This is a genomic window from Lactococcus formosensis (genome assembly GCF_037892375.1).
Lineage (GTDB): Bacteria > Bacillota > Bacilli > Lactobacillales > Streptococcaceae > Lactococcus > Lactococcus formosensis.
Map to the genome: position 1 here is coordinate 1095759 of NZ_CP141721.1, position 57671 is coordinate 1153429.

The window sequence follows — 57671 nt, forward strand, 5'->3', positions numbered from 1 at the left end:
TAAGTTGGAAAACTTCTTTCATGAGAAAGTGAACGAGGATCTGGCTGATCTTTTAGCAATACAGACTGGTGCTTTGACATTTGTGAAAAATTTTTCAGAAGAGTTACCATCAGACAGCCCTTACTGGTATGAGAAAGATTCTAATTTTTGGTTTAGTGGTTTTGAACAAACAATAAAAAGACCAATACTATCAGAGGTTAAAGCGTTGGGAAGCTTAACTTTTGAAAATGAAGGGGAGCTTTATTATTTAGCCGCGCCTCAAAAACATATCACATATATATTAAAACCGCATCAGTTTATGCGAGATTTTCATAAGAGTTGGAAGGTAGGTTTTCTCAAAAGTCTTTTTAAAATCCCATTGCCTTATTATGCGTTTCTAAAGAAGCTTTATAAATTAGATATTTGAAGTCCTTAATAATAAAAATCATATCTATTATAGATATGATTTTTATTATTTATGTACGCTTGACTATACGATAGAGAAGCGACTTGAAATATTGGAATTCAGAAGTTCGGTGATAGATAAAAAAGAGAAGTCCATTCGGTAAAATCAGAGCCAAAAAGATGCTAGCCATTAGATTCAACCAATTATTATGTATTTGATTTAACAGTAAAGTAGAGGCACTACTTAAGAGTAATATGCCACCAAAAATAGTAAAGTATTTAAGCTGCTCAATAATATAAACCGAAATTGGTCGCTCAAAAAGTGGCGAATAGATATATTTAGGGAAACTATAACCATAGAGGATTAGAGTACTTAAGAAGGTGCCGAGGAGTACCCCAGTGAGCCCCATAAAAGTGACAAAGAACAAGGAAAGTCCAAGATTCAGTACCGCGCCGATAACCGGAATATGTCGATTTTCATAGAAAATGCCAGAAGCATCTTGAAAAAGGCGAATCGGTTTACGCATCCCTAACACATAGAAGTTCAAAACTATCATGAGTAAAACAGGGAAGCTCAAAGTGAACTTATCACCAAGCCATACCGCGATAAAAGCTTGCATTGCGAGTAATATAGCAGAAGAAACGCTTGAAAAAATCCAAAAAGTAGCAAAGCTGAGATTTTTATAAACATCAAAAGACTTTTCAGTGTTTTTCTCCGTGAGGAGATTACCAATGCTAGCAGTTAAACCACCGAGAGCTGCCATAAGCAGCCCAGAGATGTTCCCAGTAATTAAGCTATAGTTAGAGTATAGTCCCATTGTCGTTAACCCAAGAAACTTGGTGATAACGAGACTGTCCGAACCCATAACGACAAATGTTCCGATATTATGATAGAACATGCCGTAAATCTGCTTTTTGAAACGCTGCAAAATTTCTGGATCTAACTTTCGAATTTCTTTTTCTTTAAGCCAAGGATAACGCTTATCTGCATAGGCTTGAATAAAAAGATTTTCGATAATGGAAAGAAGGAGCGCAGAAATAAGATAAAGGGCAAAACTTTTGAAAGCGAAGAGGACAATAATATAAGCAATATTGACGATCAAGGTATAAAGCGTGTCAAAGATATTGACAACATAGTTTTTTTGATCCGCATATAAAATACTGCGCTTATAGCTGAAAAGATATCCTGCAACACTATTAGCTAAAAAGAGGAGGTAAATGATAAAGATATTATCATGAATGCCTTGATAAGAGCTAAAAAAGTTTAGGAAGGGAAGGAGAAGCAAGCCTAAAAGGGTCACAATCGCAGCGACCATACGATAAGCAGTGCGATAAAAGTTCATCAGGGATTTCATGGTTTCAATATCTTTTTCAGCAATGTAGCGGTACATATTGAATACGATGGCACTACCAATACCCAACTCTGCGATAGAAAGCATAGAGAGGATGCTCGTAAAGAGGCCATTGAGACCTTGATAACTAATTCCTAGGGTATAGATAAAAACAGTCCGGGTAACAAATCCCAGAATCATCCCAATAATTTTTTGAATTATTGTCAAAGATGAATTTCGTAATGAATTAACGACTCGCATCGACGTTTCCTTTTCAGTTGAGTTTTTAAAATTACTCTTATTATAGCACGATTTAGGGGACTCTTTATTTTAAGAAAGACGAATGAGAAAATGTGCGAAGATAACAGAAAAAGTGAACGTTTTCTTTTTGAAAGTATTACCGCTTAAAACCGTTATAGATTGCTTTTGTGAAGCTTTTTTTATCATTGAAAATATAGTATAATGAGCACAGTGCTCTTCTATACAAAAATGAGTTTACTTGTGAAAAAGAAAATTGATTTTTGGATAGAAATGAGAAGCACAGAAATTTCGAAAAGTGGGAGAAAACATGACAAAAGAAACATTTAAAATGAATTTTGCAGGACGCGAACTTGTTGTTGAAACAGGCCAGGTTGCCAAGCAAGCCAATGGTGCAGTCGTCGTTCGTTATGGAGACACAACCATACTTACTGCAGCGACTATGTCGAAAAAAATGGCGAATGGTGATTTTTTCCCTTTGCAGGTTAATTACGAAGAAAAAATGTATGCTGCTGGAAAATTCCCAGGGGGCTTTAATAAGCGTGAAGCACGACCATCAACTTATGCTACCTTGACCGCTCGTTTAATCGATCGCCCTATACGTCCGATGTTTGCTGAAGGTTTTCGAAATGAAGTGCAAGTAATCAATACTGTACTCTCTTATGACGAGGATGCGAGTGGACGAATGGCAGCGATGTTTGGAAGTTCCTTAGCACTCGCCATTTCAGATATCCCTTTTGATGGTCCGATTGCGGGTGTTGAAGTGGGGTATGTAGATGGAGAAATCGTCATTAATCCAGATGTTGCACAGATGCAGAGGTCTGATTTGGATCTTGCTGTTGCTGGAAATATCGATGCGATTAACATGGTTGAGTCAGGTGCAAAAGAACTATCAGAAACAATCATGCTTGAGGCTTTGCTTGCAGGGCATGAAGCGGTCAAAGAATTGATTGCTTTCCAAAATGAAATTGTAGCTAAAGTAGGTAAGAACAAAGCGGAAGTTGAACTTTTACGTGTTGATGAAACCCTAAAAGCTCAAATTATTGCAGATTATAATAAAGATCTGCAGGCTGCTGTCCAAGTGGAAGAAAAGCTTGCGCGTGAATCAGCCACTCAAGCCGTTAAAGATCGTGTCAAATCAGAATATGAAACAACCTATGCTGATCATGAAGAATTTGAACGAATTATGCGAGATGTTGCTGAAATTCTGGAAGGAATGGAACATACAGAAGTACGTCGACTGATCACAGAAGATAAAATCCGTCCTGATGGTCGTAAAGTTGATGAAATTCGTCCATTAGAAGCCGAAATTGATTTTACACCAAATACAATTACACATGGTTCAGCTCTCTTTACACGAGGACAAACGCAAGCCCTGTCAACTTTGACTTTGGCCCCGATGGGTGAAGCACAAGTTATTGATGGCTTAGACATTGAATATAAAAAACGTTTTATGCATCATTACAATTTTCCGCAGTATTCAGTTGGAGAAACTGGACGTTATGGTGCTCCAGGTCGTCGCGAAGTAGGGCATGGGGCACTTGGTGAACGTGCACTTGAGCAAGTTATGCCCTCGCTAGAAGAATTTCCTTATGCTGTCCGTTTGGTTGCGGAAGTACTGGAGTCAAATGGCTCTTCATCTCAAGCTTCGATTTGTGCAGGCACCTTAGCTTTGATGGCTGGTGGAGTACCCATCAAAGCACCTGTAGCTGGAATTGCTATGGGCTTAATCTCAGATGGTTCCAACTACACTATTTTGACAGATATCCAAGGTTTGGAAGACCACTTTGGCGATATGGATTTTAAAGTTGCAGGTACACGAGAGGGTATTACTGCTCTACAAATGGACATCAAAATTTCAGGAATAACCGCCGAAATTTTGGCAGAAGCACTTGCACAAGCAAAACGTGCGCGCTTTGAAATATTAGATGTAATTGAAGCAACAATTTCAGAACCCCGTCCAAATCTTGCGCCATCAGCGCCTAAAATTGATACGATTAAAATTGATACGGACAAGATTAAAGTTGTTATTGGTAAGGGTGGCGAAACGATTGACAAAATCATCGAAGAAACAGGAGTCAAAATTGACATCGATGAAGACGGACTTTGTTCAATCTTTTCACCTGATCAGGCAGCTATTGACCGTGCGAAAGAAATCATTACAGAATTGGTCCGCGAAGCTAAGGTGGGTGATGTATATGAGGCCAAGGTAGTGAGGATTGAGAAATTTGGAGCATTTGTCCATCTTTTTGGCCATACTGATGCAATGGTGCATATTTCAGAGCTTGCGTGGGAACGTACCAACAAAGTTGAAGATGCGTTACATATCGGCGATGTTATTAAGGTCAAAATTATAAAAGTTGACGACAAAGGTCGTGTCGATGCATCAGTACGTGCTCTGGTAGAAAAACCGGAAGGCTATGTGGAACCTGAACATAAAACACGTGAACGCCGCAATGGAAATAATGGAAATGGTTCGCGTGGCTATCAGAAAGAAAAACCGTCTGGTCCTAAGTTTGAACGTCGTGAGCGCAAAGCTCCAGTCATAGATGAAGAGTTTCCAGAATTATCAACAACTCGACCTGAATGATAAAAAGGAGGAAGGCGCAGTGTAATGCGCTTTTCCTATAGATTTTTGCTATAATAAATGAATATGAAAAATAAAAAGAGAGGCTTTTGGCAGGAAGCCATCCGTGTCACGAAAGAAAATGATCCTGCTGCACGAACTGGGCTAGAAGTTCTCTTGACCTATCCGGGAGTAAAGGCTCTAGCAGCACATCGATTTAGTCACTGGCTTTGGACACATAACTTTAAACTTTGGGCTCGGATGAATTCACAGTTTTGGCGATTTTGGACACAAATCGAAATTCATCCAGGAGCAACGATTGCTCACGGGGTATTTATTGACCACGGCTCTGGATTGGTTATCGGTGAGACAGCGATAGTGGAAACTAACGTCAAGCTTTATCATGGCGTAACTCTTGGAGGAACAGGGAAAGATAAAGGAAAACGTCATCCCACGGTACGCAAAGGTGCCTTAATATCAGCCCACTCACAATTGCTTGGTCCTATCGAAATTGGTGAAAATGCCAAAGTAGGTGCTGGGGCTGTTGTCGTAAGTGATGTCCCACCCGATGTTACAGTGGTAGGAATTCCAGCAAAAGTTGTTCGAGTGAAGGGGCAAAAAGACTCAGAGAAAATTTCGTCCATAGAAGAAAAAAGGGAGGCGAGCTATCATGCTTCACATCTATAATACAATGACAAGAAAAATCGAGGAATTCCATCCCCTCGAAGAAAATAAAATTAAGATGTATGTTTGTGGACCAACAGTCTATAACTACATTCATATCGGCAATGCACGCTCTGTCGTTGCTTTCGATGTAATTCGTAGATATATGGAATACCGTGGCTTTGAAGTGACCTATGTTTCGAATTTTACAGATGTTGATGATAAAATTATCAAAGGAGCCGTTCAGGAGAATCTTACACCACTTGAATTATCTGACAAATATATTGCAGCATTCTATCAAGATACTGATGCTCTCAATGTTAAACGTGCAACTGCAAATCCAAGAGCGACAAATTATATTGACAAAATGATCACTTTTATTCAAGATCTAATGGATAAAGGGTTTGCTTATGAAGCAGAAGGGGATGTCTATTTCCGTGTCGCCAAATCAGAAGGGTATGCTAAACTTGCAAATAAAAATTTAGAAGAACTTCTCCAAGGCGCTTCTGGTCGAACAGATGAAGAAACAGCACGTAAAGAAAGTCCAGCGGACTTTGCATTATGGAAAGCTGCGAAAAAAGATGAAATCTCTTGGCCAAGTCCTTGGGGGGAGGGGCGTCCAGGGTGGCACATTGAATGTTCAGTGATGAGCAGTGACCTCTTAGGAGATACTTTAGATATCCATGCTGGAGGGGCTGACTTGGAGTTTCCTCATCATACCAATGAAATTGCGCAATCAGAAGCTAAAACAGGCAAAAAATTTGTGAACTACTGGATGCACAATGGATTTGTGAATGTCAGTGGTGAAAAAATGTCCAAGTCTTTAGGAAACTTTAAAACTGTGCACGAAATGCTTGATGTAGTGAGTCCAACTGTTCTCCGTTTTTTCTTGGCCACCACTCATTATCGTCGTCCTGTAAACTTTACGGATGAAGCCGTACAAGATGCAGAAAACAATGTTAAAAAGATTGAAAATGCCTACCGTAACCTTGAAGTAGAGGGTCAAGCGGACTTAGAAGTGCTTGCTAAATTTAAAGCAGAATTTGAAACAGCAATGGATGAGGACTTCAATATTGCGAATGGATTGACCGTTTTTTATGATTTTATCACTTGGGTAAATAAGGGAAATGGTGGATCAGAAATTAAAGCTTTCTTTGACGATATTCTCTTAATTCTCGGATTGCATTTTGAAAATCAAGATGTAAGATTAGATGCTGAAATTGAAGAATTAATCGAAGCAAGACAAGCGGCGAGAGCAGCTCGAGATTTCGCTCAAGCCGACAAGATTCGTGATGAATTAAAGGCACAGGGGATTGTACTTGAAGATACTGCACAGGGTGTGAGGTGGCATCGTGAATAAAAAAGACGCAGAATTATTAAATGGTATTGCGCTAGCTTATATTGGGGATGCCGTTTATGAAGTTTTTGTTAGAGATCACCTTCTAAATAAAGGGCTAACCAAACCTGGAGAACTTCAACGTCAAGCGACTCAGTATGTTTCTGCCAAAGCGCAAGCTGCCTTGATTCGTAAAATGGAAGAAGTTGATTTTCTAACTGAAGAAGAACTGCTTTATTTCAAGCGTGGGCGAAATGCTCACTCTAAAACAACAGCTAAAAACACAGATGTTGTAACGTATCGTGTTTCCACAGGTTTTGAAGCAGTTGTAGGGTTCTTGCACTTGACAAAAAAGACAGAGCGTTTAGAAGAATTTGCTGCCTTTTGTATTAAGAATATTGACGTCTCTGTAAAATAGTTCAAAATATTTCTCAAAAGCATATTTTTTCGTTACAATACATAACAAGAGATGTATATTAAAGAAAAGAAGCTGGGCAAGAAATATGTATAGAGTAATCACAATGTCAGGCTATGATGAACCATGGTGGTTTTTTGAAGACTGGCAAAAAGATATTCAATCGGTAGATGAATATGAAGACTTCTATCAAGCTTTGAAAAAGTACAAAAGTGAATGGCTAAAAATGGCAAAAAGCTATAAAGAGTTTAAAAGCCAAGATGACCTTTTAGCTGCATTCTGGAGAAGTGGAGATGAAATCTGGTGTGAAGAATGCGCAGGCTATCTCCAACGTTATCAAAGTTTGATGCTTTTAGAAGATTGGCATGTACTTCCAGTAGAGAAAAAGCGCTGGGCGTATGGTAAATCTTCTGGAGAATTACCTCCCAAATTTTGTAATAAATTCTGGGATAAAAAATAATCAAGTAGAAAAGGCTTCTAGTCATTGAACTAGGAGTCTTTTAATGTCTAAACTTTTCTAAGTAAAATACTATTGAAGATTAAATTATTTTGTTATAATTGTTTTATAATTAAATTCTAATCAAAATAGAAAGGAAATATGCTTGAAAAAACTACTTGTTATCACTGATATCACATTGGTTCTTGTGGGTGTTCTTTTAATTTTTGCTGTGCAACAAGATGAGAATTCTGTTGTAGCACCAACGGTAGGGCTTGTTCAAGCAGATCAATATAGTCCAGAAAAAACAATTAATGTTGAACAGATAAAGAGGGGAAATTTTGAAACAATTCAAGGGGAGTGGGTCAATGATGAAAGTGATATTGATGGTAGAACAGTACGGATTTTAGACGCAAAAGTCATCAAGCAGAAACGTGAGTTTCATCTCCGTTATGGAGGCATAGATGAACAAACAGGTCAGGTTTACTTATGGATGTATTTGGAAGGGATTGCTCCTGAAAATGGCTCACGATTTGAGATATACCCTAAAGGTAGTCCTATCCCAGTCAAACTAAGAAATGGTACAATTGATTATTCGGGAAAATATGATCCGACATTTCGAGGAGAGGACAGAATTCTACCAGAAGGTTCAGCACGAACAGTAGAAGAGCTTGCTTCATTGGTCCTGTATCGTGATACAGAAACAAAAGCGTAAAAATTAATAGGGGAATACTCTTGAAAATATTTTTGAAAAGAGTTAAAATAGTTCTATCATAAAAACTCGATGGTCAAGGCTCGGGAAGATATGTGCTTTTTAGCATGTATTTTTCACTGGCTTTGGCTTTTTGTTTTGTAAAAATGGAGAAATTATGGAATTTCAAGAAAAATATGATGTTATAGTGATAGGTGCGGGGCACGCTGGTGTAGAAGCAGCACTCGCCTCAGCTCGTATGGGAAGCAAAACGCTTTTATTAACAATTAACCTCGATATGGTAGCTTTCATGCCTTGTAATCCCTCAATCGGTGGGTCTGCTAAAGGAATAGTCGTCCGTGAAATCGATGCTCTCGGCGGCGAAATGGGAAAAAATATTGACAAAACTTATATTCAGATGAAAATGTTGAATACTGGTAAAGGTCCTGCAGTTCGTGCCTTACGTGCACAAGCAGACAAGGCGCTGTATTCTCAGGAAATGAAGCATACAGTAGAAAATCAAGAAAATCTAACTTTGCGTCAAGCCATGGTGGAAGAGATTCTGGTGGAAGATGAAAAAGTAACAGGCGTAAAGGTCACAACTGGAGCGAAGTATGCTGCAGAAGCTGTCATTGTTACTACAGGAACTGCTTTACGTGGTGAAATCATTATTGGTGAACTCAAATATTCTTCAGGGCCCAATAATTCGTTAGCTTCTGTTAGTTTGGCGGATAATTTACGCAATTTGGGATTTGAAATCGGGCGCTTCAAAACCGGTACACCGCCACGCGTCCTTTCATCAAGTATTAATTATGATGCGACTGAGATTCAACCAGGAGATGACAAGCCTAATCACTTTAGCTTTTTGTCAAAAGACGAAGATTATCTCAAAGAACAAATCCCTTGTTGGCTTACATACACAAGTAAAACGACACATGAGATTATTCAAGAAAATTTACACCGTGCCCCAATGTTTTCAGGAATTGTTAAAGGAGTTGGCCCCCGTTATTGTCCTTCTATAGAAGATAAAGTTGTACGCTTTGCGGACAAACCACGTCATCAACTCTTCTTGGAACCAGAAGGACGGAATACAGAAGAAGTATATATCCAAGGTCTATCTACAAGTTTACCCGAAGATGTTCAGTTTGATTTGGTCCGTTCTATTCCAGGTTTAGAAGAGGCAAAAATGATGCGTACTGGGTATGCTATCGAATATGATGTGGTTCTGCCGCATCAGCTCCGTCCAACATTGGAAACAAAACTTGTTTCTGGACTTTTCACTGCGGGGCAAACAAATGGCACATCTGGCTATGAAGAAGCAGCAGGTCAAGGACTGGTTGCCGGGATTAACGCTAGTCTTAAAGTTCAAGGTAAAGAAGAGCTTATCCTTAAGCGAAGTGATGCATATATTGGTGTAATGATTGATGACCTCGTGACCAAAGGTACATTAGAACCCTATCGATTATTGACTTCACGTGCTGAATATCGTTTGATTTTACGCCATGATAACGCGGATATGCGTTTGACAAGGACAGGACGAGAAATAGGCTTAGTGGATGATGAACGTTGGAATGCTTTCCAAGATAAAGTCACCTCTTACCAAACAGAAATTGCTCGTCTCAATAAAGAAAAGCTTAAACCTCTTGCAGATACACAGGAAAAACTGGGGGCTATGGGATTTGGTCCAATTAAAGATGCTTTGACAGGTATTGAATTCTTAAAACGTCCGGAAGTGAAATATGCGGATGTGATCAGGTTTGTTGGCGAATCTTCTGAGAAACTTGACCGAACTGTTATTGAGCTTATTGAAACAGAAGTTACTTATGAAGGGTACATCAAAAAAGCAAAAGAACAAGTAGAGAAGATGCACCGCTTAGAAGCTAAACGAATACCTAAGAATATGAATTGGGATGCCTTAGACAGTATTGCAACTGAAGCACGACAAAAATTTAAAAAAATAAATCCTGAAACTTTAGGACAAGCTAGTCGTATTTCAGGAGTAAATCCTGCCGATATTTCTATTTTGATGGTCTATCTTGAAGGAAAAAGATAAAAAACGAAAAATCAGACGGATTCCGTCTGATTTTTCATATGCCAAGAACGTGACAACGGCGGGGTTTTCCGAACGAAGGCAAAAAAAAACAGAAAAAAGGACAGTTTATTCTTGACAGAAGGGAGTGAGTTTGATAGAATATAATAGTTGTCGCGAGAGAGCACATCTCAAGTGAGAGCGATAGACCTTTGAAAACTGAATAAAGTAGAATGACTATATGCGAGAAGTTAACTTCTTGTATACCAACTGTCAATTCAATAATGAAAGACAAAACAACAGCCAGTTCATTTGATGAACTAAATTTAAATGAGAGTTTGATCCTGGCTCAGGACGAACGCTGGCGGCGTGCCTAATACATGCAAGTCGAGCGATGATTGAAGATAGCTTGCTATTTTCATGAAGAGCGGCGAACGGGTGAGTAACGCGTGGGAAATCTGCCGAGTAGCGGGGGACAACGTTTGGAAACGAACGCTAATACCGCATAACAATGAGAATCGCATGATTCTTATTTGAAAGAAGCAATTGCTTCACTACTTGATGATCCCGCGTTGTATTAGCTAGTTGGTAGTGTAAAGGACTACCAAGGCGATGATACATAGCCGACCTGAGAGGGTGATCGGCCACACTGGGACTGAGACACGGCCCAGACTCCTACGGGAGGCAGCAGTAGGGAATCTTCGGCAATGGGGGCAACCCTGACCGAGCAACGCCGCGTGAGTGAAGAAGGTTTTCGGATCGTAAAACTCTGTTGTTAGAGAAGAACGTTAAGTAGAGTGGAAAATTACTTAAGTGACGGTATCTAACCAGAAAGGGACGGCTAACTACGTGCCAGCAGCCGCGGTAATACGTAGGTCCCAAGCGTTGTCCGGATTTATTGGGCGTAAAGCGAGCGCAGGTGGTTTCTTAAGTCTGATGTAAAAGGCAGTGGCTCAACCATTGTGTGCATTGGAAACTGGGAGACTTGAGTGCAGGAGAGGAGAGTGGAATTCCATGTGTAGCGGTGAAATGCGTAGATATATGGAGGAACACCGGAGGCGAAAGCGGCTCTCTGGCCTGTAACTGACACTGAGGCTCGAAAGCGTGGGGAGCAAACAGGATTAGATACCCTGGTAGTCCACGCCGTAAACGATGAGTGCTAGCTGTAGGGAGCTATAAGTTCTCTGTAGCGCAGCTAACGCATTAAGCACTCCGCCTGGGGAGTACGACCGCAAGGTTGAAACTCAAAGGAATTGACGGGGGCCCGCACAAGCGGTGGAGCATGTGGTTTAATTCGAAGCAACGCGAAGAACCTTACCAGGTCTTGACATACTCGTGCTATCCTTAGAGATAAGGAGTTCCTTCGGGACACGGGATACAGGTGGTGCATGGTTGTCGTCAGCTCGTGTCGTGAGATGTTGGGTTAAGTCCCGCAACGAGCGCAACCCTTATTACTAGTTGCCATCATTAAGTTGGGCACTCTAGTGAGACTGCCGGTGATAAACCGGAGGAAGGTGGGGATGACGTCAAATCATCATGCCCCTTATGACCTGGGCTACACACGTGCTACAATGGATGGTACAACGAGTCGCCAACCCGCGAGGGTGCGCTAATCTCTTAAAACCATTCTCAGTTCGGATTGCAGGCTGCAACTCGCCTGCATGAAGTCGGAATCGCTAGTAATCGCGGATCAGCACGCCGCGGTGAATACGTTCCCGGGCCTTGTACACACCGCCCGTCACACCACGGAAGTTGGGAGTACCCAAAGTAGGTTGCCTAACCGCAAGGAGGGCGCTTCCTAAGGTAAGACCGATGACTGGGGTGAAGTCGTAACAAGGTAGCCGTATCGGAAGGTGCGGCTGGATCACCTCCTTTCTAAGGAATATAAAAAAGATGTCTTCTACTTTATTCAGTTTTGAGGGGTCTATAAAGACCAAACAAGCAGTCTTTTGATGCAAGATAGAGAAGATTGCGTTGAGAGAAGGGGCCTTAGCTCAGCTGGGAGAGCGCCTGCTTTGCACGCAGGAGGTCAGCGGTTCGATCCCGCTAGGCTCCATAAGATACGAAAGTGTCTTGTCAACGAAGACGTTAAAATAGGAATTGATCATTGAAAACTAAATAACAATATCTTATAACGATAAATAAACCGAGAAATGTTTTAAACATTTCTGTAAAGCTGCGAATTATTTTAAATAGTTCGAAAAAACTTATACTTGTTTTAATGGCAAAGTTAATAAGGGCGCACGGTGGATGCCTTGGCATTAAGAGCCGATGAAGGACGTGACTAACGACGATATTCTAGGGGGAGCAGTAAGTACGCATTGATCCCTAGGTCTCCGAATGGGGAAACCCACTATGTTATGCATAGTATCCGTAAGTGAATACATAGCTTACGCGAAGGTAACGCAGAGAACTGAAACATCTAAGTACCTGCAGGAAGAGAAAGTAAAAACGATTTCCTAAGTAGCGGCGAGCGAACGGGAAACAGGCCAAACCAAGAAGCTTGCTTCTTGGGGTTGTAGGACTGCAACGTGGACTTAAAGTCTATAGAAGAATTACCTGGGAAGGTAAGCCAAAGAGAGTAATAGCCTCGTATTTGAAATAGACTTTATACCTAGCAGTATCCTGAGTAGGGCTGGACACGCGAAATCCAGTTTGAATCCGGGAGGACCATCTCCCAAGCCTAAATACTCCTTAATGACCGATAGTGAACCAGTACCGTGAGGGAAAGGTGAAAAGAACCCCGGGAGGGGAGTGAAATAGCACCTGAAACCGTGTGCCTACAAGAAGTTCGAGCCCGTCAATGGGTGAGAGCGTGCCTTTTGTAGAATGAACCGGCGAGTTACGTTATGATGCGAGGTTAAGCTGAAGAGGCGGAGCCGTAGCGAAAGCGAGTCTGAATAGGGCGCTTTAGTATCATGATGTAGACCCGAAACCTAGTGACCTATCCATGAGCAGGTTGAAGGTGCGGTAAGACGCACTGGAGGACCGAACCAGGACACGTTGAAAAGTGTTTGGATGACTTGTGGATAGCGGAGAAATTCCAAACGAACTGGGAGATAGCTGGTTCTCTCCGAAATAGCTTTAGGGCTAGCGTCGCAATTTAAGTGTATTGGAGGTAGAGCACTGTTTGGATGAGGGGCCCATCTCGGGTTACCAATTTCAGATAAACTCCGAATGCTAATACACATGTGCGGCAGTCAGACTGCGAGTGCTAAGATCCGTAGTCGAAAGGGAAACAGCCCAGACCACCAGCTAAGGTCCCAAAATATATGTTAAGTGGAAAAGGATGTGGGGTTGCACAGACAACTAGGATGTTAGCTCAGAAGCAGCTATCATTCAAAGAGTGCGTAATAGCTCACTAGTCGAGTGACCCTGCGCCGAAAATGTACCGGGGCTAAACATATTACCGAAGCTGTGGATTTAATATTAATTAAATGGTAGGAGAGCGTTGTAATCAGCGATGAAGGTATACCGTGAGGGGTGCTGGAGCGATTACAAGTGAGAATGCCGGTATGAGTAGCGCAAGATAAGTGAGAATCTTATCCACCGTAAGACTAAGGTTTCCAGGGGAAGGCTCGTCCGCCCTGGGTTAGTCGGGACCTAAGGCGAGGCCGAAAGGCGTAGTCGATGGACAACAGGTTGATATTCCTGTACTAGTATTGTTAGTGATGGAGGGACGCAGTAGGCTAAAGGGAGCCAGTTAATGGATTCTGGTCTAAGCAGTGAGGTGTGGAATGTGTCAAATGCATTTTCCTTTAACATTGAGCTGTGATGGGGAAGCAACTACGGTTGCGAAGCCCTTGATGTCACACTGCCAAGAAAATCTTCTAGCGTTTAATTCAATACTACCCGTACCGCAAACCGACACAGGTAGTCGAGGCGAGTAGCCTCAGGTGATCGAGAGAACTCTCGTTAAGGAACTCGGCAAAATGACCCCGTAACTTCGGGAGAAGGGGTGCTGTAGAAATACAGCCGCAGTGAAAAGATCCAAGCAACTGTTTATCAAAAACACAGCTCTCTGCTAAACCGCAAGGTGATGTATAGGGGGTGACGCCTGCCCGGTGCTGGAAGGTTAAGAGGAGGGGTTAGCTTAGGCGAAGCTCTGAATTGAAGCCCCAGTAAACGGCGGCCGTAACTATAACGGTCCTAAGGTAGCGAAATTCCTTGTCGGGTAAGTTCCGACCCGCACGAAAGGCGTAATGATTTGGATACTGTCTCAACGAGAGACTCGGTGAAATTTTAGTACCTGTGAAGATGCAGGTTACCCGCGACAGGACGGAAAGACCCCATGGAGCTTTACTGCAGATTGATATTGAGTACCTGTGAAGCATGTACAGGATAGGTAGGAGACTTTGACCTTGGGACGCTAGTTTCAAGTGAGTCGCTGTTGGGATACTACCCTTGCTTCATGGTTGCTCTAACCCACACGCATAATCGGCGTGGGAGACAGTGTCTGTCGGGCAGTTTGACTGGGGCGGTCGCCTCCTAAAGAGTAACGGAGGCGCCCAAAGGTTCCCTCAACATGGTTGGAAATCATGTGTAGAGTGTAAAGGTATAAGGGAGCTTGACTGCGAGAGCTACAACTCGAGCAGGTAGGAAACTAGGGCTTAGTGATCCGGTGGTACCGCATGGAAGGGCCATCGCTCAACGGATAAAAGCTACCCTGGGGATAACAGGCTTATCTCCCCCAAGAGTTCACATCGACGGGGAGGTTTGGCACCTCGATGTCGGCTCGTCGCATCCTGGGGCTGTAGTCGGTCCCAAGGGTTGGGCTGTTCGCCCATTAAAGCGGCACGCGAGCTGGGTTCAGAACGTCGTGAGACAGTTCGGTCCCTATCCGTCGCGGGCGTAGGAAATTTGAGAGGATCTGCCCTTAGTACGAGAGGACCGGGGTGGACTTACCGCTGGTGTACCAGTTGTTCCGCCAGGAGCACCGCTGGGTAGCTATGTAGGGAAGGGATAAGCGCTGAAAGCATCTAAGTGCGAAGCCCACCTCAAGATGAGATTTCCCATTCTTTATGAATTAAGAGCCCTGAGAGATGATCAGGTTGATAGGCTGGAAGTGGAAGTCCTGCGAGGGATGGAGCGGACCAGTACTAATAGCTCGAGGACTTTACCAAGTAATAGAACATATGAGTTTAGCTTTACTTATTTATCAAGAAATTGTTATTTAGTTTTGAGTGTTCAATACATTCAGACCATGATTTGGTATTCATTGCATAGGAGATACACCTGTTCCCATGTCGAACACAGAAGTTAAGTCCTATTACGCCGGAAGTAGTTGGGGGTTGCCCCCTGTGAGATATGGTAAATGCCAAGTGATTGGGAGTTTAGCTCAGCTGGGAGAGCATCTGCCTTACAAGCAGAGGGTCAGCGGTTCGATCCCGTTAACTCCCATAGGTTCCGTAGTGTAGCGGTTATCACGTCGCCCTGTCACGGCGAAGATCGCGGGTTCGATTCCCGTCGGAACCGTTTCAAGTAGACTTACTTGAAAGGTAATAAAAGAAATAGACTCGTTAGCTCAGTTGGTAGAGCATTTGACTTTTAATCAAAGGGTCGCTGGTTCGAGCCCAGCACGGGTCATACTTTAACATTAGGTTGAGGTATAAAGCGTAAAAGAACTTGTCAAGCGGATGTGGTGAAATTGGCAGACACGCTAGATTTAGGTTCTAGTGCTTTAGGGCGTGGGGGTTCAAGTCCCTTCATCCGCATTTCTTTTATAGCCGACTTAGCTCAGTTGGTAGAGCATCTGATTTGTAATCAGAGGGTCGCGTGTTCGAATCATGTAGTCGGCATTCCTTTAACTGTTGGACCTAGTGAAGCCAGATAGAGGGTTTGAGAGAGCTTGTCTTTCTTTAAGCGTTGCGAACGTAGTTCAGGGGTAGAACACAACCTTGCCATGGTTGGGGTCGCGAGTTCGAATCTCGTCGTTCGCTTTAAAATTAAATATTATGCACCCGTGGCTCAACTGGATAGAGTACCTGACTACGAATCAGGCGGTTGCAGGTTCGAATCCTGCCGGGTGCATTGATTTCTGAAAGAAATCATGATGATAATAAACTTTATCTCGGGAAGTAGCTCAGCTTGGTAGAGTACTTGGTTTGGGACCAAGGTGTCGCAGGTTCGAATCCTGTCTTCCCGATTGATAGCTTAGTCTATCAGAAATTTTTGGCGGTGTAGCTCAGCTGGCTAGAGCGTTCGGTTCATACCCGAGAGGTCGGGGGTTCGATCCCCTTCGCCGCTATTATATTTTACAGCTGGATCTTTAGCTCAGTTGGTTAGAGCTCTCGGCTCATAACCGAGCGGTCGTTGGTTCGAATCCAACAAGATCCACTTTTTGGAGGATTACCCAAGTCCGGCTGAAGGGAACGGTCTTGAAAACCGTCAGGCGGGTAAAACCGTGCGTGGGTTCGAATCCCACATCCTCCTTTCCTTTGGCTCGGTAGCTCAGTTGGTAGAGCAATGGATTGAAGCTCCATGTGTCGGCGGTTCGATTCCGTCTCGCGCCATTTGCGGGTGTAGTTTAGTGGTAAAACCTCAGCCTTCCAAGCTGATGTTGTGAGTTCGATTCTCATCACCCGCTTAAGAATTTTCTAGAAAATAGAAGATTTTTTGATAATTAGGGAGCATAGCTCAGTTGGTTAGAGCACTGTGTTGATAACGCAGGGGTCCGAGGTTCAAATCCTCGTGTTCCCATAGATGTTTATAATATCTATATATTGTGAATAACTGGTGGGGAGTTACTCAAGAGGCTGAAGAGGACGGTTTGCTAAATCGTTAGGTCGGGAAACCGGCGCGAGGGTTCGAATCCCTTACTCCCCTTCCGTATAACGGCTATTGTTGAATAGTCGTTTTTTATGCTTTATGTAGAATGTTTAAGATGAGAGGGGGGTATATGGCTTTTCTTACGAGCGAAGAAGTAACTGAGTTAAAAAATCAGGTAAATATTGCTGATTTAATTTCACAATATGTACCTCTCACAAAGTCTGGGAAGAATTATTTAGGACTTTGTCCTTTTCATGGTGAAAAAACACCGAGTTTCAATGTAAATGCTGATAAAGGTTTTTATCACTGCTTTGGCTGTGGGAAATCTGGCGATGTTATTGACTTCATAAAAGATTATAAACAAGTTGGTTTTGTCGATGCAGTAAAAGATGTAGCGAGTTTTGCTGGAATTACGGTAAATATTGAGAATGATTCTACTGCTGAAAAAGATAATCCTAATGCATTGCTCTATGATATAAATAATCAAGCTGCACGGCTTTATAATATCGTTTTAACGTCTACTGAGATAGGTAAACAAGCACGACTCTATCTGGAAAAGCGTGGGATTACTTCTGAGATTATCAAGCAGTTTAATATCGGCTTAGCACCAGACGAAAATGATTTCATTTTTAAAAATCTCTCTGGAAAATTTGATGAAAGTGTTCAGGCGAATTCCGGGCTTTTCAACTTTTCAAGTCACAAGGTTTTCGATGCTTTTCAAAACAGAATTATGTTTCCACTCAAAAATGAGTACGGGCATGTTGTGGGATTTTCAGGCCGAAAATGGCAAGAAAATGATACAAGTAAGGCAAAGTATATTAATACAAGTGCAACAAAAATCTTTGATAAATCTTACGAGCTTTATAATTTGGATAGAGCAAAACCAGTTATTTCCAAAACACGTGAAGTTTACTTGATGGAAGGTTTCATGGATGTTATTGCAGCTTATAAGGCTGGTGTGTATAACGTTGTTGCGACCATGGGAACAGCTTTAACTGAGAAACACGTAAAGCGTTTAAAAAAAATAGCTAAAAATTATGTTCTTATCTATGATGGCGATCAGGCGGGTCAAAATGCGATATATAAAGCAATTAATTTGATTGGTGAAGAGAAGACGCAGATTGTACGTGTTCCAGAAGGTTTGGATCCAGATGATTACAGTAAAAAATATTCATTAGAATCTTTATCTGGTCTGATGGAAAACAGCAGGATACAACCGACAGAGTTTTTAATCGATTATCTGAAGCCCGAAAATCTTTCGAATTTGCAAAACCAATTGGATTTTATTGAGCAAATGGCACCTGTTATTGCAAGGGTTTCATCAATTACAGCACAGGATGCTTTTATAAGAAAATTAGTTGAGATTTTGCCTGATTTCGAGTATAATCAAGTAGAGCAATCTGTCAATTTAAAGCGTGAAAACGTCCTTAAAACAAGGGCAGAAGCGGGAAATTTTGAAGAGAGTTTTGGAAGCTTTTCAGAAGAAGAGTTTTCGGATTACCCTATACCTGATTTTACTGCATCGGATCAGGATTATTATGAAACTTTTTCCTCTGCTCAAGAGGCTGTTAAAACTGTACAACAGCCTAAACTTCCAAGCTTATCGCGAAGTGAACGAGCAGAAGAACAACTTTTAAATCGAATGATTTATCATCAAAGTGTTCTTCATAAATTTGCAGAGGATGAAAATTTTCGCTTTGTACATCAGCGTTATCAGAATCTTTTTGACAAAATCATACTTGAGGTGATGAGTTTTGAAGAAATTGATCCTTCTCACTTTGGGACATCATTAGATGCTGAGGAGAAAAATTTATTTTATCAAATCTTGAGTCTGGATCTGCCAGATGAGATAAGTAGTGAGGAGCTTGAAGATTTGGTAGCCGTTTTTGCAAAAGAAATGGAGCAAATAAAGTTTAGTGAATTGCAAAAACAATTAGAAAATGCCCAAAAAGTAGGCAACAAGGAACGTGAGTTAGAACTCACAATCCAAATTATTAATCAGAAGAAAAAAATATAAGTCATTACTTATATTGTTCATTGGGGAGGATTAAATTGGCAAGTAATAATAAAAAAAGAATCAGTCAAATTGCAAAAGAAACTGGAATTACTAACAAAGCTTTAATCGCAAAAGCACAAGAACTTGGCATGGCGGTTAAATCTCACTCAAGTTCTATTTTTGAAGCTGAAGAAGCAAAACTCCTTGCAGCAATGGATTTTAAACCAATTATTGTTGAAAAGGTTGATGTAGAAGAGCTGAAAGAAAAGGGTTCTAAGCATGTAACCTCTGTTAAAGAAAAAGCAGCTAAGAAAATTGATATTAAAGATTCAGATACCTTTGACAACAAAGCTTTTGATAAAGCAGTAGCAGCATATATCACAAAACGTAAACCTCTCGAAGAAGCTTTAGATGATGAAATTACAGATGAGCTTGTAGTGAAATTTGGTTTGGAAGCCGAAGCCATCGAAGATTTACTTCAACAAATCCAAGATGCCGGCATTTCGATCGTCGATAAAGAAGGAAATCCTAGTCCATTAGCTTTGCAAGCTGAAGAAGAAGAAAAGCTTGATGATAATGCAATGGATGAAATCGTAACAAATGTCCGTATTGATGATCCTGTCCGCATGTATCTTAAGGAAATCGGACGTTATCCATTGATTTCGCTCGAAGAAGAAACAAAACTTGCGGAAGCTATTGTTGCAGGTGGTGATGAAGCAGAATTTGCCAAACAAATGCTTGCAGAAGCCAACTTACGTTTGGTTGTTTCCATTGCAAAACGTTATTCTGGACGCGGGATGCAATTCCTGGATTTGATTCAAGAAGGAAATATGGGACTTATGAAAGCTGTGGACAAATTTGACCACACTAAAGGTTTCAAATTCTCAACTTATGCGACATGGTGGATTCGTCAAGCAATCACACGTGCGATTGCTGACCAAGCACGTACAATTCGTATTCCTGTCCACATGGTTGAAACAATCAACAAGTTGATTCGTGTGCAACGTAATCTTTTACAAGAATTGGGCCGTGATCCTTTACCAGAAGAAATCGGTAAAGAATTACACATGACACCTGATAAAGTTCGTGAAGTCTTGAAAATTGCGCAAGAACCTGTATCATTGGAAACACCTATTGGTGAGGAAGACGATTCACATCTTGGTGATTTCATTGAAGATGATGTAATTGAAAGCCCTGTAGACTACACAAACCGTATCTTGCTTCGTGAACAGCTTGATGAAGTTATGGATACCTTGACAGACCGTGAAGAAAACGTATTGCGTATGCGTTTTGGACTTGATGATGGACGTATGCACACACTTGAAGATGTTGGTAAACAATTTAAAGTGACACGTGAACGTATTCGTCAAATTGAAGCTAAAGCGATTAAAAAATTGCGTCATCCTCGTCGCAGCAAACCATTGCGTGACTTTATGTAATATAAAAAACTCTCTCGACAGGTGTCGAAGAGTTTTTTCTTATAATTGAAAAAGAATATAGTACAAAAGATTTGATAAATTTGAGAGAAGTGATATAATAAAAATTATTAAAGGTCAAAAAAGGTCAAACTTTAAATAAAAGAAGCCAGACATGATTCTTTAATTCTAAAAAAATAAGTTAAAATAAAGAAAAGACGTAACCACAAAGGAGGAAGAGATGCTCTGCCAAAATTGTAAAATAAATGAAGCGACAATTCACCTTTATACGAATGTGAATGGACAACGTAAGCAAGTGGATTTATGCCAAAATTGCTATCAAATTATGAAATCAGGAGGTCAAGAAAGCTTGTTTGCTGGGGCGACAAATATTTCTAATAATGATGACCCATTTAATCCATTTCCAGATATTTTCCAAGCCTTACATGGTAATGATCAAGGACGGACAATGACACCTCCAACACAAGCTGGAGGTCGAGGTCCAGGAGGTCCACAAAACCCTCGTGGAAGTCAAGCACCTAAAGGACTTCTTGAAGAATTCGGAGTCAACATTACTGATGCCGCACGCCGTGGAGAAATTGATCCTGTTATTGGGCGAGATTCTGAAATTACACGTGTCATCGAAATTCTGAATCGTCGGACAAAAAATAATCCTGTTCTTATCGGAGAACCAGGTGTTGGTAAAACAGCAGTTGTTGAAGGGTTAGCCCAAAAAATCGTTGATGGTGATGTACCACAAAAATTGCAAAATAAAGAAGTTATACGTCTTGATGTTGTTAGCCTCGTCCAAGGTACTGGTGTACGTGGGCAATTTGAAGAACGTATGCAAAAGCTGATGGAAGAGATTCGTAAACGCGATGATGTTATCCTCTTCATTGATGAAATCCATGAAATTGTTGGTGCTGGTTCAGCAGGTGATGGCAATATGGATGCAGGAAATATTCTAAAACCAGCTTTGGCGCGTGGTGAACTACAACTTGTTGGGGCAACAACACTCAATGAATATAGAATTATCGAAAAAGACGCGGCACTTGAACGTCGGATGCAACCTGTCAAAGTTGATGAACCCTCTGTAGATGAGACCATCACGATTTTACGTGGGATTCAAAAACGCTATGAAGACTATCATCATGTGAAATATTCAGATGAAGCAATCTTAGCTGCGGCGAATCTCTCGAACCGTTATATACAGGACCGTTTCCTTCCCGATAAAGCAATTGACTTACTGGATGAAGCGGGTTCGAAAAAGAATCTTACCCTCAAATTTGTTGATCCAGAGGATATCAAGAAACGTATTGAGCAAGCAGAAGTACAAAAAAATGAAGCAATGCAACGTGAAGATTTTGAGAAAGCAGCCCATTTCCGTGATCAAATCGCTAAGCTTCGGGAGCTTCAAAGTCATGAGATTTCAGATACAGATATGCCAAATATCACAGAAAAAGATATAGAAGCAATCGTTGAAGAAAAAACACATATTCCTGTGGGTGATCTGAAAGAAAAAGAGCAAACACAGCTAATCAATTTGGCTGAGGACTTGAAAGAACACGTTATTGGACAAGATGAAGCGATTGATAAAATTTCTAAAGCTGTGCGTCGTTCACGTGTCGGACTTGGAAAACCTAATCGTCCTATCGGTTCATTCCTCTTTGTTGGACCGACTGGTGTAGGTAAGACTGAACTCGCTAAACAATTAGCTTATGAGCTCTTTGGCTCAAGAGATAGTATGATCCGCTTTGATATGTCGGAATACATGGAAAAACATAGTGTGGCTAAGTTGATTGGTGCGCCTCCAGGATATGTAGGGTACGAGGAAGCAGGTCAGCTGACAGAACGTGTCCGCCGTAACCCGTACAGCTTAATTTTATTGGATGAGATTGAGAAAGCACACCCTGATGTAATGCATATGTTCTTGCAGATTCTTGATGACGGGCGTTTGACAGATGCACAAGGGCGCACAGTTTCCTTCAAAGATGCAATCATCATTATGACCTCAAATGCGGGGACAGGTAAGGTTGAAGCAAGTGTTGGTTTTGGTGCTGCACGTGAAGGTCGTACAAATTCAGTGCTTGGGGAACTCGGTAATTTCTTCAGTCCAGAATTCATGAACCGTTTTGATGCTATCATTGAATTCTCGGCATTGAGCAAAGAAAATTTGCTTAAGATTGTGGATTTAATGTTGGATGAAGTCAATACTCAAATCGCTCAAAATGATATTCATCTTGATGTCACACAGGCCGTTAAAGAAAAACTTGTTGACCTGGGTTATGATCCGAAAATGGGAGCACGCCCATTGCGTCGTACCATCCAAGATAATATCGAGGACGCTATTGCAGATTTTTACATTGAGCATCCTGAGTATAGAGAGTTACTTGCAGACTTGGTTGATGATAAGATTGTTATTGTGAATAAGCCTGAAGAAGTAAAGGACACAGCGGATACATCTGATAATGAAGATGAAGAGAAATAAAAAAAAGATAAGACCAGTTGATGGTCCTATCTTTTTTTGTTAAAGTAAGGTAAATATGAAAAATACAAATCAACTTAAACAAGAGATAAAAACTTTTTTATTAGAAAAGGAATGTTATGCAACATATAATCATTGCATAACTGTTGGTGACTATGCTGAAGAAATAGGGCATGAATTTCTAAATGAAGCAGAAAGAGAGCAAGTAAGAATAGCAGGATACTTACATGATATTTCTGCTATTTATCCCAATAATGAAAGAATTTTTGTAGCAGAAGATATGAAGATAGAGCTTTTTAAGGAAGAAAGACAATTTCCTATGATTATTCATCAAAAAATATCAAGGATAATGGCTCAAAGAGAATTTGGTATCCAAGACGAAAAAATTCTTTCAGCAATTTCTTGCCATACTACCTTGAAGAAAAAATTTTCAAAGGTTGATTTAGTTTTATTTGTGGCTGACAAAATAAGATGGGATCAAGAAGGACAGCCTCCTTATCTAAAGGAAATCACTCAGGCGCTAAATTATTCTTTTGAAGCAGCAGCCTTTGCTTATATTGATTATATTTTGAAACACGATATAAAAGTTATTCATCCTTGGCTTTTAGAAGCTTATGAATTTTTAAATCTGAGAAGAATTGGTTAATGAAAAAACTTTATCTTTGGTGCATATTCCTTATATTTTTCGTGCTAATAAATAACTAAAAATACTTTTAGGGGGAGTACTCATACTCTGGAAAATTCTAAACGAAGAAGACATGGCTCGGAAATATGATCAAGAAACGTCTTCAAAATACACAGCCTTTAATCAAGTCAATAATTATTTTATTGGAGCAATTAGTGGATTTGTGATAATAATCGCTCTCCCCTCATATATTTTCCTTTTTTACCCCGTTTACCTTATAATAACAATTATCCTTAATGTTCAAGACTATAGGATAAGAAAAAGGAAGCTTGAAAAATTATTAAAATAAAAAAGAATAAGCTTTTTAGGCTTATTCTTTTTTATTGGGGGAAATTATTGGACAATCAGAAGTCCATCTTTGACAGCCCAAGGTTCTTTTTCATTGATGTGATCGTAGAACATTATACCATTTGTATGGTCGATCTCATGTTGGACACACATGGAAGGGAAATCTTTCAGACGAATCTTGTGTTTCTCACCATTTTTGTCATAGTATTCTACAGTTACACGCGCGTGACGGATAACCAGACCAGGGACTTCACGATCGACAGAAAGACAACCTTCACCAGACTCGATAGCTGCATCTTGAACAGAGTGACTAACAATTTTAGCATTATACATGATTTCTGCTAACTTATAAGCTTCTTTTGGCGCTACTTCATTGCCATTTTCATCTACTTCAGGATCGTTAGGAATAAGGACAGCGATAATCTTTTTAGCAATATCGAGCTGATTGGCTGCTAAACCAACACCTGGACGGAGCTGCATTTTTTCAGCCATTGCTGGGTTTTGTGAATTACGGAGAAATTCCATCATTTTTTCACCTAGAATGATATCTTCATCAGACAAGGGTAAGCTCACTTCATCAGCAACAGTACGTAGCGTTTCGTTTCCTTCACGGACAATATCGTCCATGCTAATCATATGACTTGCTTTGATTAATTTTTCTTGTACAGACATTTTTTACTTCCTTGATATATTATTACTATTAGTTAATTATATCATAAATTTTCAGTCAAAAATGTTAAAATTGATTAAAGAGAAGGTTTATAAGGGGGCAGAAATGAAAACTTATAGAAAAAATACAGCAGCAATCATTTTGAATGCAGAAAATGAAATTTTACTCTTTCAACGTGCAGACTTGCCACAAATTTGGGGCTTCCCACAAGGAGGAATTGAGACAGGTGAAGCTCCCGAACAAGCCGTAGTGAGAGAACTTGAAGAGGAGATTGGTACGCAAGATTTTGAAATTATTGGAAAATATCCAGAACTTTTACGTTATGATTTTCCAGAAGGTATGACTTTTCCTGATTGGAGCTACGATGGACAAGAGCAACAGCATTTTCTTATCCGACTTTATCCCGAGGCTTCCATAAATGTAAAAACTGGTCATCATGAGTTTATCAGCTATAAGGCTGTGCCTTTTGCAGATATTGATTTTAATACATTTAGTTTCAAAGCCGATGTATACCGAAAGGCCCTCACTTATTTTAAAAAAGAATTTAAGGAAATAAAATGATAGAACGTATAACAGATAATAAATTTGATCTGGTCAGCAAGTATGAGCCAGCTGGAGATCAAGGACAAGCGATTGAGACTCTTGTAGAAAATATTGAAAATGGTGAGAAAGCGCAAATTTTACGAGGGGCTACTGGTACAGGTAAAACATACACCATGAGTCAAGTTATTGCGCGGACAAATAAACCTACTTTAGTTATGGCGCATAATAAGACACTCGCGGGTCAGCTTTACAGTGAGTTTAAAGAATTTTTCCCGAATAATGCTGTCGAATATTTTGTCAGCTACTATGATTATTACCAACCTGAAGCTTATGTGCCTTCTTCAGATACTTATATAGAAAAAGACAGTTCCGTCAATGATGAGATTGATAAATTACGTCATAGTGCAACAAGTTCCCTTTTAGAGCGCAATGATGTTATCGTCGTTGCTTCTGTTTCCTGTATTTATGGTTTGGGTTCTCCTAAGGAATATCAAGATAGCGTCGTCAGCTTACGTCCTGGACTGGAGATCTCTCGTGATAAATTACTCAATGATTTAGTGGGCATTCAGTTTGAACGTAATGATATTGATTTTCAACGTGGTCGTTTTCGTGTGCGTGGAGATGTTGTGGAAGTCTTCCCTGCCTCTCGAGATGAACATGCTTTTCGTGTTGAGTTTTTTGGCGACGAAATTGACCGCATCCGAGAAATAGAAGCCCTGACAGGACAAGTTTTAGGCGAAGTAGACCATCTTGCTATATTCCCAGCTACTCACTTTATGACTAATGATGACCGTATGGAAGAGTCCATTGCCAAGATTGAAGCAGAACTTCAACAGCAATTAAAAGTCTTCCGCAGTGAAGGAAAACTCCTTGAAGCACAGAGATTGGAACAAAGAACCAACTACGATATTGAAATGCTACGTGAGATGGGCTACTGCAATGGTGTCGAAAACTATTCCCGTCATATGGATGGTCGTACTGAAGGAGAACCACCTTTTACCTTACTTGATTTCTTTCCCGATGATTTCATGATTATGATTGATGAAAGTCACATGACGATGGGACAAGTTAAGGGGATGTATAATGGTAACCGGGCGCGTAAAGATATGTTAGTCAACTATGGTTTCCGCTTGCCCTCAGCCTTGGATAACCGTCCGCTTCGTCGTGAAGAATTTGAAAGCCATGTACATCAAATTGTTTATGTTTCTGCCACACCTGGTGACTATGAAATGGAGCAAACAGAGACGATTGTCGAGCAAATTATCCGTCCTACAGGTCTCCTTGATCCTATCGTGGAGGTCCGACCAATGATGGGGCAAATTGATGATTTATTAGGAGAAATCAATGCGCGTGTTGAAAAGGATGAACGTGTTTTTGTAACCACCTTGACCAAAAAGATGGCTGAAGATTTAACGTCTTATTTCAAAGAAATGGGTGTAAAAGTCAAGTACATGCACAGTGATATCAAAACTTTGGAGCGGACAGAAATTATTCGTGACTTGAGATTGGGTGTTTTTGATGTGTTAGTCGGTATTAATCTTTTACGTGAGGGAATTGATGTTCCAGAAGTTTCTCTAGTTGCTATTTTGGATGCGGATAAAGAGGGCTTCTTACGTAATGAACGTGGCTTGATTCAAACTATCGGACGTGCCGCACGGAATTCAAATGGACGTGTCATCATGTATGGGGATAATATTACTCAGTCTATGCAACGGGCAATGGATGAAACGAGTCGTCGTCGTGAAATTCAAATGGCTTACAATGAAAAACATGGGATTGTGCCACAAACCATTAAGAAAGAAATTCGTGATCTGATTTCAATTACAAAACGTACCGAAAGTGGAGAAGTTGAAGAAGTTTCAGCTGAAGCTATGACGAAAAAAGAACGTAAAGCATTACTTAAAAAGCTGGAGAAAGAGATGGCCGAAGCTGCTGGAGCGCTTGACTTTGAATCAGCTGCGCAGTTACGAGATATGATTTTGGAAATTAAGGCTTTAGATTAATAAAAAAAAGAGCACCTGCTCTTTTTTTTATTTTTCTTGCTCAGCAGCTTCATCCACGATGAAGGTAAATTCACAGGTTGTTACTTTCTTGCCATCAACATATGCAGCAGCATCGGCTTTACCTACTTTTCCACGGAATTTAGTAATTTCAAATTCGAGCTTCATTACATCACCTGGAACAACTTTTTGGCGGAATTTAGCTTTGTCGATGCCGCCAATATATGCCATTTTCCCTTGGAATTCTTCTTTTTTAAGAATCAAGATAGAACCAGCTTGTGCTAAACTTTCCAAAATCAAAACACCAGGGAAAGTTGGATTACCTGGAAAATGCCCGTTAAAAACTTCTTCATTAATTGTGACATTTTTTGTTGCAAGAATCTTATTTTCTGAGATTTCGTCAACATAATCGATAAACATAATAGGATAGCGATTAGGAATAACTTCCATAACTTCTGTCGCTGTCATAGCATACTTTGAATTTGTCATTTTAATAGTACCTCATATTTTATTTGTACTATCTTATTATATCACTATTTTTATTGTTTTATGTATAAAAACATTAAAAGGCTATTTGAGTTGCTGCTGTAGACCCTTGGTATCTTCGAAGGGGACGTGCATAGAGCCAAGTATATCCAATTTTTAGAATGTTAAACTTAGACGATTGTTACTAGAAAAATTGAAGCCACTAGTGCTATACTATTTGAGTAAAGATTACTTTAACATAAGCTCTATCTCTCAGTCGCCTTTGGATTGAGAGATTTTTTATTCAGCTTGCTTTATAGCAGTGATAAAACGGGCGGTAATCTCATGAGGACGTGTAATTGCGCCACCAACAACCTGAGCTAGCACTCCAAGTTCCTGAATTTTTTTAGCCTGTTCGGGGATGTGAATACCGCCTTCAGCAATCACCGGAATATTGCTGGCCAAGAGTGACTGAATAAGATCAATGTCTGGTTGTGGCCGCTCTTTTGTTTCCTCAGTATAACCAGAAAGTGTGGTTCCGACAAAGTCACAACCTGCTTCATAGGCCGCTTTTCCAGCAGCAAAAGTATCAATATCCGCCATGAGCAATTGATGTGGATATTTTTCCTTCACTTGATGAATAAACTCTGGCATACTCAACCCATCATGACGTTCACGCAGTGTACAATCTAAGGCAATTACGGCGATATTAAGGCTAGCTAACTCATCAACTTCTTGCATAGTTGCAGTAATATAGGGCTCTTGTGGAGGATAATCACGTTTGATGAGACCAATAATAGGCACATCAACAACCTCTTTAATTTCTTCAATATCCCGTACAGAGTTCGCACGAATTCCTACAGCGCCAGCATTTTGAACACCTAAAGCGATAAGGGGCATAATCCCACCGTCGATACTATAAAGCGGTTCTCCTGGCAATGCTTGACAGGAAACGATCAGTCCACCGCGGACTTTTTCAATAAATTCTTGTTTGTTCATAAACCCTCTCTTTCATTCTTAATTTTATTGTATCATCAAATTTAGTATTTTTAAAACGTTTTCTTTTAGGCTGAAGAGGGAAACTTGACAATTAAAGGCTTTTACATTACAATGTTTTATGTAGTAAGTATTTTTATATACTAAACTATTTACTTATATTTTTTAACTTATATTTTCTGAAATATATTTTTTTATTTTAAGGGGACTTATTTATATGTTTTTAGAAGGAAAAAAAATCGTCATTATGGGTGTAGCTAACAACAAGTCTATCGCTTGGGGGTGTGCTAAAGCTATGAAAGATCAAGGAGCTACCTTGATTTACACTTATCAAAATGAACGTATGGAAAAACAGCTTGCGAAGCTTGCTGGGCCAGAAGATCTACTTATTGAGTGTGATGTTGTATCGGATGAATCTATTCGTCGCGCGTTTTCAACGATTGAAAGTCGCGTCGGTAAAATAGATGGTTTAGTACATGCCATTGCTTATTCTAAAAAAGAAGAACTTGATGGTAATGTATCTGATATCTCACGTGATGGCTATGCTCTTGCACAAGATATCTCAGCCTACTCATTGCTTGCTGTAGCAAAAGCTGCAAAACCTTTATTCAATGAAGGCTCTGGTATTGTTACCTTGAGCTATATGGGCTCTGTTCGTGCAATTCCTAACTACAATGTAATGGGAATTGCTAAAGCAGCTCTAGAAGCAACTGTACGTTACTTGGCAGCAGAAATGGCACACGTTGGTGTTCATGTTAATGCTATTTCAGCGGGTGCTATCAAAACGCTTGCCGTATCTGGTGTGGCCGGCTACAAAGATTTGATTAAAGAATCAAATAGCCGTACAGCTGACGGTAAGGGAGTAACGATCGAAGAAGTTGGACAAACCGCTGCCTTCCTCGTTAGTCCATTAGCTACAGGGGTCATTGGAGATGTGGTTTATGTGGATAAAGGTGTTCACTTGACATAAGCAAAAACAGAGAAATACTTGATAGGGTTTTGGCCTTATCAAGTATTTTTTTATTTTTATAAACAAGAGTTGTTAACATATGTTGTTCATATTTTGCAGTATAAATTGTTGTAGCGATGTTACGTTTTTTCTTATATTATATTTCTTGTACATAAAATGTCGAAATAGAAGTGGCCACTAAATTTTTGACGAGAATAAAGAAAAGGAAAATTTAACAATGAAATTTGAATTTAAAAGTTTGTCTACATATGAAGAAGATGCGACACCTAACTTTATGGGCGGAGTAAACTACCATAGTTTAATCGAAGAATTTGACTCTATGGCAGAGGCTGTAAAATATGTGACTGATCATCACGGGTATTTGATTACAGATAATGGGAAATTTGCTTTTGAAGTGAGAAACATCTCTCTTATCAAATAACCAATAAAAAGTATCTAGAGAAGATACATATCAGTCGAGGAATAGAAAAAATCATGAAAAAAGAAAGTCTTTTTACAGCTACTTTCATTATTAATACACTTATTAGCTTTTTATTTTATATTGTTTTTTACGTTTTAACGTCATCTATAGGGACGTATGCGATGGAAGAACTCCATCAGTCTACAGTAGTGAGCTTATCATTATCAAGTATCTTTGTTATCGGGGCGCTCATTGGGCGTGTATGGACCGGTATCGTTGTAACACGGATAGGGATGAAAAAGCTTCTTTACGTAGGTGGAATTATCTTTTTAGTTTTAACTTTAGGTTATTATGCAACAACTAATATCCCGTTGCTCTTCATTATACGTGTGATTCAAGGTATGGGATTTGGGATTGGCGCGACAGCCTCAGGAACGATTGCGGGACATATTGTTCCTGCTTCAAGACGAGGAGAAGGAATAGGCTACTATGCCTTGTCCGTTACGCTGGCTGCAGCTGTCGGACCTGCTTTGAGTATTTCTATTTATTCTTCTTCCTTAGGTTTTAATGGGCTTCTTGCTTTAGCACTTATCTTGCTTATTTTAACTTTTGTTTTGATATTCTTTGTCCATGTGAAAGAATTATCCGAAGAAGAAGTACAGGAAGCTTTGCTTCACAGTCCAAAAGGTTTAGATAAATATATCGAAAAATCAGCATTACCAATCTCTTTCGTTGCCTTTTTGGCAGGATTTATTGACTCCGCTATTTTAACAGGAATGGGGCCATTCACATCCTTCTTACATATTTCGACTGCAGGTTCATTGTTCTTCACCTTGTACGCTATCTTGATTTTCTTATCACGCCCATTGACAGGACGTATGTTTGATACTAAAGGAGATAACTGGGTTTTCCATCCTGTCTTTATTTTCTTTGCAATTTCAATGCTTTTCGTTGGTTTGGCAGGCTTTATGAGTCCAGGTGCTGGCTTTATTATGTTGCTTATTGCTGGAGGAACTTTTGGTCTAGGATATGGGGGAGTTGCACCTTTTGGTCAAGCTATTGCGATTCGCGAAGCACGTAAAGATCGTATTGGTGTTGCAACTTCAACTTTCTTTGGTTTTTTAGATTTGGGCGTTGGTGGTGGTCCGATTATTTTAGGAGCTATTATTCCAATGCTTGGAAAAGATATGGTTGGATTCCGTAACTTGTATCTTTACAGTGCACCAGCGGTTGTTATTGTATGGATTATCTATTATCTTGTGCATGGGAAAAAGCAACAACAAACAAATGTTGCTTAAAAATGGTATGAATGACATAGAATATGTAGTACAGCTTTTAGAAGAAAAAAATGTGAGTGTAGTCAGTCGTAAGAAACATAGTTATATCATGTATCAGGGGATTGAATCAGAGTATCTTTATGTTCTTAAAGAGGGTGTAGTTAAACTGAGCAGTATTTTGCGAAATGGTCGTGAGTTTAATATCACTTATGTTTGTGAACCGGATTTCGTTTCACTATTGGAAGAAGAACAATTAGATGGTGTCTCGGCTCTCTTTAATGTCCGAATAGAATCGGATGAGGCGACTTTTTATCGTGTTCCACGTAAAGTTTTTTGGGAATGGATTGATAAAGATATCAAGTTGTTCCGTATTGTTGATAATTTTTATCGTAAAAGATTAGTCATGATCTTAGAAGCCTTGCAAAAAATGACTGTAAATGGTAAAAAGGGCGCTGTATGCGCGTGCTTATATAATTTTATTGACTGCTTTGGAAAACAAAAAGCGGAGGGGATATTAATTGATTTCCCCGTAACTAACGAAGACATAGCAGGATTTTGCGGAATTTCAACGCGAACCAGTGTCAACAGGATACTTCGTGAACTCCGGGAAGAAAATATTATTGATATTGTTCATCATAAGATTATGATTTGTGATCAATACAGCTTACAAAACTACATCAGCTAGAGTGAACAACATAGCTCAAAACCTCCAGTAGCTTAAGATTCTGGAGGTTTTTTTGACTTAATAGACTTAATAAAAGAAGCAATTTTAAATTGCTTCTTTATATTGTATTATTTACGTTTTTGTTTACCAGCATTACGCCCATTATCGTTCTTTTTACGTGGTGCATCCAAATCTTTCAAACCTTGTTGCGTTGCAGACTTAGGAGTGACATCTTTTGGTAGATCAGCCATCTTTGGAGGATTATTTTTGAATTCTTCGTCAATTTTCTTACGCATACGTGGTTTCATAATGTAAGTAATGATAATCTGTTGGATAACCATTACGATACCACCAACGGCCCAATAAAGAGCGACACCAGCAGGTGACATGAAACTGAAAACAATAATCATCACAGGACTCATGATGAGCATGGTCATGCCTGTTTTCTTTTGTTCAGGCGTCATACTTTTAGTTGAAATCCAAGTTTGTAGGAAGTAGAAGATACCCGCAATCAGAGTGATAACAATACTTGAGCGTCCAAGGTCAATTCCGAAGAAAGTTGCTGTTGAAATACCAGGAGTATAGGCTGCGGCATTATAGAGGGCAATGAAGAATGGCCATTGGATAAGTAAGGGAAGACAACCCAATGAAGATAACATATTGATTCCATTATCTTTTTGTGCTTTCATCAAAGCTTGTTGGGCAGCCATACGTTCCTCAGGAGTCGTCGCAGCTTTCAATCTCGCATTAAGGGGTTCAAACACAGGGGCCAAATAAGCTGTCTTTTCTTGCATATAAGTTGACTTATAGGCTTGGTTGAGTCCCAATGGAAGGATAAGGAAACGGATAATCAATGTAACTAAGACGATTCCCCAACCATAACCGAGATTCATGTTATTGGCAAATACGTCGACAAAGGCTGACATTGGTTTAACAAGGATTTGGTAAGTCATACCATGTGTTGCAGCTTCGGTAGGAACACGCACGCCATCAACAATATGGGTTTGGACACAGCCAGAGAGCAAGAGCAAACCAGCACTTGCTACACCCAAGAGGGACAATTTTTTGTTCAAATTTTTCAAAATAAATTCGCTTTCTATAAATAAACGGTCTGTTACCATTTTACAGGAAATTGCTTTATTTTTCAATAGGTCTATAGTCTGAAATCAGCTATTTTAAAGCTTTGCGATAGCTTCTTTTTCTTGTTTGAAGAGTAAAAAAGATTGAGTTTTTTATTATGTTGGTGGAAAATAAAAAAGCTGCCTGCGACAGACAGCTTTTAGGATAATTTATCCGATAAATGTTGTAATCTCTTTTTCAAAATGATCAATCTTACTTTGTGCTTGTTCTTCTGTATCTGCTACAGCAGCCATATAGAATTTTATCTTTGGCTCTGTACCTGAAGGACGAACAGCAATCCAGCTACCATCTTCTAAATGATATTTTAAAACATCAGAAGGAGGAGTTGTTAATTTTTCAACTTTGCCACTGTGTGATGTTGCAGTAAGTTCTTTGAAATCTTCAGTCAAAAGAATTTCAAGACCGTCAAATTTTTCTGGTGCATTGTCACGGAATTTACCCATGATTTCAGCGATTTGTTCTTTCCCAGTGCTTCCTTCAAGCGTAACTGAAAGTGTTTTTTCAACAAAGTAGCCATATTCAGCATAGATATCTTGAATACCATCATACAGAGTTTTACCTAAAGAACGGTAGTAAGCTGCAACTTCGCAGATGAGGAGCATCGCTTGAATAGCATCTTTATCACGGACGAATGGCTTGATGAGATAGCCAAAGCTTTCCTCAAAACCAAACATGTAAGTGTGTTCACCTGTAGTTTCCCAAGCATGAATTTTTTCACCAATGAATTTGAAACCAGTAAGTACATTGAACATTTCGACATTGTAGCTTTCAGCAATGTGGCTGACTAGCTCAGTAGAAACGATAGACTTAGCCATAGCTGCATTCGTAGGTAAAGTGCCAGCAGTTTTGTGTGCTTCAAGGATATATTTAGCTAAAACGGCACCGATTTGGTTACCTGTCAAAGGTTGGTAACTTCCATCAGGTAAGCGGACTTCAACACCGATGCGATCGGCATCAGGGTCAGTCGCAACAAGCATATCTGCACCAACTTTACGGCCAAGTTCTTCAGACATAGCAAAGGCTGCTTGACTTTCAGGGTTTGGTGATTTTACAGTTGAAAAGTCTGGATCGGGGATAGCTTGCTCTTCTACAACAGCAATTTTTTCAAAACCAGCTGTGGCAAGCGCACGACGTCCAAGCATTTCTCCTGTCCCGTGGAGTGGTGTGTAAACGATGTTAAGGTCACGACCATATTTGTTAATTAATTCATGATTGATGGTTACAGTCTCGATATTTTTAAGATATTTTGCATCAATATCTTCACCAATAACTGTAATCATACCCTCGGCAATATATTTTTCCGTATCACCTAAAGTGATAGAGAAAATGTCATCAATTTGACGAATATATTCAGTCAAGGCTGCAGCATCTTCAGGTGGCATTTGTCCGCCGTCTTCACCGTAAACTTTATAGCCGTTGTAAGGCGCAGGGTTATGGCTGGCTGTGATCATAACACCTGTAAGAGTTTTCAGCTCACGAATTGTAAAGCTTAATGCAGGAGTAGGACGGAGACTGTCATAGACATAGCTTGGAATCCCATGGTCTGCTAGGATTGTTGCCGTTTCCATAGCAAACTCTTTAGAAAAGTGACGGCTGTCATAAGCAATAGCTACACCACGTTTTTTAGCTTCGCCTTTGCTGTCCATTAAACGTGCAAGACCTTCAGTTGTTAAACGTACGGTATAAATATTCATACGATTTGTTCCTGCACCTAAAAGGCCACGTTGACCAGCTGTACCAAACTCAAGATATGTATAGAAAGCATCTTCCTTTGTTTTTTCATCCATTTCAAGAAGTTCTTTATGCAAGTCGGGTGTTAAGTCAGCATTTAGCCATTGTTCATAAATTTCATTGTATGACATTGTTATCCTCCAAAGCCTTTATTTTAAAGGCTTCAATCAGTTATTGTTAATTTAAAATCCTAATCAAAAATGAATTCGGTTTCAGATGTATTATATCATTTTTCATTTTTATTTTCCAAAAAATAAAAAAACAGACATGACTTGGTCTGCTTTGTGATTTATCTTGATTTTTCTAATGACGGAACAATCGCTGCTGTTAAAATGATAGCGATAATGACTTCTGCAATGGAATTACTTGTTATGATCAGCTGTATCAGGCCTGCGAAAGTCATCCCTGTGTATTGACCAAAAAATAAAGTAATGAAACTTAAGACAAGGACTGTATTAGTAGCTGTACCGACAAAAGCAGCAATACCTGCCCCCGTACGATTTTGCATGGCTTTATAAATAAAATAAGGAAATACACCAATGAGGATTCGCGGAACGATAGCAACCACTAAAGCCCAGAGCGAACCATGATTCGTACCCGGGATAGGTTGAAGTGGACTAAATACATAACTTAAAGGTGTAGTAAGGATTGTGGAGTTAATAACGCTAATGATCCCCATTACGAGTCCTAAGAAAGCACCTTTACGTGCACCTAAGATAATTGAACCTATGATTACGGGTATATGCAAGAGCGTAGGTACAATGGGTAATGGCCACACGCTATAGACGATTTGACTCAAAACTTGCACGACAACCATGATAGCAATAAAAATTGCGAGGATGGCAATATCAGATGCTTTTGATTTTTTCATGTTTTAAATTTCCTTAATTTTAGTAGCTTGATCTAGCGTATCAACAATGATGTCAATATCTGCGAGTGCGCCTTCACCAAAGTCTCCACAAGCTAAGAGAGATTGTTTGGGTTGTATAACATTGTATCCTATTGATTTTAAAATATCAATATTTTTCCTTGTTAAAGGATTGGTGTACATATTGGTATTCATGGCAGGAGCGATGTATTTGGTCTTGCTGGGATGAAGCGCAAGGGCTACAGATGTTACAATATCAGAAGCAGCACCATGAGAAAGGCGACTTATAGTATCAGCTGTAGCAGGCGCAACAACAAAAATATCAGTGTGTTTTGCAATATCGATATGGTTAACAACATCGGGATGTTCTTCATCCATAATATCAATGTGTACTTTATTTTTAGATAAAACTTGCAAAGTCAAAGGCGTAATAAATTGTGTAGCTGCTTTTGTCATTAAAACGGTAACATTGTGGTTCTTTTTATTGAGCATTGAGATGATATCTGCAGCTTTGTAGGCTGCAATACTGCCAGTAACAGCGAGAGTTATATTAGCCATGATGTACCTCCTCGGATTTTTTAACAATTTCTTGGGCAATTTGTGGTTTAGTTCTAAGCCGAGTAATATCTGCAGAATCACTCACTAAGAAGGCCAGATGATTTTCTCCCTGGATATTAGTCAGATCATTTGCAATGATAAAATCAGCAGAAACTTCTTTTCGTTTGCTTTGCGCAACCTCCAGCAGGTGTTCCTCACTAACACCAGAAAGGAGTTTAAAGCCAAAAAGCAGAACCTCAGGCTTCCATTTTTTGATAAATGAAATAACTTTTGGTGTTTTTTCCAAGAGCATCATTTGGTACTCAGATTTTGAGGATATTTTTTTCTGTACTTTAGGGCGAAAGTGAATGAGCTGTTCTTTTGAAAGCGGCTGTGGTAAGTCATCTAATCCAGTCATATAAACAGGACGATAATCAGACACTGCCATACTGTGTACAACAACATCCACTGATGGAAGGAATTTCTCTACATTGTCGAGTAAATCTTGCGTATCCCCAATTGGAATAATAGTTAAATTTTCTTGCTCTACTGGCAGTTGTGCGAAACGTCCAGCTAATAAAATAACATGATGTCCATGTGTCAAAAATTCTTCAGCAGTTAATTTTCCTAAACTACCTGTAGCGAAATTAGTAATGCCACGGACGGTATCAATGGACTCAGTGGTACCACCTGCTGTAATTAATATCTTCATGGCTTTATTTTAACCTAAGTTTTTTCGCAATGCAAGAAGAGTATACCCCAAGAGGTAATAAACTAAAGAAAGCGATTGCAATAATTAAAGATATGAACTATAATTTAAAATGAAAAAGTCAAAAAGAAAAGAGAGCAATATGCTGACAGAAGAAATTAGAAATAGTTTTTTACAAGTTTTAGAAGAAGGCGTTAAGCCCGCTACAGGTTGTACAGAACCTGTAGCTGTTGCATATGCTGCTGCAGTATGCCGCAAGTATTTAGGTAATTCTAGTGTTGATCGGATAGACATACGAGTATCGGCTAATGTGATGAAAAATGCCTTAGCTGTGATTGTTCCAGGAACGGGAGAATCTGGAGTAGAAGTAGCTGCAGCTGCAGGTGCCCTAGGAGGAAATGCTGCAGCTGGCTTGAAGGTAATTTCTGAACTATCACCAGATAGAGTTCCAGAAATTATTAGCCTTGCTCGGTCAAACCAAGTGAAAGCTGAGGTTGCTTCTGTAGCAGATAAATTGTACGTTGAAGTTAGCATAGCTTCAGGATGTGAAACAGTTACAGTTAAAATTGCAGGGGGGCACACTTCCATTTACTGGATACAAAAAAATAAAGAAGTGATTTTCAAAAAAGAAAAACTTCAATCTAATGAAGAAGCAAGTAGTGTTGAATTTTTAAAAAAACGTAGCTTTATAGAAATCTGGGATTTTGCTACAAGCCAAAACTTGGAAAATATTTTTCCTCTAATCAAAGCACAAGAATTAAATATGGCTTTGGCTTCAGAAGGTTTGAGCTATGATTATGGGATGAAGATAGGTAAAACTTTACTCAACCACAGAAGCCTTTCAGAACTCAGTCTTGAGGAACAGATAGTCATTTGTACGGCCGCAGCTTCTGATGCACGGATGGGAGGGTGCCAGCGTGCGGCAATGACAAATTCTGGTTCAGGAAATCAAGGCATTACAGCTACAGTTCCTATTTGTGTCTTTGCACAAAATAGGAGTGTGAGTGAAGAAAAACTTATTAGGGCATTAACTCTTTCACATCTTACAGCTCTTTATATTCATGCTTTTTTACCTTTACTTTCTGCTTATTGTGCTACAGATTCAGCAGCGATGGGAGCCGCGGCTGGTTTGATTTACCTCGAATCAGAGGATAAAATAAAGGCTGAGAAGGCAATTAAGAATATGATTGGTGATGCAGTAGGGATGATTTGTGACGGGGCCGGTTTTTCTTGTGCGATAAAGGTAGTAAGTTCTGTATCTTCGATGTATCGAGCAGTACAGCTTGCTCAGGCAGATATAGTTATTCCGGCAACGAATGGAATTGTTTCTGAAGACGTGGATAACTGTATTCGAGATTTAGGACTTTATGTTTCTAGCGGAATGAAGAATTCTGATCCTATTATATTAGATATTATGATGAACAAGAAATAAAAAGTAACAAGAAAAAGCTTAGAGAATGTTCTCTAAGCTTTTTTCTATTGTTTAGGTTCACCATGTGGATAAAAGTTATCTTTAGCCATCTCATCATAAATGACATAAATTGCTTCACGAGGAGCTCCTGTATGTTTCATCACAGATTCTGTGATTTCTTTTGCTAAAGCTTTTTTGGCCTCAGCACTACGTCCTTCGACTAATTCAACATGTACAAACGGCATAATAATCCTCCTTAGGATTGTTTTTATATGCTTTATTTTATCATTTTTTCTGGGAATGAGCATCTTTTTAAATAGGAACAATATAACAATGTAAAAATAGTATGCTTTCCAAGCTTATTTTTTTGATTTAATAATTTTTATAATTTATAATTATTCATATAATGTAATTTTGGAAAAAGTCACAACATTCTAATGTTTACGATTTTACTAATAAAATAGCTTGTTTTCACTTATTTCAGGAAAACTAGATATAGAGGAGGAGTTGAATAAAAAAATGGTTGTTGAATAAATATTGTTAAAATAGGAGGATATATTGTGAAAAATGAAAAATGGAAAAATTATTTAAAAAGTAGTCAATATATAAAAAAACATTTATTATCAGCCGGTATATCAGGAAATGTACTTCTAGCAGGTGTCGTAGTAGCTGGGGCTTATACGCTATTCCCAAACCCTATCGTTGCCAATGCTGCGGTATTAGGAGTAGAAATCTTTGGAGATACCACCTCTTCAAACAACACGACTTCAAGTCTAGCTAACCCCTATCCAGAAGGGTCACAACAAAATGTAAACTTTACAATTTCAGGGAATTCTGCAGTAACTACGAATGTCTTATCTGGTACGCGATATGCAGTCATTGTTATTCCACCAGAACTACGGGGAACGATAACACCGGGACAGGCAACCGGAAGCACCAATGTCTCGGTTGATTTGACTAAAGTTCCACTAATAACAGGACTAGTCGGAACACTAAATACTACTTTAGGTGGGTTAACAAGAATTGTTGACACAGTGACAAGCACAGCAGGACTAAGCTTTGACACTTCAGCTCTCTATGAAAATTTAAATTTATTGTCAAGTGTCATGACGATTGACCAAGGAGCTTGGTCACAATCTGCCACCTTAAGTCCAGATGGCACAATGATTATTGTTGACTTAGACAAAGGACTTGGGCCAATTTTGGTGAATAATATAATAAATATTTTGCAAAATCTGAAACAAGCGGTTAATAACCTGAATGTCACTGTTACAGGGAATGATCCTCTTGGAACTTTGCGCTTGGCGGCTACCACTCTTAATACGACATTGGCTCCCATAAAAACAGCTTTAACAGTTGCTATTGACGGTGTATTAACGCCTGTCTTAAATGATGCAGGAATTTTAACACAACAATTGCTGGATGTTTCTTTACTAGGAAGTACCACAGTTAATGTACCAACGACGATAAACATTCCCACGACATCAACAATACAAGGAACTGTTACCTCAAAATTTGTTGGTACAATAGTTCAGTCAGATATTCTGGATGTGAGTCTATTCAGCGGATCAGACAGCTCTTCAAATATTTACTGGAATGGACTTGCTGTCCTACCAACCGCCCCCGTAATTTCAAATGTTACTGGTAATTCTCAATCCGGATACGTTGTTACAGGAACAGCTGACCCAGGAAACACAGTAAAAATTATTGATCCAGCGACGGGCCAAGAAATTGGAAGTGGACTAGCGGATAGTTCAGGAAATTATAGCATTACGTTGGCAGCTGGTTCAATTGGTGCTAACGCCGATATCATAGCGACTGCGACAGATACGGCAGGTAATGTTAGTGCTCCAACAGCTGGTAAAACCCCAGCTGATAGTGGAGATACGACTGCTCCAGATGCACCAATTATCACGAGTGTTACAGGGAATTCCGCAGACGGTTATACCGTAACTGGTACGGCGGAAGCAGGTTCTACAGTCACTATCAAAGATTCAACAGGAACAGTGATTGGAAGCGGAGTGGCTGACGGTTCCGGCAATTACAGTGTGGGCTTACCGGCCTCTGTTGGTCCTAATGCCGATATCACGGTGACCGCGACAGATACGGCAGGTAATGAAAGTACTCCAACTACAGGCAAGACTCCAGCTGATAGTGGAGATACGACTGCCCCAGATGCGCCGGCTATCTCTTCAGTGACGGGTAACTCCACAGACGGTTATACCGTAACTGGTACGGCGGAAGCAGGATCTACAGTCACTATCAAAGATTCAACAGGAACAGTGATTGGAAGCGGAGTGGCTGACGGTTCCGGCAATTACAGTGTGGGCTTACCGGCCTCTGTTGGTCCTAATGCCGATATCACGGTGACCGCGACAGATACGGCAGGTAATGAAAGTACTCCAACTACAGGCAAGACTCCAGCTGATAGTGGAGATACGACTGCCCCAGATGCGCCGGCTATCTCTTCAGTGACGGGTAACTCCACAGACGGTTATACCGTAACTGGTACGGCGGAAGCAGGATCTACAGTCACTATCAAAGATTCGACAGGAACAGTGCTTGGCACAGCTGTAGCAGATGAATCTGGCAATTACAGCGTGAGCTTACCCGCCTCTGTTGGCCCTAATGCCGATATCACTGTGACTGCGACAGACGAAGCAGGTAATGAAAGTGCTCCAACTAAAGATAAGACCCCAGAAGATCCTAAGGATAGCGTTGCACCAAGCGCACCAACAATCACGAATGTTACAGGAAATTCGACAGACGGTTATACTGTTACAGGCAAGGCTGAAGCGGGTTCTACAGTTGAGATTAAAAATGGAGCAGGTAAGGTCATTGGTTCTGGCTTAGCTGATAGTTCTGGAAACTATACTGTAAGTCTTCCTAAAGGATCTATTGGAGCTAATGCGACTATTACGGCTACCGCTATTGATGCAGCAGGTAATGAAAGTGCTCCAACTAAAGATAAGACCCCAGAGGATCCTAAGGATAGCGTTGCACCAAGCGCACCAACAATCACGAATGTTACAGGAAATTCGACAGACGGTTATACTGTTACAGGCAAGGCTGAAGCGGGTTCTACAGTTGAGATTAAAAATGGAGCAGGTAAGGTCATTGGTTCTGGCTTAGCTGATGCTTCTGGAAACTATACTGTAAGTCTTCCTAAAGGATCTATTGGAGCTAATGCGACTATTACGGCTACCGCTATCGATGCAGCAGGTAATGAAAGTACTCCAACTACAGGCAAGACTCCAGCAGACCCTAAAGATGTAACTGCACCAGATTCTCCTAAGGTAACGGATGTAACTAAGAATCCTGATGGAGGATATAATATAGGAGGCACAGCTGAACCTGGATCAACGGTTACAATTAAAGATGGGAATGGTAATGTGATTGCGAGTGGTAAAACAGATGACTCTGGACATTTTCATATTACTTTACCAGCTGGTAGTGTAAAGCCAGGGGATTTACTTAATATTACAGCAACAGATGAAGCTGGTAACGAAAGTACAGCAAGTCATGTTCAGATTCCTTCAGGAACTATTGTACCAGTAACATTTGGGGGAACTGGAGGTCAGTATTCCAATGGTTTACCTGCCTCTTATGCTAAGGGTGTAAAACTTCCTGCCACAGGAGAAAGGGATAACAATATCCAAACAGTAGTAGGCTTTAGTCTTTTAGCATTTCTTAGTCTCATGCTTACTAAGTTAAGAAGAAAGAAAAACGTTTTATAGCTAGAAAGGAACCATAATTTATTCTTCTTTTTTAAAACTCTAGGGAAAAAACCTAGGGTTTTATCTTTTTATCATTGGTGGGAATAATTTATTTTACCAATGATAAGAAGATAAATGTAGATAGACATTTTTTAATAATATGAATAAAATGAAAGAGATTTTCTCATAATATAAGCCTTAAATTATATGAACGATATTAGATGGTGTTATAATAGAGTTTGAGAAAGGAATTTATTTATGAGAAAATATTTTGCAGAATTTATTGGAACATTTGTTCTTGTATTTTTAGGTACAGGTACTGTAGCCATTGCTAATACCGGAGAAACCGCTATTGGTTACTTAGGCATTGGATTGGCGTTTGGTTTAACCGTAACGATTATGGCTTGCGCTGTAGGGGGCGTTTCAGGTGGACATTTTAACCCAGCTGTTTCTCTTGCTATGATGATTAACAAACGTTTGGCAATCAAAGATGGTATTGCTTATGTTATTTCACAATTTGTAGGTGCACTTGCTGCTTCTGCAGTACTGTCTATTTTCATTAAAGCTTTGAACCTTCCTAAGGATGGATTTGGACAAACAGACTTCCCAAATATTACAGCTGGAGAAGCTTTCTTATTTGAGGCTATCATTACCTTCTTATTTGTATTTGTTATTTTGATGGTAACCAGTGAGAAATATGGTAATGCGGCATTAGCACCAGTTGCTATTGGTTTAGCTTTAGCATTTTTAATCATTGTTGCTTTGAACTTGACAGGAGGATCATTGAATCCAGCACGTAGTTTCGGTCCTGCTGTCTTTGCAGGTGGTACGGCATTGTCACACTATTGGGTTTACTTATTGGCACCATTAATAGGTGCTGCAATTGCTGCAGTAGCTGCTAAATTTATGGGTAGCGAAGAGTAGCTATAAAAGAACAGGAAATTTACAACCTGTTTTTTTTTATATTTTGAAGGAATAATTCCTACAAAAATGTATAATAAAAAAATGCCTCGCTTTACGAGAGCATTTTTATTTTATACTTGTCTATTTTGGCGTAGCGAAAAAACTATTAGCGATACGATGAGAAGAAAAAATCCAGAAATTACAGAGATAAGGTCATTACTATCTCCTGTTTTTGGTAAAGCACTCACCTTCATATTTTGTGTATCTTCCGCATGATTTGTAGATGAGATTGCAGCGTTTGTTTTAGTTACCTGTGCTTTTGCTTTGTTTCTTGACTTTTTCTCTTCTTCTACAGATGTTATTTTTTCAATATTCTTCGATTTATTTTCTAGGTCTTTTTGAACAGGGTCGACATTTATTTCAACATGATTTTTTTCAGCGGTTTGATTGGCAGAATCTTCTGTGACAGAAACAGTTGGTTTTTCAGTTTCGATAGAAGGAATGTCTTCCAGCAGTTCTGATTCGTCTGTTATCTCCTCTTGAACAGGGTCGACATTTACTTCAACATGATTTTTTTCAGCGGTTTGATTGGCAGAATCTTCTATGACAGAAACAGTTGGTTTTTCAGTTTCGATAGAAGGAATGTCTTCCAGCAGTTCTGATTCGTCTGTTACCTCTTCTTGAACAGGGTCGACATTTATTTCAACATGATTTTTTTCAGCGGTTTGATTGGCAGAATCTTCTGTGACAGAAACAGTTGGTTTTTCAGTTTCGACAGAAGGAATGTCTTCCAGCAGTTCTGATTCGTCTGTTATCTCCTCTTGAACAGGGTCGACATTTATTTCAACATGATTTTTTTCAGCAGTTTGATTGGCAGAATCTTCTGTGACAGAAACAGTTGGTTTTTCAGTTTCGACAGAAGGAATGTCTTCCAGCAGTTCTGATTCGTCTGTTATCTCTTCTTGAATAGGGTCGACATTTACTTCAACATGATTTTTTTCAGCGGTTTGGTTAGCGTGGTTTTCTGTTACAGAAGAGCCTACGTTTTCCATCTTGATATCTGGGATTTCTTCTAGCTCTTCAAAGTTGTTTTCAATTGTTTCTTCAGTCGCTTCTTTGATACCTTGTTCACCATTGGCATCGCCATCTGCAAAAAGATTTACAACATCGGAAGTTCCTTGATCTTGAACTGTTCCTTGACCATAAGGGTGGTAATTCACATTGCACGTGTTGGTAAAGGATTTGAGTGTATTGTCTGTGATAATTGTGTTGTACATGAAGCTAAAAGAGGCTAGGCGCGCATGTTCACGTTTAATTGTAATGATAAATGAATCATCGGGAAGAACTTGTATGCTGCCATATCCTTTGGCTATAAACTCATCACCGCTTATCTGGAAGCTTCCTAAATAATTTTCAATGCTAACGCGAAATGATTGTGCATCGAGTTTTTGCCCAAGTCCGTGCTTATCTGTTAATACAATATCACTTGAGAGTTCTTCCTTTGTCATGTTAGCATTAACAAACCAACGGACTTTTCCTTTTTCACCAAGCATGTCACCACTCTTCCAAAAGAAAGGAAGAGTGCCTATTTGTCCTGTATTCCCCGCATTACCATGAATTGTAATTTCTTGAGCAGTTGCAGTTGTACTTAAATTTGTTTTGATACTTGTATCGTGAGGATTTTTAGTTCTTGTTGCCTGTAATCCAAAATTAAAGTAGCCTTTGACATGTTCAAGATGATTAACTTTTTCATTAAAAGTGGCAACAACACGGTCTTTATATATCAGTGCCTCACCCAATTCACCCAAAGAAATTTTACGAGGAAAGCCGTCGCTTTCCGTCATTCCTTGTAACTCAGGAGGAAGTGTGAAAGTAATTGTGTCTCCAGCTTTTACCTTGAGGTCATCCTTGCTACTAAATTCTACTCTGACAGAAGTCGTCTGTCCCTGAGTCAGTTTAGTATTCGAAAATTTGAGACTATCGATAAAGCTGGTATTGCTTAACTCTGCAGCAGATGTATGTTCTGAGTGGAGCATTAAACCTAAAAAAGCGGTAAAAAAAATGAGCAATATCTGTATTGTTCGTTTCATATAAGAGTATTTTTCCTTTTTGTGTTCTTTCTATTTTAAAAATTGACTTTTTACAGTCTGTTGAAAATTCTAACAAATTTATTTTCTGAAAACAACTGTATTGACTTGAAGGTGCAAATATAATTAACAGAAAAAATTTTATTTTGATAAAATAGATGCAGAACATAGAGGAGTAAATAAAATGATAACAGCTATTGCGACAGATATGGACGGCACTTTTTTGGATGAAAAATCCACTTATGATAAAAAGTATTTCTCTATACTCCAACAAAAAATGAATGCCAAAGGGATCCGCTTCATTGTGGCCAGTGGTAATCAATACTTTAAATTAAAGTCTTATTTTTCAGAGACGAAAGATATTATTTTTATTTCTGAAAATGGTGGAATTATTACGATCAATGGTGAGATGGAAATGGTCGCAAGTTTTGATGCAAAAGAAGTAAGTGAAGTTCTTGGACTACTTGATGAGCTCAAGATTCCTGTTGTAGTATGTGGTGCCAAGAGTGCCTATACTTTAGAAAGTGTTTCAGAGGAGTTTGAAACTTTTGCCCATAAATATTATGAAAATCTAGAGCTTCTTTCCTCTTTTGATGATTTACCTGAAGATACTGTAGTTAAATTTGCTACGATTATTCCCGAAGCAGAATTAACTACTGTCACATCAACATTGAACAGTCGTTTTAAAAAAGGGATAAAAGCAGTGACCAGTGGGAATATCTATCTAGATATTGTACTTGAGGGCAGTAATAAAGGAGCAGCTATTAAGAAAGTTTTACAAGAGCTGGAACTTTCTTCTCAAGATTTAGCAGCTTTTGGAGATGCAAATAATGATCTTGAAATGTTGGAAATGGCTGGTTATTCTTATGCTGTAGCAAATGCTAATATCCAAGCGAAAGAAAAAGCAAAAAGGATCATAGGCAGCAATAGGGAGAAAGCCGTACTGTCGGAGATTGAAAAAATCATACAGTAAAAGCAGGAAAAAAGTACAACTTCTATGCGTACTTTTTTATTTTATGTTTTTTAAACTAAAAAATTAAGAAAGTATTAAGAAATATAGCTAAAAAGTGTTAATAACTTTCTGATATACTGAGGGCATCAAGTAGAAATGAGGGGAAAAATGAATCATACCGTTTTAATTGTGGATGATGAAAAAGAGATACGTGAAGCGATTGCTCTCTATCTAAAAAATGAAGGAATACATGCAGTTCAGGCAAAAGATGGTTCTGAAGCATTAGAGGTTCTTGATAAAGAAGAAGTCCATTTAATTATAATGGACGTTATGATGCCTAAGATTGATGGCATTGAAGCGACTTTTAAGATACGCCAATCACAACAGATTCCTATTCTGATGCTGAGTGCTAAAAGTGAAGATACAGATAAAATTTGGGGCCTACAAATTGGGGCGGATGATTATCTGACAAAGCCCTTTAATCCTTTAGAATTAATCGCTCGTGTCAAGTCACAGCTACGCAGATATACCTCCTTAGGGAGCTATGAAAAAGCAGAAAGTACCATCCAGCTTCATGGCTTGACTATTGATCAAGACGGTAAGGAAGTACGAGTGGACGGGGAACTGATAAAATTAACACCCACAGAATTCAAAATTACAGAATTATTGGCTTGTAATGCTGGAAAAGTTTTCTCTATTAAGGAAATCTATGAACGTGTCTGGCAAGAGCCGGGATTTAATGCTGAAAATACTGTAGCTGTACATATAAGAAAAATCCGTGAAAAAATAGAAGTAAATCCAAAAAATCCAAAATATTTAAAGGTGGTGTGGGGCATTGGCTACAAAATGGAAAAATAAATTCGCTGTGAGTATTGGACTAGCTTTGCTACTTTTGGGAGTGAACAGTTTAGTTTTTACAGCCTTGAATGCTGAACAATACATTTTTAACGACTATTTTCAGTCGAAATACTTCAAACAAGAGGTTGCAACTTTAGAAGAAGCACTGATCAATACTCAGGTAAATCCAAATTTACCGATAAAGGTAACGACAGAAGATATTGAAGAATATCGTATGAATCAACCAGACAAGTATTCGCAAGTAAGTGGGATTAAAGAGGATCCGGTCTTTCTTGAACGTCTCAGAGAAGCGAAAGAGGCTGGTGACAAATCAGCTGTCAAGAAACTTGAGGAGCAACAGAATAAAAAGATAAACGAAGTAGACAAGTTATTTACAGACGACAAATACGTCGCAGAGAAGGTGAAGGAGCAAAAGAAAGAACTAATTGCGCAGCAGAAAGCAGATTGGATGCCACAATATAAAGATCTTTCCTCAGATATGCACTATCAAGTAACGGAGAACAGCTCGGGTAAATATCTGGACAATCTCTCTGACAATAAGACGTTTGCCACAGCAAAAACTTTATTTAAGGGCAATATTAGTCAAATTAATTTTGATGGGCAAAATCGCTTTGACGGGCAGGTTATTATACTAAAAAATAGTAATTTCAACCAAAGAGCCTCTGTTAAAAGTTTCACTGAAATGAAAAATCTAACGATTGGGCTTCTTTGTACGAGTATTTTGAGTTTTGCTGCCTTCTTTATCTACTGGAAGAAAGCAAAAAAAGGAGAAGATGTACTTTTAGAAAAAGTTCAATCTTGGGATAAAATAGCGCTTGATGGTCAAATTTTCCTTGCTCTGATCCTTTTATTCTTTTACATGTCACTTACACGTGAGGCGAGGGTTATATGGGGCTTTATTCCTTTTCTGCAAAAATTTTGTTGGGCTTTCTTGGTTCTCTGCCTATTTGCACTTGTGAGTTGGGTGATTTATCATAAAGTACAGGTGCGTGAAAACTGGCAGCAAACCTATATTGCTAGGAGTATAAAACTCGTAAAAGATGCTGCTGGAAATTTTTCAACAGGTTCAAAAGCTTGGTTCATTTTCTGGAGTATTGGAGCAGCGGCATTTGGCTTTCTGCTAGCAATAATGTGGGGAGGGCAAGGAATCATTCTCTACTTGTTTATGCTTGTGATTTATCTTATGGTGATCTCGATTTATCTGCTGCGGCGACTGGCCATGTTTAATCAGACAGTAAAAATTATTGAGGAAATTGCTCAAGGTAAGAATGCTGAAATATTAAAAGTCAAACCCAAGGGAAAAACTGTTTTTCGAGAAATTTCTGAAAATCTTAAAACCATCAATGAAGATGTGAAGTCTTCCAAAAGTCAGCAACAAAAAAGTGAGCGGTTAAAGACCGAGCTTATTACAAACGTTTCCCATGATTTAAGAACACCTTTGACTTCAATTATTACTTCTGTTGATTTATTGCGTAACGCTGAACTTTCTCAAGATGAAAAAGCTAAGTATGTCGAAGTTATCGATCAAAAATCAAAACGTTTAAAAGTTCTCATTGATGACCTTTTTGAAGTTTCAAAAATGGCAAGTGGTAATATTGAGCTGAAGAAAACTAGAGTCGATCTTGTTCAATTGCTTGATCAATCACTGGCAGAGCTTTCTGAAAAAATAGAAGTCTCTTCATTAAAATTTGTTACGCAAACCGACAAAGAACTTTTAGCTTCAGTAGATGGGGATAAGATGTGGCGAGTTTTTGAAAATTTAATCCACAATATTTTAAAATACTCCATGGAAAACACCAGAGTTTATATCTCAGGACACCAGAATGAAAACGGAACGATTAATTTGGTATTTAAAAATATTTCTCGAGAAGAACTTGGAGAAAATAGCCAAGAATTATCACAACGTTTCAAAAGAGGTGACTTATCGAGAAACACAACTGGTTCAGGATTGGGACTGGCTATAGCTCAGTCGATTATAGAAGCGCATGACGGTTACTTCTTTTTGGAGACTGATGGTGATTTATTTAAAATAACTTTGGTATTGCCAAGTTTAGAAGTTTAATAAAACAAAAAAGCACTGTATATACAGCGCTTTTTTTTTATTTTTTATGGTGATCAAGTTTTTCTTTGACATTGTCAACAGCATCTTCTGATGCGTCTTTAATGTCTGCAGCAACTTCCTTCACCTTACCGATTGTTTTATCAAGGACGCCTTCAGCTTTTTTCTTGTTGTCACCTGTAACATCACCAACAACTTCTTTAGCGTTACCTTTGAGTTTGTCTGTTGTACCTCTGTCGACCATAAAAAAATCCTCCTTGTTATTTATACTCTTATTCTACTGGTTATTCCTTGTTTTTTCAAGGTATTCAACTCGTAAATTTTTAATTCTCGGATTCTTAACATTTTCCGACATATAAAAAGTTCTAGAGAAAAATTTAATACACTTTATTTGACTCTTTAAAAATAAACTGCTAAACTTTATTCTAAAGTGACACTGTGTCATTTTAAGAAGAGAAGGAGGAAATAAAGTGCCTAAAGCTACATATCTAAAGCTTCCAGAAGAAAAAAAGCAACGAATTTACGCGGCTTGTAAGACAGAGTTTGCTGATAAGCCATTTCATCAAGCAACAGTAAGAAATATTGTACAAAGTTTAGATATCCCTCGAGGTAGTTTTTATCAATATTTTGAAGATTTAACGGAATGCTATATGTATGTCCTATCAAAAGAGACAAGTGAGCTTCACCAGCTTTTCTTAGATGCAATTCAAAAATATCCGCTTGAACAAGCCTTAGACGAATACAAGCATTTACTACTAAAGGAACTCGTGCATAATGAAAATTATGCCATCTATAAATATCGCTTTTTAGATTGGAATCACGAATTGACTTTAGCTTGGAAAAAGTATAATCCTCAAACATTTGTAAGTAAAGAGCCTGTTTCGCCAATGATTTCCGTGTTTAAAGCAGTTGTGCATGATCTTGTCTACAGACTATTTGCAGAAGAGTGGAGTGACCAGGAGTTTGTTGCACACTACGACAGTGAGGTCGGAGTGATTATGAATGGCCTCTCAGGAAGTCAAAATCATCAATAAAGAAGAGAACGGGAAGTTCTTCAAGGAGTTGTATTATGTTTTTATCACTTAAAGAAATATTTTATTACAAGACAAGGTACACTTTGATTGCAACAATTATATTTTTGGTTTCTTATGTTGTTTTCATATTGTCAGGTCTATCGACTGGCCTTGCAGACCAGTTTAAACAAGCTGTAGTGGATTGGAATGCAGAAAAGATTGTTCTGTCAGACAGTTCGAATAATATTTTATCTGCTTCTCAAATTTCAAAAACAGAGTTAGATAATATTGAAGGAGACCAATTATCTCCCGTTTCGATTTTTTCAACATCGATCAATCAAGGAGAAGATAAAAGAGAGAATATTACAGTCATGGCGCTTCCAATCGGCTCTGACATTCTACCGAATGTAAAGGAAGGTAAAGATTTTTCGGAAGATAAAAAAGAAATCATCATCCCAGAAAATCTTGCCGATAAGGGTTATAAAGTGGGAGACAAGATAAAGGTAGGGAATAACGATACAGAGTTAAAAATTGTTGGCATTTCCAAATCGACTTACTATTCAGCAACGCCTGTAGTCTACAGTTCATTCACTACTTTGTCCGCAATTAAAAATATGAACGTAGCCGTCGCAGATGGTTCTGTGAATGGTGTCATTGTAAAATCTGGTAAAGTAACCTTGAAAGGTTCAAGCTCAGATAAATTAAAAGTCATCACAACTTCTGAACTTATCAACAACATTCCTGGTTACTCCGCACAGAAAACAACCCTGAGCGCGATGATTTATTTCTTGTTCTTGATTGTGCTGCTTATTATTGCTGTCTTTATGTATGTCATCACGCTACAAAAAGTTCCCATCTTTGGGATTATGAAGGCACAAGGAATTTCAAATTTCCTTATCATGAAGTCCATCTTGTGGCAAAGTTTTTGGTTGGCATTGGTTGGTGTAGTTGCAGCTTTTGGTGGGAGCTATCTCACAAGCTTCGTGCTTCCGCAAGCCATGCCATTTGCAATTGATTTTTCTATCTGGACAATTTATGGTTTCGTATTGATTATTGTTTCCATATTGGGTTCTGTATTTTCACTGTATACGATAAGAAAAATTGATCCTACTCAAGCGATTGGAGGTTAATAATGAAAGATATTCTACATATGGATAAAGTCACAAAGAGCTTTGGTAAGGGGCGAACAGAAGTTCAAGCCTTAAAAGGCATTGATTTACGGGTACAAGCTGGGGAGTTTATCTCAATCATTGGCCCTTCGGGCTCAGGTAAAAGTACTTTCTTAACAATCGCTGGGGGCCTTCAGTCTTCAACAACAGGAACAACTAAAATCAATACAGTCGACTTTAATCAACTGTCAGAAAAAGAACGCTCAAAAGTAAGATTTGAAGAAGTTGGTTTTATCCTACAAGCTTCAAACCTCATTCCTTACTTGACTGTCAAAGAACAGTTGAAACTTGTGGATAAAATAAATAAAAAGAATATCAATCAAGGAAAAATAGATGAAATGCTCGATTCCTTAGATATTTTAGAACTGCAAGATAAATATCCTGGAGAGCTTTCTGGTGGAGAACGCCAACGTGTTGCAATCGCACGTGCACTTTACAATGATCCAAGCTTAATTTTAGCTGATGAACCAACAGCCAGCTTAGATACAGAAAGAGCTTACCAAGTTGTGGATATTTTGAGAAAAGAAGCACACGAAAAAAATAAAGCCACTATTATGGTTACCCACGACTCGCGGATGATTAAAAATAGTGACAGTGTATATCGCATAGAGGACGGTAATCTCTTCAAAGTAGAGAATCCTTGAGGGGAATGAATAAAAAATGAGGGAGTTTTCCCTCATTTTTTATGGTTTATATTTTACGGCGTTTTAAATAGAAGTAAGAGACGATAAGGATAAGAAAACCGCTAATCGAAAGAAGAGCTAACCCGTAAAAAATATGCGCAGCACTTAGGTGTGATGATTGTGGATTAATTAATTGTAGGAAAAATGTTTGTGAATTATTTTGTTTCTCAGTAAGAAACAGTAGGAAAATAATGAGAAAGAATTGATGAATCAAGGACCCCTTTTTTTGAGTTGTATTTTTTAGAAGAATACGGTGGTCTTCGGGAATATGAAGTGCCATGAAATACTGATTATTGAGCCATTTGTTTAGGAGAAAATGACCATAGCTTAATAAGAAAAAACTAAAACTCAGAGCAGAAGGTACCAGCATCATCAATAACCCAAGCCCTAATCCCAGTAAAATGAAATTATCCATGTGCGGCACCAAGTGAGTGACTTTATTATAAGTCGCTAATGCAATGATCATTCCTAAAGCGTAAGGCAGGTACAATAAAAGATTTTCTGAACCCTTACCAAATATATTGATGACATAGAGAGAACCAAACAGAAAGAGAAAATTACCAATCGCTCCGTTAAGAAAAGTCAAGATATTTAAGGAAAGGGCGATTTGATAATTTCGGTATTCTTTTCTCGTTTTGTAAATAAGAAAAATAAAGAAAAAGCTAAAGCCGAGCAATGAACCCCCAATTGCCAAGGAAGAATTTAAAAGCCTACCCACACGTAGGAGGAGTAAGAGGAGACAGAGACCTGTAAAAATAAATAGGTCTTTTTTAGAGAGATACAGGGCTGTATCGGGTTTCATTTTATTGGTTAGGACTTGTTTATTTGTTGCCTCATAGGCGTATCCAAGTGCTATTGCATAAAACAAAATATACAAGCTAAATGATAAGGTAAGGCCTAAAGTCCCTGAAAGGGTCAAGCCCGCAAATAAAGCAATCAAAGATAAGATAAGGAGAGGGTAGGAAGTTTTCTTTTCTGTATTTGGTTGAAAATGGTTAAGTGTGACTGTCGCCGTAGGGAGCCATGAGGCACTTAAGCCCATAAGAATACCTGCGGGGAGATAAAACCAAGAATTCAAGGGGCCAATAAAAGCAAGTAAGGAGCCTGCAAGCCCTGTATACAATGACAAGGTGAGAAGTTCTAAACTAGAAATAGTATTTTTAATGGCACGTATTAGAAAAACGCCGAGGATACGACAAGTATAATATAAAGCGAACGGCAAAACAGAACGCTCAGTTGTTCCATCGTTTAAACTAAGAAAAAGTAGGAAGGGGGCCATGATAACGGTATTGGAAAGTACCACTAACATTGATTTGCCCCAATCATAAGCTATTTCACGTATTTTAATTCTCATTTTTCTACCTCTAAATTTTTATTAAGAAACAAAATTAATTATCTGAATTATTATATCACGTTGCTTATGAAGAGGATAGGGAGCTGTGTAAAAAAGAGAAAAATCAAAGCAGGGAACATTCTATGTAAAAAAGAGAGAAATATCCTTAAACCTTAAAAAATGATTAAATTGAACATTCAACTCGTTTAAGTTATAATAGATGCAATAAGGAGGGATTTATGAGACATATGTAAGAGAACAGTATGTTTTTCTAAAAAGATATATACTCTAAATCCCACCAAAAGACAGAATTAAAAGTAGGGAGTTTAGGAGTGAAAAAGATTGAATTAAATGTATCGAGGGTGATTTATGGCTTATTGGGTTTAACTTTAACCTTTGATGTGCTCTTGTCATTAAGTCAACGAACACTTTATGAAAATTTAAGTTCAGTTCTATTGCTCGTGGCTCCAATCCTAATCATGGTTTATATTATTTCGACACAAACAGGTAGAAAAAGTACTTGGAAAACAGCGCTTTTGTTTTTAATGCTCTTTCTCATTTTTGTCCTCGAAACAGGCGTTGTGATTGGCCACGGTTTAAGTCCAACACCACTTTTTAACGTTTTGGCGATAATTGCTTATGCGGGTCTTATAAGGATTTTTCTAGAAAAGAAGTGGACAATGGAGTCGCCTACTTTAAAAATCTGGACCTTTGGCCTTTCAGGACTTTACCTTATCCTAGCGCTTATTTTTGGTGTTTTTACGGTAAATCAAATGCCAACTGAAATATACAGCAATGTTCGTATCTTTTTAGTTGGACTGACCTTGGGTGTTCAACTTTTATTGCTTGGTCTTTCAGGCGTAATTTTATTTAATAAATTAAGAAAAAGTATTGGAAATTTTGCTTGGGGCTTTACGATAGTGCTTCTCAGCATTTTTGGAAGTATTCTTTTTTATGTACTACAAGCTGATATCAATGCACAGCTTGTTGCTCGTTTTTTATTACTTATCCAAATCGTTATGGCTATTTCGCTGATTATCGAAAGTATCTATACTGGACTTTCCAATTACTTTAAGCCACACAATAAAATACTGCTTTACTTGGTTTCTATCTTGCCACTTGTTTTTCTTTTTGAAAATAAATTCTGGGGCATGAGTTACTTAAAAGAGATTTTTGAAATCATGATTAGTAAATTAACATTTTTTGCAGTATTTTTCTCTATTCTCACTTTTATTTATTATACGATAGAAACAATCTTACTTTGGTACGCTTATAGTACAAAAAGTTATACGAGCGACCTCAGTCATGTTGAGATTGAAACAAATTATCGAATTATTGTGTTAATTCCTTGTATGAATGAAGAATTAGTCATTAAAAACACTGTGAAAAGCTTGTTAAATACCAATTACGAAAATCTTGATATTTATGTGATTGATGATGCCAGCATTGATAATACGGTGCAGGAAGTTCAGGAATTTCAAAGTAACAAGAGGTTCCATCTTCTCCAAAGATTCCAGCCTGAAGCACAGCAAGGAAAAGGTGAAGCACTTAATTGGGCTTATAAAAAAATAACAGATTCCTATATTGACAAAGGTTATGTTTTTGAGGAAACACTTATCACGATTATTGATGCGGACTCAAGTGTAGCAACAGACTACTTTGACAAGGTAAATTTGGTCTTTAACTCAGATTTTGAATTGACTGGTTTACAGTCAAAAGTACAAGTCATCAATCGTAACAGAGACACCTCACAAGATTTGGAATTTGGTGAGATTATCAATGCTACTCAATCTTTGCGCAGTAAAACCAATACCGTAGCCTTTGGTGGGAACGGACAGTTTTGTAAACTCAGTACACTGTACTCTTTACATGAAGCACCATGGACAACATCGTTAGTAGAGGATTTTGACCTTTCTTTACGTCTCTTCTTATCTGACATTTATAATGTACGTAATGTCCAATATGATGACATTAAAATCAAACAAACAGGAATCTATGATGATACGATGTCCTTAGTTAAACAGCGCGTGCGGTGGGCACAAGGAAATATCCAAACCTTTAAGTATATATTCCCTATTATCAAATCAGAAAATTTAGAGTTCAAACAAAAATTAGAGCTATGTTTTACCCTGATAAAACCTTGGCTCATGGCGATAGAATATGTGGTCGTTATTTACACAGGAGTTGTTCTATTTGGCACACTGTTACTCTTTGGTTTAAATGATGCAGTGAAAAGTTTTGTCGTTATCTTTGCATTGATGGTACTCTATATTTTTCTTATCAATGTTATCTGGGCAATCCTGTATAATAAAAACTCTCAAGAAAAATTCAGGTGGGGTCATGTTTTAAGTGACGCGTATTATTTAACCAAGTTTTTGATTGTTCTTAGTCAAATCTATCCGCAAGCGACACTCAGATATTTCAGATCGCAAAATACATGGGATAAAACGAAGCGTCAGGCTTAATTTTCATAAAAATATTGTAAAAAGAAAGGATGCAACTTGAAAAAATATATCTTACAAGAGAATAATTTTGTTTATTTTTATAATAAAATATATGATCATGCGCATAATATAAAAGGAGTGGAGTGTGTGCTTCGCGAACAAAATGATAAACAAGAATGGGTCCTTCCACAAAATATCGATCACTTACCCTTTTTCATACTGAAAGATAATGTAAAAGAAAGTGTCAAAGTTGCGAATCCCGAACATTTTAAAGTTGTCATTAAACTTACGCTTGAACAATTTCTGAGCCGCAAGTTTAAAAAGAATATCAAAGCAGTTGCTGAATCGCTCCAACCGTTTGATCTTATAATTGAAATATCTCATAATGAAATTGTGAAAAAAAAGAAGAGCTTAAGACGTGTCAGTCGTAGAATTATGAAATGCAAAGCCTATGGGATTAATTTTTCAATTAATAATTTGGGAGCTGAATTCTATTTTGCACGTAATATCCATCGCTTGTTGCCTTTGATTGATGTATTAAAGTTAGACATGCGACATTTTAATGATAAAGAAAAATGGATTGATTTAACCATTAAGTTTTGGAAGAAATTGGCAAATAAATATCAACTTGAATTAGTTGTATCCGGTGTTGAAACGGATGAAGATGAAAAACTTGTTGATTTATTAGACATCAATTTGAGGCAGGGATATCTCTATGGTCCACCTCAACCAGTGATTGATTGAGAAACTTCTCCCTTTGACAGAAGGAAAGAGCTTTTCAGTATACTTGAGGAGAAAAGTAGGTTTGAAATTTGACGAATTAATTTTTTATAGACAAAAAATTTGTGATTTTACCCAAAATGACAAAGAAGAATACGAACTATTATTGAGGTGCCAATGCGCGGATGACTGTTATTTTCCATCAGATATGTTTGACGACATTGTTTCCAATCATCAGCTGCATAATTTATATCTTCAAAGGCTGGAAGTTCTTTTGGAAGAGCAGCTCAGTAAGGATGAATACATTTATTCTTTAAATCTGGATTATCAAGAACTTTATTTTGAAGAAACAGTAGAGTTTTTGAGCAGATTTAAGTATCGGGACAGATTGAGGATAGAGCTAACAGAGCGTTTGCCAGTAAACTGCCAAAATGAAGAAAATTTCTTACCAATTGAAGCAATTAAAAGGCTCAAGGATTTGGGCTATGCGATTGCTCTAGACGATTTTCTATCAGGAATAAATCATTACAAAACGTTATTTATACTAGATGATTACATTGATCGCGTAAAGATTTCGGCCTTAGATTTTAATAGCTATTTATCTCAGGATAAGTTGAAAGATTTTATATTTTCGGTTGTTGATACGATTAAATTCCTGGACAAAGAGATTGTTATTGAAGGGGTTGAAGAGGATGAGCTTCTTGAGAGTTTTCCTAAAGAATGGCTCCAGCAAACTTATTATTATGATAAACCACATAGCTTCTAATAAAGGAGAAAAAGATGATTCATATTGATGACATATTAGGCAGTAACTTTATTGATAAAATTTTTTTAATGCCTACCGTTCTAGGTATGATGTTTATTGCTAAGTATATGATTCAGTATTATCAGTTGGATCGAAATAAAGTCACTGCGTATATCTTGTATTCGAGTAATTTTGCTTTATTTATAATTTTACTTAAATTTCTTTTTAACGATATTGATCAAGGCTCGCCCTATGGTTATATTGTTAGTGATATTTCTTTAGTTTTCATTGCGATATCGGTCGTTTATTTAGTTGCACCACCTACCAAAAATATTGAGTACGAGGTATTGCCACAGTTTATTATATATTATGGACTTTATTTGCATGTTTACGGTTTTGATATTCAATCCTCTCTCTTAGTACTTTCCGGCTTGATTTTATTTTGGCTTGTGATTTACGTGTTGTGTAATTATAAGGAGTTGATTTCGAAGTATTATATTTCCTACTTTTTCCTTAGTATATTTATTACACTTGCAGCAGTATTAGTAGCCTTTTCGCAATTTGATATTCCAATGAGCTATGTGCTCGGTATTTTAGGAAAGGTATTGGCTGTGCTAGTTATCGCGAAGATCGCGATACACTTAATCAGTATCATTGCTCTTATGTATTCAGACTTAAAGAGAGACGCTTATATTGATGCTTTAACCGATACTTATAATCGCAAAAAGTTTGAAGAAGTACTGAAGGAGATCTTAGACAGTAAGAATGTTCCTCTCTTTTCAATTGCTTTGTTTGACGTGGATTCGTTTAAATGTATCAATGATTCTTACGGGCATTTGGCAGGAGATTATGTTCTGCGGGA

Annotated in this window: 44 protein-coding genes, 16 tRNA genes and 3 rRNA genes (2 of these 63 cut by a window edge); 50 read left to right on the forward strand and 13 right to left on the reverse strand. The window is 38.6% G+C overall.

Features of this window, described 5'->3' with window-relative positions; genetic code table 11:
* A protein-coding gene (locus VNN39_RS05340; RefSeq protein ID WP_338996920.1) for a glycosyl transferase crosses the window boundary here: on the forward strand, positions 1–406 show its final stretch. 668 nt of this gene lie to the left of the window's left edge; the window shows 406 of its 1074 coding nt (coding positions 669–1074); the start codon falls outside the window, past its left edge; its stop codon occupies positions 404–406.
* A gap of 49 nt (positions 407–455) precedes the next feature.
* On the opposite strand, the gene VNN39_RS05345 is transcribed toward VNN39_RS05340, so the two are convergent.
* Positions 456–1976 carry a lipopolysaccharide biosynthesis protein gene (locus VNN39_RS05345; RefSeq protein WP_338996922.1) on the reverse strand — a complete coding sequence of 507 codons (1521 nt, stop codon included), beginning with the start codon at positions 1974–1976 and terminating at the stop codon, positions 456–458.
* Between the two features lie 307 nt (positions 1977–2283).
* On the opposite strand from VNN39_RS05345, the gene pnp reads away from it, so the two are divergent.
* From pnp to yqeK, 30 genes are all read left to right on the forward strand, one after another.
* Entirely contained in the window at positions 2284–4563 is a 2280-nt protein-coding gene (gene pnp / locus VNN39_RS05350) for a polyribonucleotide nucleotidyltransferase (protein ID WP_338996924.1), read from the forward strand.
* 63 nt (positions 4564–4626) lie between these two features.
* Positions 4627–5226: a serine O-acetyltransferase gene (gene cysE, locus VNN39_RS05355; protein WP_017370358.1), complete on the forward strand. Its 600-nt coding sequence runs from the start codon at positions 4627–4629 to the stop codon at positions 5224–5226.
* A complete protein-coding gene (gene cysS / locus VNN39_RS05360) occupies positions 5210–6562 on the forward strand; it encodes a cysteine--tRNA ligase (protein WP_213496913.1) in 1353 nt (450 codons plus the stop codon). The genes cysE and cysS overlap by 17 nt, the downstream gene beginning before the upstream one ends.
* Positions 6555–6956 carry a Mini-ribonuclease 3 gene (locus VNN39_RS05365; RefSeq protein WP_017370356.1) on the forward strand — a complete coding sequence of 134 codons (402 nt, stop codon included), beginning with the start codon at positions 6555–6557 and terminating at the stop codon, positions 6954–6956. The genes cysS and VNN39_RS05365 overlap by 8 nt, the downstream gene beginning before the upstream one ends.
* 85 nt (positions 6957–7041) lie before the next feature.
* On the forward strand, positions 7042–7413 hold the full coding sequence (locus VNN39_RS05370) for a DUF1033 family protein (protein WP_017370355.1): 372 nt from the start codon (positions 7042–7044) through the stop codon (positions 7411–7413).
* Positions 7414–7555: 142 nt separating this feature from the next.
* A complete protein-coding gene (locus VNN39_RS05375) occupies positions 7556–8104 on the forward strand; it encodes a hypothetical protein (RefSeq protein WP_338996927.1) in 549 nt (182 codons plus the stop codon).
* Positions 8105–8258: 154 nt separating this feature from the next.
* On the forward strand, positions 8259–10133 hold the full coding sequence (gene mnmG, locus VNN39_RS05380; RefSeq protein WP_165713954.1) for a tRNA uridine-5-carboxymethylaminomethyl(34) synthesis enzyme MnmG: 1875 nt from the start codon (positions 8259–8261) through the stop codon (positions 10131–10133).
* Positions 10134–10435: 302 nt separating this feature from the next.
* Positions 10436–11984, forward strand: a 16S ribosomal RNA gene (locus VNN39_RS05385).
* A gap of 108 nt (positions 11985–12092) precedes the next feature.
* Positions 12093–12165: transfer RNA gene (locus tag VNN39_RS05390), tRNA-Ala, on the forward strand.
* A gap of 167 nt (positions 12166–12332) precedes the next feature.
* Positions 12333–15232: ribosomal RNA gene (locus VNN39_RS05395) — 23S ribosomal RNA — on the forward strand.
* An 84-nt stretch (positions 15233–15316) separates the two neighbouring features.
* Positions 15317–15432 (forward strand): 5S ribosomal RNA (gene rrf, locus VNN39_RS05400).
* The 16S, 23S and 5S rRNA genes sit together here with 16 tRNA genes alongside, the layout of an rRNA operon.
* Positions 15433–15436: 4 nt before the next feature.
* Positions 15437–15509: transfer RNA gene (locus VNN39_RS05405), tRNA-Val, on the forward strand.
* 2 nt (positions 15510–15511) lie between these two features.
* Positions 15512–15584, forward strand: a tRNA-Asp gene (locus VNN39_RS05410).
* Positions 15585–15622: 38 nt separating this feature from the next.
* Positions 15623–15695, forward strand: a tRNA-Lys gene (locus VNN39_RS05415).
* Between the two features lie 46 nt (positions 15696–15741).
* Positions 15742–15823 (forward strand) — tRNA-Leu (locus VNN39_RS05420).
* 11 nt (positions 15824–15834) lie between these two features.
* Positions 15835–15907, forward strand: a tRNA-Thr gene (locus tag VNN39_RS05425).
* A 69-nt stretch (positions 15908–15976) separates the two neighbouring features.
* Positions 15977–16048, forward strand: a tRNA-Gly gene (locus tag VNN39_RS05430).
* 17 nt (positions 16049–16065) lie between these two features.
* Positions 16066–16139 (forward strand) — tRNA-Arg (locus tag VNN39_RS05435).
* A 41-nt stretch (positions 16140–16180) separates the two neighbouring features.
* Positions 16181–16254, forward strand: a tRNA-Pro gene (locus VNN39_RS05440).
* 28 nt (positions 16255–16282) lie between these two features.
* Positions 16283–16356: transfer RNA gene (locus tag VNN39_RS05445), tRNA-Met, on the forward strand.
* 15 nt (positions 16357–16371) lie between these two features.
* Positions 16372–16445 (forward strand) — tRNA-Ile (locus tag VNN39_RS05450).
* A 6-nt stretch (positions 16446–16451) separates the two neighbouring features.
* Positions 16452–16541, forward strand: a tRNA-Ser gene (locus VNN39_RS05455).
* A 7-nt stretch (positions 16542–16548) separates the two neighbouring features.
* Positions 16549–16621, forward strand: a tRNA-Phe gene (locus tag VNN39_RS05460).
* A gap of 3 nt (positions 16622–16624) precedes the next feature.
* Positions 16625–16695 (forward strand) — tRNA-Gly (locus VNN39_RS05465).
* Between the two features lie 39 nt (positions 16696–16734).
* Positions 16735–16808 (forward strand) — tRNA-Ile (locus VNN39_RS05470).
* A 38-nt stretch (positions 16809–16846) separates the two neighbouring features.
* A tRNA-Ser gene (locus tag VNN39_RS05475) sits at positions 16847–16934 on the forward strand.
* Between the two features lie 73 nt (positions 16935–17007).
* Positions 17008–18894 carry a DNA primase gene (dnaG, locus tag VNN39_RS05480; RefSeq protein ID WP_339006950.1) on the forward strand — a complete coding sequence of 629 codons (1887 nt, stop codon included), beginning with the start codon at positions 17008–17010 and terminating at the stop codon, positions 18892–18894.
* A gap of 35 nt (positions 18895–18929) precedes the next feature.
* Entirely contained in the window at positions 18930–20312 is a 1383-nt protein-coding gene (gene rpoD / locus VNN39_RS05490; RefSeq protein ID WP_017370526.1) for an RNA polymerase sigma factor RpoD, read from the forward strand.
* 217 nt (positions 20313–20529) lie between these two features.
* On the forward strand, positions 20530–22776 hold the full coding sequence (locus VNN39_RS05495; RefSeq protein ID WP_338996932.1) for an ATP-dependent Clp protease ATP-binding subunit: 2247 nt from the start codon (positions 20530–20532) through the stop codon (positions 22774–22776).
* Positions 22777–22831: 55 nt separating this feature from the next.
* Entirely contained in the window at positions 22832–23419 is a 588-nt protein-coding gene (gene yqeK, locus VNN39_RS05500) for a bis(5'-nucleosyl)-tetraphosphatase (symmetrical) YqeK (RefSeq protein WP_165713725.1), read from the forward strand.
* A gap of 372 nt (positions 23420–23791) precedes the next feature.
* Here yqeK and def read toward each other — a convergent pair whose 3' ends face one another.
* Positions 23792–24418, reverse strand: a complete 627-nt coding sequence (gene def / locus VNN39_RS05505) for a peptide deformylase (RefSeq protein WP_017370260.1) — start codon at positions 24416–24418, stop codon at positions 23792–23794.
* 103 nt (positions 24419–24521) lie between these two features.
* Between def and VNN39_RS05510 the strand changes: the two genes are divergently transcribed.
* The gene (locus VNN39_RS05510; RefSeq protein WP_338996935.1) at positions 24522–24977 is read left to right on the forward strand and encodes an RNA pyrophosphohydrolase; all 456 of its coding nucleotides are present in this window, start codon (positions 24522–24524) and stop codon (positions 24975–24977) included.
* Entirely contained in the window at positions 24974–26962 is a 1989-nt protein-coding gene (gene uvrB, locus VNN39_RS05515) for an excinuclease ABC subunit UvrB (protein WP_338996937.1), read from the forward strand. The genes VNN39_RS05510 and uvrB overlap by 4 nt, the downstream gene beginning before the upstream one ends.
* A 27-nt stretch (positions 26963–26989) precedes the next feature.
* Here uvrB and fabZ read toward each other — a convergent pair whose 3' ends face one another.
* Positions 26990–27448, reverse strand: a complete 459-nt coding sequence (gene fabZ, locus VNN39_RS05520) for a 3-hydroxyacyl-ACP dehydratase FabZ (RefSeq protein WP_003134189.1) — start codon at positions 27446–27448, stop codon at positions 26990–26992.
* A 276-nt stretch (positions 27449–27724) separates the two neighbouring features.
* Complete coding sequence (locus VNN39_RS05525; protein ID WP_213497132.1) at positions 27725–28423, reverse strand: N-acetylmannosamine-6-phosphate 2-epimerase; 699 nt, start codon at positions 28421–28423, stop codon at positions 27725–27727.
* Positions 28424–28637: 214 nt separating this feature from the next.
* On the opposite strand from VNN39_RS05525, the gene fabI reads away from it, so the two are divergent.
* The 4 genes from fabI to VNN39_RS05545 all read left to right on the forward strand — a co-directional run bounded on the left by fabI (position 28638) and on the right by VNN39_RS05545 (position 31752).
* The gene (gene fabI / locus VNN39_RS05530; RefSeq protein WP_117517679.1) at positions 28638–29390 is read left to right on the forward strand and encodes an enoyl-ACP reductase FabI; all 753 of its coding nucleotides are present in this window, start codon (positions 28638–28640) and stop codon (positions 29388–29390) included.
* A gap of 217 nt (positions 29391–29607) precedes the next feature.
* Positions 29608–29811, forward strand: a complete 204-nt coding sequence (locus VNN39_RS05535) for a hypothetical protein (RefSeq protein ID WP_003134184.1) — start codon at positions 29608–29610, stop codon at positions 29809–29811.
* Positions 29812–29864: 53 nt separating this feature from the next.
* Positions 29865–31088 (forward strand): MFS transporter, encoded by a 1224-nt coding sequence (locus VNN39_RS05540; protein WP_017370265.1) that lies wholly within the window; start codon positions 29865–29867, stop codon positions 31086–31088.
* A gap of 7 nt (positions 31089–31095) precedes the next feature.
* A complete protein-coding gene (locus tag VNN39_RS05545; protein WP_165712815.1) occupies positions 31096–31752 on the forward strand; it encodes a Crp/Fnr family transcriptional regulator in 657 nt (218 codons plus the stop codon).
* A 107-nt stretch (positions 31753–31859) separates the two neighbouring features.
* Here the strand turns inward: VNN39_RS05545 and yidC are convergent, their stop codons facing one another.
* From yidC to VNN39_RS05570, 5 genes are all read right to left on the reverse strand, one after another.
* Positions 31860–32813 (reverse strand): membrane protein insertase YidC, encoded by a 954-nt coding sequence (yidC, locus tag VNN39_RS05550; RefSeq protein ID WP_026063864.1) that lies wholly within the window; start codon positions 32811–32813, stop codon positions 31860–31862.
* Between the two features lie 207 nt (positions 32814–33020).
* Positions 33021–34733: a phospho-sugar mutase gene (locus VNN39_RS05555; RefSeq protein ID WP_213497134.1), complete on the reverse strand. Its 1713-nt coding sequence runs from the start codon at positions 34731–34733 to the stop codon at positions 33021–33023.
* A 158-nt stretch (positions 34734–34891) separates the two neighbouring features.
* Positions 34892–35473, reverse strand: coding sequence for an ECF transporter S component (locus tag VNN39_RS05560; RefSeq protein WP_165712788.1), 582 nt, complete (start codon positions 35471–35473; stop codon positions 34892–34894).
* Between the two features lie 3 nt (positions 35474–35476).
* Positions 35477–36028 (reverse strand): phosphopantothenoylcysteine decarboxylase, encoded by a 552-nt coding sequence (gene coaC / locus VNN39_RS05565; RefSeq protein ID WP_165713730.1) that lies wholly within the window; start codon positions 36026–36028, stop codon positions 35477–35479.
* A complete protein-coding gene (locus VNN39_RS05570; RefSeq protein ID WP_338996942.1) occupies positions 36021–36719 on the reverse strand; it encodes a phosphopantothenate--cysteine ligase in 699 nt (232 codons plus the stop codon). The genes coaC and VNN39_RS05570 overlap by 8 nt, the downstream gene beginning before the upstream one ends.
* Positions 36720–36858: 139 nt before the next feature.
* Between VNN39_RS05570 and VNN39_RS05575 the strand changes: the two genes are divergently transcribed.
* Complete coding sequence (locus tag VNN39_RS05575) at positions 36859–38148, forward strand: serine dehydratase subunit alpha family protein (RefSeq protein ID WP_338998096.1); 1290 nt, start codon at positions 36859–36861, stop codon at positions 38146–38148.
* Between the two features lie 44 nt (positions 38149–38192).
* Here VNN39_RS05575 and VNN39_RS05580 read toward each other — a convergent pair whose 3' ends face one another.
* On the reverse strand, positions 38193–38372 hold the full coding sequence (locus VNN39_RS05580; protein ID WP_014025285.1) for a 2-hydroxymuconate tautomerase: 180 nt from the start codon (positions 38370–38372) through the stop codon (positions 38193–38195).
* A 315-nt stretch (positions 38373–38687) separates the two neighbouring features.
* Between VNN39_RS05580 and VNN39_RS05585 the strand changes: the two genes are divergently transcribed.
* Both VNN39_RS05585 and VNN39_RS05590 read left to right on the forward strand, forming a co-directional pair.
* On the forward strand, positions 38688–41864 hold the full coding sequence (locus VNN39_RS05585) for an Ig-like domain-containing protein (protein ID WP_338996946.1): 3177 nt from the start codon (positions 38688–38690) through the stop codon (positions 41862–41864).
* Positions 41865–42101: 237 nt separating this feature from the next.
* The gene (locus tag VNN39_RS05590; RefSeq protein WP_338996948.1) at positions 42102–42767 is read left to right on the forward strand and encodes an MIP family channel protein; all 666 of its coding nucleotides are present in this window, start codon (positions 42102–42104) and stop codon (positions 42765–42767) included.
* Positions 42768–42877: 110 nt separating this feature from the next.
* On the opposite strand, the gene VNN39_RS05595 is transcribed toward VNN39_RS05590, so the two are convergent.
* Positions 42878–44836, reverse strand: a complete 1959-nt coding sequence (locus VNN39_RS05595) for a collagen binding domain-containing protein (protein WP_339006952.1) — start codon at positions 44834–44836, stop codon at positions 42878–42880.
* Positions 44837–45017: 181 nt separating this feature from the next.
* Here VNN39_RS05595 and VNN39_RS05600 point away from each other — a divergent pair, with 181 nt between their 5' ends.
* The 3 genes from VNN39_RS05600 to VNN39_RS05610 all read left to right on the forward strand — a co-directional run bounded on the left by VNN39_RS05600 (position 45018) and on the right by VNN39_RS05610 (position 48705).
* Positions 45018–45806, forward strand: coding sequence for a Cof-type HAD-IIB family hydrolase (locus VNN39_RS05600; protein ID WP_017370217.1), 789 nt, complete (start codon positions 45018–45020; stop codon positions 45804–45806).
* 147 nt (positions 45807–45953) lie between these two features.
* Entirely contained in the window at positions 45954–46643 is a 690-nt protein-coding gene (locus VNN39_RS05605) for a response regulator transcription factor (RefSeq protein ID WP_338996952.1), read from the forward strand.
* Positions 46621–48705, forward strand: coding sequence for a HAMP domain-containing sensor histidine kinase (locus VNN39_RS05610; RefSeq protein WP_338996954.1), 2085 nt, complete (start codon positions 46621–46623; stop codon positions 48703–48705). The genes VNN39_RS05605 and VNN39_RS05610 overlap by 23 nt, the downstream gene beginning before the upstream one ends.
* A gap of 37 nt (positions 48706–48742) precedes the next feature.
* On the opposite strand, the gene VNN39_RS05615 is transcribed toward VNN39_RS05610, so the two are convergent.
* Positions 48743–48946, reverse strand: a complete 204-nt coding sequence (locus VNN39_RS05615; protein ID WP_003134237.1) for a CsbD family protein — start codon at positions 48944–48946, stop codon at positions 48743–48745.
* Between the two features lie 226 nt (positions 48947–49172).
* Here VNN39_RS05615 and VNN39_RS05620 point away from each other — a divergent pair, with 226 nt between their 5' ends.
* Genes VNN39_RS05620 through VNN39_RS05630 form a run of 3 tightly spaced genes read left to right on the forward strand, consistent with a single transcriptional unit; the run spans position 49173 to position 51528 of the window.
* Positions 49173–49736, forward strand: coding sequence for a TetR/AcrR family transcriptional regulator (locus VNN39_RS05620; protein ID WP_165713737.1), 564 nt, complete (start codon positions 49173–49175; stop codon positions 49734–49736).
* A gap of 35 nt (positions 49737–49771) precedes the next feature.
* A complete protein-coding gene (locus VNN39_RS05625) occupies positions 49772–50845 on the forward strand; it encodes an ABC transporter permease (RefSeq protein ID WP_213497146.1) in 1074 nt (357 codons plus the stop codon).
* Between the two features lie 2 nt (positions 50846–50847).
* Positions 50848–51528, forward strand: a complete 681-nt coding sequence (locus VNN39_RS05630) for an ABC transporter ATP-binding protein (protein WP_338996958.1) — start codon at positions 50848–50850, stop codon at positions 51526–51528.
* Positions 51529–51574: 46 nt separating this feature from the next.
* Here VNN39_RS05630 and VNN39_RS05635 read toward each other — a convergent pair whose 3' ends face one another.
* Positions 51575–52921: a hypothetical protein gene (locus tag VNN39_RS05635; protein WP_338996960.1), complete on the reverse strand. Its 1347-nt coding sequence runs from the start codon at positions 52919–52921 to the stop codon at positions 51575–51577.
* Between the two features lie 311 nt (positions 52922–53232).
* On the opposite strand from VNN39_RS05635, the gene VNN39_RS05640 reads away from it, so the two are divergent.
* The 4 genes from VNN39_RS05640 to VNN39_RS05655 form a co-directional block, all read left to right on the forward strand.
* Positions 53233–55365 carry a glycosyltransferase family 2 protein gene (locus VNN39_RS05640; RefSeq protein WP_338996961.1) on the forward strand — a complete coding sequence of 711 codons (2133 nt, stop codon included), beginning with the start codon at positions 53233–53235 and terminating at the stop codon, positions 55363–55365.
* 36 nt (positions 55366–55401) lie between these two features.
* Positions 55402–56088, forward strand: coding sequence for an EAL domain-containing protein (locus VNN39_RS05645; RefSeq protein ID WP_165712481.1), 687 nt, complete (start codon positions 55402–55404; stop codon positions 56086–56088).
* A gap of 61 nt (positions 56089–56149) precedes the next feature.
* Complete coding sequence (locus tag VNN39_RS05650; RefSeq protein ID WP_017370207.1) at positions 56150–56830, forward strand: EAL domain-containing protein; 681 nt, start codon at positions 56150–56152, stop codon at positions 56828–56830.
* Between the two features lie 14 nt (positions 56831–56844).
* Positions 56845–57671: the 5' portion of a GGDEF domain-containing protein gene (locus VNN39_RS05655; protein WP_213497152.1), read on the forward strand. Its footprint extends 313 nt past the window's final position; the window shows 827 of its 1140 coding nt (coding positions 1–827); it begins with the start codon at positions 56845–56847; its stop codon lies off the right edge, out of view.

Coding starts and splice junctions, on each gene's coding strand:
- VNN39_RS05345 (WP_338996922.1), bottom strand. CDS start 1,976: ATGCGAGTCGTTAATTCATTACGAAATTCATCTTTGACAATAATTCAA.
- pnp (WP_338996924.1), top strand. CDS start 2,284: ATGACAAAAGAAACATTTAAAATGAATTTTGCAGGACGCGAACTTGTT.
- cysE (WP_017370358.1), top strand. CDS start 4,627: ATGAAAAATAAAAAGAGAGGCTTTTGGCAGGAAGCCATCCGTGTCACG.
- cysS (WP_213496913.1), top strand. CDS start 5,210: ATGCTTCACATCTATAATACAATGACAAGAAAAATCGAGGAATTCCAT.
- VNN39_RS05370 (WP_017370355.1), top strand. CDS start 7,042: ATGTATAGAGTAATCACAATGTCAGGCTATGATGAACCATGGTGGTTT.
- mnmG (WP_165713954.1), top strand. CDS start 8,259: ATGGAATTTCAAGAAAAATATGATGTTATAGTGATAGGTGCGGGGCAC.
- dnaG (WP_339006950.1), top strand. CDS start 17,008: ATGGCTTTTCTTACGAGCGAAGAAGTAACTGAGTTAAAAAATCAGGTA.
- VNN39_RS05495 (WP_338996932.1), top strand. CDS start 20,530: ATGCTCTGCCAAAATTGTAAAATAAATGAAGCGACAATTCACCTTTAT.
- yqeK (WP_165713725.1), top strand. CDS start 22,832: ATGAAAAATACAAATCAACTTAAACAAGAGATAAAAACTTTTTTATTA.
- def (WP_017370260.1), bottom strand. CDS start 24,418: ATGTCTGTACAAGAAAAATTAATCAAAGCAAGTCATATGATTAGCATG.
- VNN39_RS05510 (WP_338996935.1), top strand. CDS start 24,522: ATGAAAACTTATAGAAAAAATACAGCAGCAATCATTTTGAATGCAGAA.
- uvrB (WP_338996937.1), top strand. CDS start 24,974: ATGATAGAACGTATAACAGATAATAAATTTGATCTGGTCAGCAAGTAT.
- fabZ (WP_003134189.1), bottom strand. CDS start 27,448: ATGACAAATTCAAAGTATGCTATGACAGCGACAGAAGTTATGGAAGTT.
- VNN39_RS05525 (WP_213497132.1), bottom strand. CDS start 28,423: ATGAACAAACAAGAATTTATTGAAAAAGTCCGCGGTGGACTGATCGTT.
- fabI (WP_117517679.1), top strand. CDS start 28,638: ATGTTTTTAGAAGGAAAAAAAATCGTCATTATGGGTGTAGCTAACAAC.
- VNN39_RS05535 (WP_003134184.1), top strand. CDS start 29,608: ATGAAATTTGAATTTAAAAGTTTGTCTACATATGAAGAAGATGCGACA.
- VNN39_RS05540 (WP_017370265.1), top strand. CDS start 29,865: ATGAAAAAAGAAAGTCTTTTTACAGCTACTTTCATTATTAATACACTT.
- VNN39_RS05545 (WP_165712815.1), top strand. CDS start 31,096: ATGAATGACATAGAATATGTAGTACAGCTTTTAGAAGAAAAAAATGTG.
- VNN39_RS05555 (WP_213497134.1), bottom strand. CDS start 34,733: ATGTCATACAATGAAATTTATGAACAATGGCTAAATGCTGACTTAACA.
- VNN39_RS05560 (WP_165712788.1), bottom strand. CDS start 35,473: ATGAAAAAATCAAAAGCATCTGATATTGCCATCCTCGCAATTTTTATT.
- coaC (WP_165713730.1), bottom strand. CDS start 36,028: ATGGCTAATATAACTCTCGCTGTTACTGGCAGTATTGCAGCCTACAAA.
- VNN39_RS05570 (WP_338996942.1), bottom strand. CDS start 36,719: ATGAAGATATTAATTACAGCAGGTGGTACCACTGAGTCCATTGATACC.
- VNN39_RS05575 (WP_338998096.1), top strand. CDS start 36,859: ATGCTGACAGAAGAAATTAGAAATAGTTTTTTACAAGTTTTAGAAGAA.
- VNN39_RS05580 (WP_014025285.1), bottom strand. CDS start 38,372: ATGCCGTTTGTACATGTTGAATTAGTCGAAGGACGTAGTGCTGAGGCC.
- VNN39_RS05590 (WP_338996948.1), top strand. CDS start 42,102: ATGAGAAAATATTTTGCAGAATTTATTGGAACATTTGTTCTTGTATTT.
- VNN39_RS05595 (WP_339006952.1), bottom strand. CDS start 44,836: ATGAAACGAACAATACAGATATTGCTCATTTTTTTTACCGCTTTTTTA.
- VNN39_RS05600 (WP_017370217.1), top strand. CDS start 45,018: ATGATAACAGCTATTGCGACAGATATGGACGGCACTTTTTTGGATGAA.
- VNN39_RS05605 (WP_338996952.1), top strand. CDS start 45,954: ATGAATCATACCGTTTTAATTGTGGATGATGAAAAAGAGATACGTGAA.
- VNN39_RS05615 (WP_003134237.1), bottom strand. CDS start 48,946: ATGGTCGACAGAGGTACAACAGACAAACTCAAAGGTAACGCTAAAGAA.
- VNN39_RS05625 (WP_213497146.1), top strand. CDS start 49,772: ATGTTTTTATCACTTAAAGAAATATTTTATTACAAGACAAGGTACACT.
- VNN39_RS05630 (WP_338996958.1), top strand. CDS start 50,848: ATGAAAGATATTCTACATATGGATAAAGTCACAAAGAGCTTTGGTAAG.
- VNN39_RS05635 (WP_338996960.1), bottom strand. CDS start 52,921: ATGAGAATTAAAATACGTGAAATAGCTTATGATTGGGGCAAATCAATG.